Genomic DNA, 54,063 nt, shown 5'->3' on the forward strand with positions numbered 1-54,063 from the left:
TGCCGACTATTACCGTTCTTGTTCCTGCATTTAACGAAGAACAGTGGATCGCAGACAAGATTCGTAACCTTGCTTCACTCGATTACCCAAAAAAGAAGCTACAAGTGATTATTGCTTGTGATGGTTGTACCGATAACACAGTCGCCATTGCACAAATGACTATACAAGAAGCGATGTGTAGTGATGTCTATTTTGAGATACATGACCATGAAGTAAACCGAGGTAAAGTCGCGGTTGTTAATGAAGAAGTGACACGTATAACTAGTGATATCACAGCGATGAGTGATGTTTCTGCCCTTATTTCATTGGATGCGTTGCTTATAGCCGCCGCTCATTTTGAAAGTGACAAGGTTGGAGTGGTAAACGCAACCTATCAACTTTGTCCAACAGGCAATGAAGGCGAAAACACGTATTGGCAGTACCAAACCGCGGTTAAAGAGTCAGAGGCTTCGTTAGGTTCTAGCTTGGGCTCTCATGGCGCTTTCTACTTGTTTAGAACAAACCTGTTTGAACTACTTCCACTCAACACTATTAATGATGATTTCATTTTACCAATGCAAATCGTTAAACAAGGTTACATCGCAGAATACGAAACCCAAATGGTGGCATTAGAGCTAGAAGAATCGAACCTAGAAACAGACTTCAAAAGAAGGCTTCGTATCTCAGCGGGCAACATGCAACAAGCGATTCGATTATTTGGCTTGTTCAGCCCGAAGTTCAAAGGCATCGCGTTTGCGTTCTTCTCAGGAAAAGGACTTCGCCTGATCACGCCCTATTTAATGATTGTGTGCTTAGTGTGCTCAATCTTACTTAGAAACTACTTGGTATTTGAAGCGCTGTTATGGGCTCAAGTTGCCGTTTATACCATTGGCGTCCTTGGCTGCATCTTGCCAAAGCGTCTAGTAAACAAACCTATTTCATTAATCTCTTATTTGATAGTTGGACACTATGCCAACTTCATTGGTGGCATTCGTTACCTAATCGGACTAGAAAACTCACCTTGGACACGAGCGAATCATTAAGGACTTATTATGATTAACATTGAACAGCTATCTACCCAAAACCTATACCAATACAAAATCTCACGTGCTAAACGTACTTTCGATTTCGTAAGCTCACTGATTGCTTTGATTTTGCTAGCGCCCGTATTTCCGTTGATTGCGATGGCGATTGCACTCACTTCTCGTGGCCCTATTTTCTACCGTCAAATGCGTGTTGGTAAATCGACACCGGAGAAAATGGAAATCTTTGAGATCATGAAATTCCGTAGCATGTACGAAGATGCAGAAACTCGCTCTGGTGCAGTTTGGGCTACCGCGAATGACCCACGAATCACGCCCGTTGGCCGCTTTTTGAGAAAGACACGTCTTGATGAGCTACCACAACTGATCAATGTATTGAAAGGTGAAATGTCTCTAATTGGCCCACGCCCTGAACGCCCTACTTTTTACACCAAACTAGAGAACGAAATCCCTTACTTCGCAGACCGTACTTACGGTGTAATGCCTGGTATTACGGGGCTTGCACAAGTGAATCAAGGTTACGACACCTGCATTGATGACGTACGTCGTAAAGTGGGTTTTGACCACAGTTATGCACTGAGCCTATGTTCTGTTAAGTCTTGGATTGCCGCTGATCTCAGCATCATTTCTAAAACCATCATCGTAATGGTAGATGGTCGAGGTCGCTAAACCAGTATGGTCTAAGGTGAAAGAACAAGCTGCTTAGTCCAAGGTGGTAAATAGAGCAGTCTTGTCCGATGTGAACACCAAGCCAGCTTTGATAATGATTTATCGGCTGGCTTTTTACTGCCTCAAAACAAGCCAACCTAAAGAACGCTTCGATTTTAAAATCCAATTGGTATACGATGCCAACATACTGTTCTAAAAACGATTAAATGCCGTTGTTATGAAAATCGAAGATCTTAAGCTGTTTACCACCGTTGTCGAACTGGGTAGTTTTACTGCCGCTGCAAATGCACTTGACCTTCCCCGCGCTAATGTTAGCCGCAGAATAAACGACCTTGAGAAGTCTCTGGGTATTCAACTGTTCTTTAGAACCACGCGCAGCCTTTCCTTAACGAAATCTGGTGAGCTTTATTATAAAGAGCTCCTCAATGCGTTAAGTGCACTCGACAAAGCGAACCATATCGCCTCCAACCTATCAGAAGTTGCACACGGGCAAGTTAAGATTGGGCTGCTGCCAGAAACCAGCGACATCATGCAATCGACGTTGTTTAAATTCCAAGATATGTACCCAAAGATCGAGCTTGATATTCGTACGGTCAGTAATGGTTTTGTCGATATGTACCGACAAGGGTTAGATCTGGCGATGCACGGTGGTACGTTGAGTGATGCTAATGTAGTGGCGCGCAAAGTTATGACTTTACAGCGTGTTTTTGTCGCCAGCCCTGAGTTTCTAGAGAAAGAAGGCACGCCTTCAAGCTTAAGAGAAATCACCAACTACCCCTTTGTGTGCTTTCGATGGCCAAGTGGTGACATCGACAAGCAATGGGACATCAAAGACCACATCATCAAGGTCGAACCTTCGGTGGTGAGTGACAGTATCGGCTTCGTGACCGGTGGTGCGACACGTCACAGAGGCATCGCACTACTGCCGGAACTCTTGGTACGACAACAACTCAAAGACGGAACCTTGATTAACCTGTTCCCTGACCAGAACCTTCAACAAGAAGAAGCATGGCTACTCTACCCGCAACGCAAAGCGCTGAGTCATTCTGCTCAACTTTTGATTGATTTTCTATTACAAGAACTTCCAAATCTTTAGTTATTGTAACGAATATCATGACAGTGTTTCGCGAATAGACTAGATTATCTAAACAAAACTGAAAGATAGAATTGCTCCATAAATTGACAGGAGTAATCCATGAAGCCTATATCTCAACATTCATCTGTTTTGCAGCGTTCGTCTATCTTTCAACAGACACCTATCTTCAAATACACAGTCATTGCACTAAGCTTAACTGCGCTGTTTGGCTGTAATGACTCTGAGGCGACGACAGCTCAAAAACAAACGCGTCCGATTCAAGTTATTCAACTTGAGCCTCTCTCTCATCAAGTTGAAAAATCGTTCACGGGCAAATTACAGTCATCAGAAACGGCTGGCGTCGCGTTTCGTGTGCCTGGCACCATTCAAAACATGATGGTCTCTGTTGGCGATACAGTTAAGAAAGGCCAACCATTGGCACAACTAGACCCGCACGATTACCAAGTGGCGTTGGAAGAGTTGCAAGCTCGTTCTCTTGAAGCAAAATCCGCACACAAGCTAGCTAAAACTGAACTTGCTCGAGTGAAACAAGCCATTGCCGACAACGCGATTGCTGATGTTAATCTGGACCGTGCAATCAGTGGCTATGAAAGAAGTGAAGCGGCGGTTAAAGTGGTTGAGCAAAACATACGCCGCGCAAAAGATTCGATTCGTTATACCCAACTGCTTGCACCATTTGACGGCGTGGTCGCGGCGTCTAACTTCGATCAGTTTGAACAAGTCCTGCCGGGCATTTCAGTTTTCACCATCCACAACCCTGATCAGCTTGAAGTTAAAATCCAAGTCCCAGAAAACTTGATTCATGAATTCCAACCAAATCAAACCGCTGGTATCAACTGGTATGGCTCAGAGGAAAAACTGATTGGGCACGCCACTGAAATTGCCACATCCCCTCACCCTATTAAGCAGACCTACGCGGTGACTTACCATGTAGAGTCAGCCGACAAATCTGTGTTACCGGGTAAAGCCGTCACACTTACAACTCAACTTGGCGAACCAACCGATAATTTCTGCTTACCGTATTCAGCGATCGTCAACCAATCGGGTATCGAGCAAGTATTCACCGTTCAAAACGAGCAAGCGCACGGCGTGACTGTGGACGTGGTTTCGATGTCTCAAAATACCGTGTGTGTTGAATCTACGCTTAGCGATGGCGACTTCGTTGTGGTGAGTGGTGCTCAGTACGTCATGGAAGGCCAACACTTCTCCGATATTCAAGTTAAGAGTCTGTAGGTAAATCATGATGAATCTAGCTGATTTTGCGATCAAACAACGCACCTTCATTTTGTTTTTCACTGCATTGAGTGTTATCGCGGGCCTGTTTTCTTACTTTGATCTTGGCAAGCTCGAAGATCCAAGTTTCACCATTAAAACGGCCGTTGTAGTGACACTCTACCCCGGCGCTTCTGCAGAAGAAGTGGAGCAACAAGTCACCGATACCGTTGAAACTAAACTGCAAGAGATGGGGTCATTGAACCGACTGCGTTCACTGTCTCGTCCGGGCATGTCGATGGTGTTTGTTGACCTTAAAGAGTCTCTTAATTCAAAAGCACTACCACAAGAGTGGGACTTGTTGCGTCGTAAAGTGTCAGACATGAAGCTGTTACTGCCTTCGACGGCGCAAATCAGTGTCGTGCAGGATGAGTTTTCTGAAGTCTACGGCATGCTTTTCTCTATCCACAGTAAGGATGCTTCGCCTGCTGAGCTAAGACGTTACGCCGAAGAACTTCAACGTAGAATTAAAACCGTCGATGGCATTAAAAAGATTGAGTTACACGGTGTTCAGCCACGTGTTGTTCATATCGATATTCCAGATGAAAGGTTGGCGCAATACGGTTTATCTATCACACAAGTTTGGTCACAGCTTAATACTCAGAACATGACCTTTGATGCGGGCAAATTTTCAGCGGGCACTGAACGTATTCGCGTTCAACAGTCGAGCGAGTTTGGTTCATTAGACGACATCAAAAACCTGATGATTAAAGGCGGCGTGAGTGAATTCGGAACCAGCTTAATCCGTTTGGGCGATATCGCAGACATCACCATGGGCTACCAAGAGCCAATGATGACCGAGAACCGTTACAACGGCGTACCTGCGGTCACGCTAGCGATGAGCCCAGTGACCGGCGTTAACGTGGTATCGCTTGGCGATGAAATCAATCAGATCGTCAGCGATTTCCAAGCAACTCTGCCGTTAGGCGTCGATATCTCTACGGTAGCAAACCAGCCTGAAGAAGTTCAGAAATCGATCGATAACTTCGTACAAAACTTGCTAGAAAGTGTCGCGATTGTGTTCATCGTCCTATCGATATTCATGGGACTAAAAAGCGCTACCATCGTCGGCTCAAGCTTACTGCTGACTATCTTGCTGACGCTTATCTACATGAACATCGCGTCAATTGATTTACACCGAGTTTCACTAGGTACGTTCATTCTTGCGCTCGGCATGTTGGTAGATAACGCGATTGTCATCACCGATATGATGATTGTGAAAATCAACAAAGGCGTCGACCGCACCAAAGCCGCAATTGATTCTGTTAAAGAGACAGCAACACCACTCTTTGGCGCTACAGTTATTGCTATCATGGGTGCAAGCCCTGTTATCTTTTCAAAAACCGATGCGGCTGAGTTCGCAAGCTCGGTATTCCTTATCATCGCCTCTTCACTGTTATTATCTTGGTTCGTCGCGATGACCTTCACAGCCTTGATGTGTTGGTTCTTTATCAAGCCAAGCAAACAAGCTGACAACACCAAAGTGAGCTTATACCGTAAGAGCGTAAACTGGACGGTAGATAACCCACTCAAAGCACTGACGGGGCTTATTCCGTTGATATTAGTGACGGCATTGGCTGTGCCGAGCATCGCGGTTAACTTCATTCCACAAGCCGACAGGCCCATCCTGTTTCTAGATTACTGGCTACCGAATGGTGCTAAGGTTGAACAAACCTCAGAGGACATGAAGCGCATCGAACAGTGGTTGTTAGAACAGCCGGAAGTCGACAGTATCTCAACATACGTTGGCGCGGGTGCTCCTCGCTTCTCAGTAACTATTGAACCAGAACCGTTTGACCCTGCTTATGGTCAGATATTGATTAACGCTACCGATTTCCCGTCACTCAGCCCGCTGATTGCGCGTGGTGACAAATGGTTAATGGAAGAGTTTCCAAACGCCGATCCTCGTTTTAGAAGCTTAAAGCTGGCGACTGCCGATAAATTCAGTGTTGAAGCACGTTTCTCCGGCCCAGATGTCGAGGTGCTTCACGGCTTATCAGAGCAAGCGAAAGCGATCTTTGCTCGTCATCCAGACACCAAATACGTGCGTGACGACTGGCGACAAAAGAGCAAGGTTCTAGAACCTGTCATCAACCAAGACAAGATGCGTCTAGCCGGTATTAACCGTGCCGACATTGCATTCGCGATGAAACGTGCGTCAGAAGGCATGCCACTGGGTCGTATGAACTTGAATGATGAGCTAATCACGATTCAACTGCGTGGCACAGAAAGCTCAATTCAGTCGCTAGAAACTCTGCCGGTTCGCTCTCTGTTAGGCATTCACAGCGTTCCACTAGGTCAAGTCATTGATGGCTTTGAGCTGACCAGTGAAGAGACCATGATTTGGCGTCGTGACCGCGTAAAAACCATCACTGCACAAGCTGGCGTTGGTCGTTACACCACTCCTGCAGCGGTAAGAAACTCGGTTAAAGAACAAATTGAATCCATCCACCTTCCCCATGGTTACCACTTGGAATGGGGCGGCGAATATTACGACGAGCACAAAGCCGTCAGCGATATTCTTAAGCAGCTACCTAAAGCAATGCTGTTGATGGTGATTATCTTAGTGGCGATGTTTAACGGCTTCAAACAGCCAGTGATCATCTTTACCACCCTACCGCTTGCGGCGACGGGTGCAACATTCAGCTTATTGCTGTTGGATAAACCATTCGGATTCATGGCATTGATTGGCGCGGTAACCTTGACCGGTATGATCATCAAAAACGGCATTGTATTGATGGACCAAATCGAGCTTGAACGTAAAAACGGTCGCTCACTGTCTGATGCAATCAAAGAAGCAACCGTGAACCGTACAATGGCGATCTCTATGGGCGCACTCACTACTGCACTTGGCATGATCCCGCTGCTTAGTGACCTGCTGTTTGACCAGATGGCGGCAACCATTATCGGTGGTTTGGCTGCGGCAACTGTGTTGTCTCTGTTTGTAATGCCTGCGCTGTACAAGCTTTTCTATCGAACTGAAGAGAAAAAGACAGTGGCTGAAGCCATTAAAGACGCAGTGATCGTGCTTGATGCAACACCTCAGTCTACAAACAGCGGCACTCCAACCTCATTCAACAAGGAGCAATAAACATGTATCCATTAACGAAGTTTAAAGTGGCTCCTATTGCTCTCGCCTTGTTGCTGACAGGTTGTGCGGTTGGCCCCGATTACGAAGAACCTCAAACCACCATGGCTGAGACCTTCTTATATAGCCAAGGTGATGTAAACCAAGACGGCGTGAGCCAAAACGAGCAGCACAATCATTGGTGGACACAGTTCAATGACCCGACGCTCAATCAGTTAGTGGCCGATGTTCAAAACCAGAACATCCCACTTAAACTGGCCGCGGAGCGAATCAACATGGCGAACTCATATAAGAGCGTTGTGGAGTCATTCAAAGTTCCGACCATCAATGTCGGTGGCGGTTATTACAACTACCAATTGAGCGAGAACGACTCCCTACTCGGCCCGGTATTTGGCGCCTCTGATGCGGTTGAATCAGCAACGGGGATGTCGCTGCTGGAAGCACAACACGATGGTGGGTTCTTAGGTGCGAGCATCGCGTGGGAAATGGACTTGTTTGGACGTATCGATAAGCAATCCAACGCAGCAACAATTCGAGTGGAACAAGCTGAGATCTTTCAATCGGGTTTGAACACCTTGATCACCGCCGATGTTATTCACAACTACCTGCAATATCGGGGCGCGCAAGAGCGAAAAGCGATCGCACTAGAGAACATTGCCGACCAAAAACAGACTTTAGAATTGGTCACTAAAGTTGTTCGCAGCGGCTACGGCTCTGAGTTAGATCTTGCTCAAGCCAAAGCCATGCTTGCCGCGACTGAATCGATTGTTCCTCAACTTGAAATCGCAGAGCAAGTACACAAACAACGCATGGCAGTGTTGTTAGGTGAATCACTTACGAACGTAAACCAACGTTTAGCGGGTGAATTTACCTTGCCGCGAATGAACGATGTGATTCCGACAGGCTTACCTTCTGACTTGTTAGAACAACGCCCAGACATCCGAATTGCAGAGCGTGAAATGGCAGCCATTAACGAAGAACTCGGTGCAAGCATTGCCAATCGCTATCCAAAATTCTTCCTAACGGGCTCACCAGGTGTGACGGCGGGAAGTTTTGATGACCTATTCAGTAGCGACTCATTCGGTTGGGCGGCATCTGCAGGCATCAGTTGGAATGTGTTCGATGGTGGCCGAGGTGAAGCCATGGTTGAAATGAACGAAGCAAGGTTCCGTTCTGCAGCACTTAACTACCAACACTCGGTAGACAGCGCCTTTGCAGAAGTCGATTCAAGCTTGTTTGCCTATGGCCGTAGCCAAGAGAACCAAAGGCGCATCGACGAAGCCACCCTCGCCGTCGATAACGCAGTGAGCAAGGCAAAGTCACTCTATAAAGCGGGCCTAGTCGATTACTTATCGGTGTTAGACGCACAAAGGCAACAGAAAGCGATGCAAGATCGTCAAGTAGCCGCCAAGCTTCAAACAGCCAACACCACGATTGCGGTATATAAAGCGTTAGGTGGCGATTGGAAAGTCGCTAATGAAACGCAGACTGTTGAATTAGCTCACGTTAACTAGACTCTTTGTTCTCTGCTGAATAATGCAATAAGCATAATAAAAATACCGCCGTTGATTACGGCGGTATTTTTATAAACTGGTTAGCTAGTAGATGAGTTTACCAACAAGATAATCCATTACTTTATATCGTTACGCTTCGCCCACTCTTGTAAGGCATCACCCATAGTCAATCCTGTCGCATTGTTCATCCACTGCATAAAATCACGGTCAAATTTAAACTCTTCGCCAAGCTTGGACTTAAAATATCGACGCACGTTCTGAGTCGTTTTGTAGCTGTCCGTTATGACGGTACTGTCATCAATCTGATTCTTGTGCCAATCAACCTTTTCCATGGTTTATTCTCTTCCTGTCATCTCAATGCACGCACTACGCGTTTCGAGGGCCAAACATAATAATCGCCATACCGAGTAGTGCAACTGAGCCACCGACCAGATCCCACGTTGTCGGCTTCTCGCCATCAACAAGCCACAGCCATATTAGGGCAACAGAAATATACACACCGCCATAGGCCGCATAAACACGCCCTGTCGCGGTAGGATGAAGCGTCAATAACCAAGCAAACAACGCGAGACTTATCGCAGCAGGAATCAATAACCAAATGCTCTTGTCTTCTCTCAACCAAAGATAAGGTAGATAACACCCTACAATCTCGGCGACCGCCGTAAGTACAAAAAGACCGATCGTTTTAAATTCAATCACAACTTACCTTTATCTGTTTAAAAGCAGAATACACTGTTAATACTTAAGCTTTGTTAGTACATTAGCTCTGTTAACGCCTAACCCCGTCACCACTTAACTCCAGCAGACCAAGCCTTCACTAAACGCATGTTCAGTATTTATTGATATTTCCTGAGCTTATCTGTTTGATAAACTTGTCTCATTCACTACAAGAGTGAGCGAAAAATGATTCATATATCTCAAGTACTAACGTTAGTCGAAAAGCAGCTTAAGTGCTTACAACCTAAAGAAGCCGTGCACTTTAAAACGTACAAAAGAGACCGTGGCTTTCTGCTTTATTGCTTCGGTGACTCACAGTTTCAGATCATTGAAACGGGTTACCACAATCATACATTTACTGGTGATGTAGCAAGCACTCGAAAACACGTTAAGAAAGTATTGAAACGAGAGTTTCCTAGAAGCAATAAGGTTTGGGTTGAATACTATCAAGCTGTCGATGACCCATCCAACGTCAACAGTTCCCACACACCACAGATGCCCCTATTTTAGTTTCAATGGAACATAACGCTGATTGGACGAACGCTATTTTGGCGCTTCTGACTCTGTAAAATTGGTTTTAAAAGTGAAAGCATACGGCGTATCACCGATTTCTCTGAGGTGTTCAAGTCGCTCTATCGCTTCTTCGAGTGTGGGAATATGGTCTTCTTCGATCCACCAAAGAACATAAGTATCTTCAGGTAAACGATGAAACCAATCCCCCTTTCGGCGCATGAAATCACGGTGATGTGTGCGGAACATAAAGTTCTTTAATGAATCCACAGAGTCCCACACCGACATGTTCACAATCATATTAGGATCCTCGAAAGCTTGGATGTTGGTGGCGTCACCAGATTCATCTTTCAGACGCCAAACAAACCCTTCACTGCTTTCTGCGATTCCATTAACCAACTCTAAGTTATCAACAAACTCTTTGATTTCTGGCGCATCTAACGGGTATTTTGCCAGAGCGATATTTAACTGAGCTAATTTCATAACGTTTCTTCCTTGATAAATTATGAGTAATAAGCGACGTTTTTCTAGGCGTTCTTACTCAAGTAAACCCTAACAAATCCAAACTCTTCGTCGGTTTCTTCCCTATCAATCGACCAACCATTTTTCAGATAAAACTGAATCGCTTGATCATTACCTTTGAATGTTTCAAGACGATAATGTTCATGACCCAATGTGCTCATCTCGTTCTCAACATACTTGAGAAGAGTCGCACCAAAACCAGAACGTTGAATGTTCGGGGAAACCATTAAGATATGTACGAAGTCATTTTCAAACGCACAATAACCTTGAATCTGATTATTTGATTCAAGCACGACACAATTTGAGAGTTGTTTCTCAACTTCTTTATCAGACTCACCACTGTTGATGAACCAATCCACGCCTTCATCGCCCAAAAACGAACGGTAACACGCATTGATTGTGTCTCTCGCTAGCTCTTGGATTGACGCTAAATCAGATGCTTGGGCTTTTCTAATATTTTCCATATAACCTTCTTGTTCTCGCGAATAACGCTTCACTCAATAGTGAGAAGTACGACTACTTTACCTAAAAGTTTGTGCTGTAAACACTAAAGTTGAATCAAACTGGTGATATTAAGAATTGGGGATGAATGTAAAACGCAGTTATGGCTTGAGTTAGGGATTAGAAATTAAGCACTGAGAGTTAAGAGTTAAGAGTTAAGACGATAAAGCTTATATTCATAGAAAACCACGGGACTTTCATCAGAGGCTTGCTCAACAAAACCTAGCTTCTTAAGTAAGTGTGCGGAGGCGATGTTTGAACGATCGACACCGCCAATCAGTGTTAACCATGACTCCGTTTTTGCGACTTCTGTGATGAAACTCTGCAATAACTCACTTGCTAAACCTTTGCCCCAGAACTCTTCTGCAAGCAAGGAGCCAATATGAGCATCACTTTCGTCTTCTACATAAGCGAACAGAAAACCAATCAATTGATTATCGTTGTATTTCACTTGAAGTAAGCGGCTCTCCGACAACATTCGATCGAGCCAAATTTCAGCCAGTTCACGTGACACAATACCGTGAAAGTATGGTGGAAGGTTTTCAACAACTGATGGGGTTAGAATGCCAGGCACTCGCTCAAGTAGAGCCGAACGTTCAGGAACAGTAAGCTCACCTGGAACTTCTTCTACTTTTAGTCTTTGAGTTTCAAACGAGATCGCCATGTATCCTGCCTAATTCGATAACATGTGGATTATACACCTGAGTTCTCGTATTGGCTTCGTTTCCAAACCAACACAGCTTGTTGTAAGTAAAACTGACACCTAGAAGTAATCTGGTATTCGTCCATCAAACTCAGAAGAGTCGTTCGAAATATACATACAATCAGAGCCTACTATGCTCACAAACCCAAGCCTATTATAAAATTCATGCTCGATGTCGCTGTGCAGGTACAAAGCCTTACAAGTATGACGAGTGAATAACTCCGTTTTTACCAAGTTGATCAATTCAGACGCATAGCCTTGGTGTCGTAATTCTTGAGGGGTAGCCACAGAGCCAATACCGAAACATCCCTTAGCAAGACCAAACATGTCACGGTAAACGATAAGAGACGACACGACTCTATCCTTCTCGACTAACACATACCAAGTACCAGATAAGTACTTTTTACTTTTGCGACAACCTGTTAAGTAATTGTCTAACGTCAATCCATCACCCCAAACATCGAAGCCCATTGTATAAATGGTATCTAGCTCATGAAGCTGTGCTTTTCTTAAGTGCATTACTCTAAATATCCTGAATTAACTAACCCATGTAATGACACATTACCTAGACAACGACGGCCACTCATAAACTTACAGATACGAGGCAAACTAAAGAACAGCCACGCCTTCAACTTCAATCACTGAGTTCACATTTGCTCGCTCGATTATCTTGAGTAACGTCGTTTGGATTAGCTCATTATCTCGGATTTCGGTTTCACAAGAAAAACGCTCTTCTTGGACACCGTCGCCCTCGCCCAACATAAATTGAACTGCGACTTCCGTTGCGAGATCTTTGGTCGTCCCGTAATACGCTAACGTGATTTTTGGGTATCCGTGGTCGCCTTTCTTAACCTGCTTTGCGATACGTTTCTTGGCTTTATCTAAATTCATACAACTTCCTTTTAAGTCTGAAAATACAAGGTGACTAGAACACCTTTTTAAACGGTAAGCAATACAATCAGCGTTGGTTACCGAGTTTCCCTAGCCTCTTGATACTAATCAAGATGGTACAGTCATAGCACTTTAAAGAGTGATAGCTAGAACACAGAAAACCTGTTTAAGAAATATAATGACAACACATAAGAATTACGCGCCAAGAAACGGAAGATGTTTTCGTTGTTGATAAGTTAAGGCCAGCTCTAAGCACTGCTTGATTGGTGCCTTGGGAAGTGGTTCTGTTAGGTTCAAGACGATTGCCCGATTGCCTTGAAATGCCAATGTACCATCGTGCAATTCTCTGAATGTGTCGATTAGCTTTGTTTGACAGTTAAAGAACAAGTAATAGTTGTTTGGCGATTTTAATTTCCAGTCAATTCGGATTGGGCTGCCCGTCTTAACGCTGTAACTCGGCTCGCCCCATTTCAGAGACTCTTCGACTTCACCTAATTCCAAATCAGATGAAAGCTCAAAGATTAATGAACGCAATTCGTCAAGCCGAGCTCGAACATCATCGGGATACTCGTCGAAATGTGTTTTGATTGCTCTGTCCATTCAATCTCCGATTCATTTGTTGTGATATTAAGGTCCAGCTCACTTAAAGCATAGAGCGTTAAACATTCGTCCAACTTAAAATGAAAAGTGCCAAGCCTCGTAATTCAATTTTCAGTTATCTGTTCGTTAGCGGTTTTCAAGGCCAGCTTTAAACCGTCTGTATCCTTACAACCAATGTAAACATGCTTTCCATTGCTTAGGCTTAACTTCAGCGCTGAACCTATCGATGCATTATACAACCAGCCATCGCTAAGCATTCGGATGCCAATACCTTGATACCACTTGCTTTGATAGAACCATGTCTCGGTAATGTCTGATACTTCTACATTCTTACGCCAAAAGCCAAAGCCGAAATACCAGCTTAGTACATTGCCTTTGACCTCAATTGTCATGGAGAAAAAGAGCAAAGCAATTAAACCATTGATGGCGTGAGCGATTAATGACCCAGGGTTATTATCCGAGGTAAAGACAATGAAAGCACTTATCGCAACAAGGATGAGCAGCAATCCCTTGTTAAATTCCTTACTATAAAACACAGTGACAACTCCTATAGACAACGAACAACCCACTAACTAGCCACAGTTATCTTACTGCAGCCTTTCTAAATAATCGTAGCAAGTAATGCAGGGATACTCCCACAACCAAACCAAGTAGCATCGCCTTGATACTACCAACCCAAAGTATCAAGCCAGAATAACCTTGTCCCGGACCTAAGCCTTGTTTATTAATCACATCGACAAACATAAAGCCGTTCCACAACACGTGTAATGAGGCTGTAAATCCATGCACACAAATTGCGATGGTTCCAAGTAACTTGTACTTGTTAACAACTGGTGCGCCACAAAAAATGACAACGAGCGCAAAGGTCAAAATCAGAGGGCCCGACAGTACTAAAGTGAGTGTGATTACTTCAACGTGGCTCTCTGTTCCATAACTGTATGTACAAAATACCATTGTCATTGAAAACAAAAGCGAAATGAGTGCGAACCATAGCGTTCTATTCATTGGGGTTCCCTGCCTTAATAGTGGGTTTAGGACAAATTCGATAATCGACAGGAAGAACTAATTACCAAAAATACGGCATTAGAAATGCCCTTGTTACACGACTATTCGATGGACGACTCAGACTTTCACAAACCCAATGTAATGTGAGACTTAGAACACAAGCTAGATAACAAAAACGCCACTCACCTTCGCGCCTGACTACATACCTTATTGAGCTTCCTGTTGAACCCAAACAACATTTTCATTTGAAGTTGGAACCTCAAACCAAGACCAAAACAGATCTAACATTTCAGGTGTCATTTCATAAGACTTTCCATTCAGTTCCGAGTTACGGCTAAATGCTCTCTGCTTACAAGTATCAAAGGGAACATCAAGGTAGTGAACTTCGCTGCCCACGCCTAGGTTTGATGCCCAGCTTGTAAAAGAATCGCGGTCTGATTTACACCAAAAACCGAAGTCAAAAATCACCGGAACACCCAAGGAAAAGAGCTGCATTGCAGAGTCCTTGAATAACCCTTGTAACGTAGCCAGCCGGCTATCAAAAACCTCACGCTCCACATGCTCGCCATACAAAGGAATCATCCACTCATCAATCGAGAAACGAAACGCGCCATGCTTTTCTGCAAGCGCTTTAGAGTAAGTCGTTTTACCCGAGCCAATAAAGCCACATACGAAATAGATTTTAGTCATGATTCCCCTTTAGCCTCCTTGTTACGCATGATTCTTTCTTTTAGAAGTGTACCAATACTGCTCACTACAAACGTAAAAGCAAACGCCACAATTGGCCGATAGAAATCAAATGCACCATCCGTCATAAAAAAGTACTGATGAATGGCGACACCAAAGCCAACCCCTAATGCCAGCTTCAGGTTCTTGAAAAGTCGTTGTTTCATGTTCATTCCCTCGTAGAAAGCAACACTATGTATAGGTGTGAGTGACGTTATGGCCGAACCCTCTGTGACATAAACGCTTTAAAGCCAAGTAAGTCGAAACTGCAAAGCGTTGGGAATTCATCTTGAGCAGTTGTTAGGCAAATTTCGTTTCGCGCGCCATTTCCTGAAAAGTTTGCCCATTGAGATCGAAATCTTTTGTATATTTAAAGCCTGCTTTATTGGTATGAGCAGCAAAAGAACGAGCATTGTCTTTATGCACGTACGTGTAAACGTAAGAAAATTTAGAACTTCTTACTTCACAACTAAACCGAAACAACTTCTCAAACACACCTTGACCACGACAAGCCTTACCCACACAGACAGGTCCCCAAAAGTATGAATTAGAAGAGCTTAGTCGGGTACTCCCAACTACCACTGAACCAAGCTTGTTCGCCACAGAAGTGAGTCCTTCTGAACATTCCCAAAACTGCCATGAAGCACAAGCAGCCATCGCTACTATCGTATTGTTGAGTTCAGCAATATATATAGCCTGCTCTTGCTCGATAACTTGAGTTAGAAGCACTTCGTCCATCACTGTATTTAAGAAACCATCGCATTTATCAGATTCGTCCAAGTTAGATACATGACAAGATTTCTGTAGTTCTACGATTTGACTGATGTCCTCAAATTTTGCAGCTCTTATTTCCATGACTTCCTCTGTTGAATATTTCTTCTTTTTGCCTAACGCGAAGTTAATCCGCCACAACGCTGATGGCACTACAATTCGCGAAGCGAGAGTGCCATGCGTTAGAGGTCGGCTTGAACGCCTTGTTATGTGACTATTAAAACATCGAGTTATTATTGGCTGACTCTTTCGGGACCACTTGAATTGAATCCCAATGCTCGACTATTTTTCCATTTGAATCGAAACGGAAAAAGTCCATCGTTACGTACTCTTCACCAGCAGGCCATGTTTGCCTTGTATGCAAAGCTACCTGATCACCTTCAGCAATAATTCTCAAAAACTCTATATCCTTTTTGGGATAGTCCCGAGACATTTCTTCAAAGTAATCTATAAAGCCCTGCTTACCATCAGCAACAACTGGGTTGTGCTGGATATAATCATCACCAACATACAACTCTACTGCTTTAGCTGGATCACCCATGTAAGCAGTTCTATAAAAAGCAATAGCATTGTCTTTGTTTTGTCTAAGTTGATTCGTCATAGCAGCCTCATGAAGGGAAGTTTCACACTAACAATATGAGATATCGAGTGCTTTCGCCAGCGATGGATTAACGCTTGTCACATAATGAATGACACGGATTCCCCCCACAGAGGACCTGCCACAGTTATGTGGTACTTAAATGCATCGGAGGCACCATGTCTGATTATTCTTATTTCGGCGGTATCGACCTAGCTAGAAACCACTTCAGTCTTCATACCGTAGACCAAAATGGTAAAGTAATACTTCATAAGTCGGTAACTCGCTCTAAATTACTGACTAAAATAGCAAATATGCCACTCATTGGTGTCGCTCCAATAACACGCGAAAGTGGGCGCTACAAAGGTAAGCGCGTGATCCAAGGCGGTCGAGCGCAAGTACGCACAGTGTTATATATGGCAATGATGTCAGCCATGCAATGTAACCCCGTATTCAAAGCAACTTATGCTCGCCTTGTAGCTGCAGGAAAGCCTAAGAAAGTCGCAATAATCGCGTGTGTTCGAAAGATGGTTGTGACTCTTAACTCTATACTGAGAGTTGGCGCCATGTGGGATGAAAATACAGCCAAAAACTAATCATTGACGCCATAGTCGTTTGTTAGCCGTGTTTTCAAATTTGGATAGCTTTAAGCAAGTGCTCTCCAATTTTTGACACTCGACACTCTGTAATCTCAGCTAAACCAGTATTAGAGTCAATATTGCTATCAAGGTATTCGCTGTCATCAGGTGCTCGTCCAAGCTTAACTAAATCCAGTCGCTCGAGTGTTAGCACGTGCATACCTAACGATACGGTCAAAAGCTCCCTTTTGGGGTCATTTAATTCTTCTAATGTTGGAGTTCCCAACTTAAACGGCTTACTCGCTTCGTAAAAACCGAAATCACGTACCGCTACTAAAAACTCAATATCTAAATCTGTCAGTTCTTGCAGCGTAAACAGCAATTTTTTCTGGATTGCATAATGCTCTAGAGGTAAATTCAATGTGTTTTTTATGAACTGAGCTAAGTATTTATTTCGCTCACTTGAAAGAGATCTAGAAGCCTGCTGCATCGCATCTTCAAATATATCACGGTAGAATTGATTATCTTTGATGAGCTTGTATTCCAACTCATCAATACGTTTATCTAATTCCTTTACAAAGCCCGAGATTCTATCAATTCTTTGATTGGGTATAGTACTTCCAATCACCTCTGCAACTAAACCACCGACACCTGGAATGATCCCCACGGTTCCTTTTGCAAGAGACACGAGAAAATCAGAGGGTGCATCATCTAAATGTTCATGTGTCATATTTTCCTCTGAACAGCTAACGAATGACATGGATTCCCCCTCCCGAGGATCTGCCACACTTATGTGGTACTTAAATACATCGGAGGCACCATGTCTGATTATTCTTATTTCTGCTGTATTGACCTAGCTAAAAACCACTTCAGTCTTCATGCCAATGACCAAAATGGTAAAGTCATACTTCATAAGTCGGTAACTCGCTCTAAACTACTGACTACAATAGCAAATATGTCACTCATTGGTGTCGTTCCAGTCACACTCGAATGTGTTCGCTACAAAGATAAGCGCATAATCCAAGACGGTCGAGCGCAAGTGTGCATATTGTTACATATTTAAATGATGTCATCCATGCAATGTAACTCCGTATTCAAAGCGACATATGCTCGACTTTTAGCTGCTGGGAAGCCCAAGAAAGTCGCAATAATCGCGTGTGTTCGAAAGATGGTTGTGACCCTTAATTCTATGCTGAGAGATGGCGCCATGTGGGATGAAAATACAGCCAAAAACTAACCATTGACGCCATAGTCGTTTGCTATAATCAAGTTAACGCATATCTTTCTCTATAAAAGATAAGTATGCATATTTGTGTAGATTTTGAGGCAACTTGTCGTAAACAGACCTTTCAGATACTGCAAAATCTAAAACACTAGCACCAAGAGCTCCGGCACCAATAAGTGTTGCAACCGCACTAGGAATACCACCTAAAACACCAGCAATAACTGCAATAGCACTTGGGCAAGCATTTATCGGATTAGTTACTATCTGGTTCATGCTTTTTGCTACTGTAGAAGAACATGATTCATTTAAAACACGGTTGTAATTGGTTAAGTCGTTTGTAAGTTTCGCTTTTACTCTATTTGCTTCTTGCTCGGTGTTTTCTGCACTAGTTACTCTTGAGACTAGTTCATCAAGTGTAAACCTTAATTCTAGTAATTCAGATTTTCTTTTTTCCCTGAATTCTAAAACATCATGGATAGGGGTTTGAGCGCTAGGAACGTTCAACAATTGGTATAACTCTAACTCAATCGTAGATACTGTAGTCGCACACTTTTCTGGTGTAACGAGGCTTTGTCCGACTTGGAACATACTCCAATCTTCGGCATTATTCTGTAGATGTTTATGCAATACGGCAAAAGGCTCTAACTGAATGATGTCTTGTACGAATAGTGGCGCTTTAGTAACGTTATCAAGGTTGACATCATTTCTATCTACAAAAGCTATACCCTCACCAACTAAAACATCGAATTCAGCATTTGGGTTTGGAAAACCCGGAGAATCACGGTAAGCAAACCGCTCATAACAAGTGACATCCAATTTATCCCAAAACAATAAGGCAAACCGAATATCTTCAAGAGGCATCTTCTCATGAATTACTGCTTGTAAATTGCCTTGGTTTCCTTGAGACACCAAAGGAGACAAAACTAAACCTTTTTCCATAAACTTACCTTTTGCTTATAACAGCGATTAGACAGAAAAATTCTGCATTTAAATACAGAATTATTCTATCTAGTTTCATATGGGCGGAACTCTACCACGATTAATCACAGCAATTCAGTGACTTAAAACATAGATAGACTCATTGAATGACAAAATGCAGAACATTTCCATATAGTATGAATTTCGCAAAAACCCCTCCTGCTGGATATAAACACAGTTCCCATGAGCATACCCAAAACACAAAAAAGCCTGCCATCTATGCGAACATAAATGGCAGGCTTTATACGTTAGTTAAGCTTGTAAGTAGCTAGCTTACGCCGCTTCGAATGCGAGGGCTTTCTTTTCTACCTGACGGAAGATCAGCGTTAGTATGCCGTTTACTGCTAAGTAGAATGCGCCAGCAATACCAAACACGGTTAGCGTGTCGTAGGTTTGGCCGTTGATACGCTGAGCGTAGCCCATCAAATCCATGATGGTAATGGTGCTTGCCAGTGACGTGCCTTTGAAGACTAGAATCACTTCGTTCGAGTATGCTGGAACGGCGCGGCGCAGAGCGTATGGCAGTAACACTTTAAGCGTTGCTACTTTGTCCATGCCAAGTGCACGACATGCTTCCCACTGCCCTGCTGGAATTGCGTTGAATGCGCCTCTGAACAGTAGCGTGCTGTATGCGGCAGTGTTCAAAGCTAATGCTAACATTGCACAGAACCAAGGTTGACTTAACCAAGTCCACATGAAGCTTTCACGAATCCAATCGAACTGACCTGGGCCGTAATACACCAAGAAGATTTGAACCAACAATGGTGTGCCAGTGAACAGCGTGATGATGCCACGAGTGAACCAGTGAATCGCCGGTATTCTTAGGATTAGCGTTACCGTCATCAGCAGTGACAAGATACAACCAACCAGCAATGAAGCGCCTGTAAGTTGCAGACTGGTCGCTAAGCCTTCAAGCATTTGAGAGAGGTATTGTTGATTCATGCCATCGCCCCTTTGTTACCCAAACCTTGAATAGAGAACTTACCATCAATCACTTTTACTAGTCTTTGTGTGATCAAAGTGATGACCAAGTAGATTGCAGCTGCTGTCGCGTACCAAGTAAATGCTTCGTGCGTTGCCGCTGATGTTAGTTGTGCTTGTTTCAGCAAATCTGTTACGCCAATCAGCGATACTAATGCGGTGTCTTTCAGTAACACTAGCCATTGGTTGGTTAAACCTGGTAGTGCGTGTCTTACCGCTTGAGGCAACACGATACGAAAGAATGCACGAGACTGAGAAATACCAAGCGCGCTTGCTGCTTCTCTCTGCCCTTTGCTTACTGCTTTTAATGCACCACGCAAGGTTTGCGAAGCGTAAGAAGCAAAGATAAGTGACAGTGCAACAACACCAGATAAGAACGGGCTCACTTCTATGAAATCGCCAGTGATCATGAACAGAACTTGTGTCGAACCAAAGTAAATAAACAGTACGACCAGAATTTCTGGTAAACCACGAACAATCGTCACAAATGCAGTCGTTGGCCATTTGATTGCAATACGACGAGACATCTCACCACTTGCAAACAAAACTGCTAGAACCAATCCAACCAATAGGCTTACGAACGCAAGCTGAACAGTCATCCAGCTTGCTTCGACGAGCCCTAAAGAGTAACCCGTTAATTCCATAAATTACTTACCGAAGTACTTGTTGAAGATCTTGTCGTATTCGCCGTTCGCTTTTACTGCTGCAAGTGCAACGTTAAGCTGGTCTACAAGTTCTTGGTTGCTCTTGTTTACTGCGATGCCAAAGCCGTTACCGAAGTACTCTTGGTTTGTTACTTGGTCGCCAACGTACGTTAGGTTGTCTTCTTTCTTAAACCATTCTGCTACAACGGCTGTGTCACCGAATACAGAATCGATACGACCGTTCTTCATGTCGATGAATGCATCTTGGTAGCTTGAGTAAGGTACCGCTGTTACGCCAGTCATTTGCTCAAGTAGGTAGCTCTGGTGAGTCGAACCGTTTTGAACACCAACACGCTTGCCTTCTAGTGCTGCTTGGTCTGCTACTTTGCCTTCGAAAGAGATGAATGCTGCAGAGTTATCGTAGTAAGCGTTAGAGAAGTTCACTTGTTTAAGACGCGCTTCTGTGATGTCCATTGCTGAGATAGCTGCATCGTAACGTTTGAATTTAAGTGCAGGGATCAAGCTATCGAATGCTTGGTTGTGGAAAGTACATGTCGCTTTCATCTCTTCACAAAGTGCGTTTGCTAGGTCTACGTCAAAACCTTGGATTTGGTTGTTCTCATCCATGTATTCGAATGGTGCGTAAGTTGCTTCCATTGCGAATTTGATTTCTTCTTGAGCTGCTGCGTTGAAAGAAGCAAGGCCGATAAGTGAAGCTAGTAGAATCTTTTTCATTTTGTTACTCCGAATACTGTGTAATTGCGGCCTGTGGCCATTCTTATAATTTGATTGTTTTAATTGATGTTGTGTTTAGCTAAATCTAGTGAGTCAACTTTCTTTTAATAAGTGACTTACTTAATGAGTCAAATATTCAGCAAACTCAGGTGTCTGCGGATTAACGAATGAATCGCTGGTGCCGTGTTCAACGATGTACCCTTTTTCTAGGTACAGAACGTGGCTAGCAATCTTCTTCGCGAAATCGACTTCGTGCGTCACGACCACTTGGGTAATGCCCGTTCCGCTCAATTCTTTAATAATGCTCACGACTTGGTTGGTGATCTCAGGATCAAGCGCCGCTGTTGGCTCATCAAACAACAACACATCCGGTTTCATCATCAGCGCACGTGCAATCGCAACACGCTGTTGTTGACCGCCAGACAGTTGAAGTGGCCAAGCGTCTGCTTTGTCGGCAAGTTGAAGTGTCTTTAGGACTTCTTGCGCTTGCTTAATCGCTTCTTGCTTATCCAAACCTGCAACTTTGGTTGGTGCTTCAATCAAGTTTTCCATCACCGTCATGTGTGGCCATAAGTTGTATTGCTGGAACACCATGCCGACTTTACGACGAAGTTTAAGCCCCTGCTTCTCTTGGATTTGGCTTGAAAAGTTGAATTGCTCGTTCGCAATGTCTAATTCGCCGTTGTCCGCGATTTCTAGCAGGTTCAATACACGCAGTAATGAACTCTTGCCCGCGCCGCTTGGGCCAAGCAATACCAAGGTTTCGCCACTCTCACAGTCGAAACTGATGTCGTGAAGAACTTGGGTATCACCGTATGATTTGTTGACGCTCTTTACTTGAATACTCATGCCACAATACTGCATTAATTGTCATTTGTTGGTTATTCTATTCAATCCGAGGTTTTATGCAAGAAAAATGTATAAAAAACTACTTTGTTGAATTTTTGTAACAAATATTGCACAAAAAACAGTCGCTATAACTGGTCTTACAACCAAAAATAGTAAGTCATTGATAAAGCTAATATCGAGATAAAAAGCAAACGTTTTGCTATCAATTTATAAATCTTCGCATGGTTGCTAACTTATGAGCGCACTCTCCTATCACCGCTAATTTACTTGCATAAAAATTAGGGTTAAATAGCTTAGTTTCCTATCGAACTGACTGGATCAGAATGCTTAGTTTTCCTTCAAGGTCGTTTCGAATTATTCACTTAGTGGTGAGGAAATATTGGAAATTGAGTTTCCTGGGGAGCGTCAAAGCGCAATAAATGCTTTAATGGGTTCTATTCTCAACAACAATGACTTCCCAGCGAACAACTCGCAGTACAGGTAATAAGTCATAAACCATAAGCAGCAAGCAACAAGCCATCTATTTTTAAAGCGACAACACATTAAGGCAGTCATATGCAAAACGATGTCTCTTCTACGCTCGACTCAACTCAGCGATCGACTCAAAAAGTGCCAGAACCCAAACCTGAGAAAAAAAGCCTCAGTATTTTGTTTGAGCTGAGTAAATTCATTCAGCCTTATAAAGGTCGTGTTATTGCTGCGTTGATCGCGTTGATCTTCACAGCGAGCTTAACCCTTTCAGTCGGACACGGTATTCGTCTTCTCATCGACCAAGGTTTTAGCCAACAATCACTCTCAGATTTGGGCAGCGCAATTCAGTTCATCATGGTCGTGGTCGTGTTGATCTCGATTGGTACTTTCTTCCGCTTCTATTTGGTTTCTTCTGTTGGGGAACGCGTGAGTGCAGACATTCGCTTATCGGTTTTCAATCATGTCGTGACACTGCACCCGAGTTACTTCGAAACCAATGGCAGTGGCGACATCATGTCGCGCATTACAACGGACACCACTCTGCTTCAAAGCATCATAGGTTCATCGTTCTCTATGGCGATGCGCAGCGCATTGATGTGTATTGGTGCGATCATCATGCTGTTTGCGACCAATATTAAGCTGACGTTGATTGTATTGGCTTCGGTGCCGTTTATCTTGATTCCTATTCTTGTCTACGGGCGTCGTGTAAGAGCCCTATCTCGCCAAAGCCAAGATTCGATGTCTGATGTCGGTTCTTATGCGGGTGAAGCGATTGAGCACATTAAAACGGTGCAAAGCTACAGCCGAGAAGAGCAAGAGAAAGCGTCATTCGCGGTAGAAGTTGAAAAGGCTTATGAGATTGGTCGCCAGCGTGTAAAACAGCGCGCGATTCTTATCTCTGGCGTTATCGTGATTGTATTCAGTGCTATCGCAGGCATGCTTTGGGTTGGCGGCAGTGATGTCATCAACGGCACCATGTCGGCGGGTGATTTAGCCGCGTTTGTGTTCTACGCAATCATGGTTGCCTCGTCATTAGGTACGATTTCAGAAGTCATGGGCGAACTGCAACGCGCGGCAGGTGCGACCGAGCGCTTAATCGAGATCCTACAAGTTGAAAGCCATATTGTTGCGCCAGTTGCGAATCCAACTTCGCTTGCTAACGTAACGCCAGAGGTCGCATTTGATGATGTGACCTTCTGTTACCCATCAAGACCAGACCAGCCCGCAACAAGTAACCTCACGCTCACAGCCCATGAAGGCAAAGTATTGGCATTGGTTGGCCCGTCTGGCGCAGGTAAAACCACCCTATTCGAACTACTGCAACGTTTCTACGACCCACAAGTGGGTAAAGTGACGTTAGGCGGCGTTGAACTGAATCAGTTTGACCCTAACGAGCTAAGAAAGCAGATGGCATTGGTGCCACAGCAACCTGCTCTGTTCAGTAACGATGTGTTCCATAACATTCGCTACGGCAACCCGCAGGCAACAGACGAGCAAGTTATCGAAGCGGCCAAGAAAGCACACGCGCACGAGTTTATTCAGAACCTACCAGATGGCTACAATAGCTTTCTTGGTGAACGCGGTGTAAGGCTTTCTGGCGGACAGAGACAACGTATTGCGATTGCACGTGCCATCTTGAAAGATCCAAATATTCTATTGTTGGATGAAGCAACCAGCGCACTAGACAGCGAAAGTGAGCACCACGTACAACAAGCGTTAGAAGAGTTAATGCGTGGCAGAACGACGATCATTATCGCCCATCGATTATCAACAATTAAACACGCCGACCAGATTGCAGTGCTCGATAAAGGACAGCTAGTAGACATCGGCGACCACCAGTCTCTCATCAATAGCTGCGAATTGTACCAACGCTTGGTTGAGCTGCAATTCAAACACCTTAGTGCGTAATCATTGAGTGGATGTGCAACTAAGTCACTGACATTGTGTGGTTTCAAGCTTCAAAAACTTAAATCACACGTGTTGCAGTTTTGTTAATTTAGCGGTAGGGTTTTTATTCCAATAACAACTTATTCCGATGAAGGATAAGTAAATAACGTTAATTACACAGATAAGAATAAGAGAGTTCGCATGGAAGCACTATTATCTGACTACCCGGTAGTAACAGAAATCCCTGTCGCTTGGGGAGAAATGGACGCACTCAATCACGTTAACAACGCCGTATATTTTCGCTATTTCGAAACCGCTCGCTTAGATTTTTTCAAGCACGTTGAGTTGATGGAAGAGATGGCGATTACCAAAGTTGGCCCTGTTCTTGGTGACACTTACTGTAAGTATTTCCGCCCAGTCACGTATCCAGATACCTTGATGGTTGGCTCACGTGTGACCGATATTCAAGATGACCGATTCACTATGGAATACGCGATTGTCAGTAAGGCTCAACAAAAACTGACCACCGTTGGCACTGCGACTATCGTGATGTTTGATTTTGCTTCGAACCAAAAAGCCCTGCTCTCGCTGCGCTTAACCAATGAAATCGAAAAGATGAACACGTTGAAAAGCCCATGCTTCAAACAAGAAGCCGTGACGGAATAACGTATTATCTGATTGATAAAGACTCAGAAAGTCTCAGACATTAAAAAGGCCACTCGATTGAGTGGCCTTTTGTATATTGGTTCAGAGTGCTTAAAAGCAGTTACGCGTTTAAGCGTTATAAACCTTGTACGTACTGAGCATTAGTTCTAACTTCAACCATCTGCTCTAGGTTCTGTTGTGAACCTTCAACGCCGTTCAGTAGCGCTTCGAAATGCTTAATAAGCTCGACTTTGTCTTTCACTTCTTTAGAACCCGCACCGATGTTGGTTAGATCGATGAAGAACTCGTCGAACAGACCAGAGAAGTCTGTTACTGCGTCATGGTTCAAGAACTGCTCGTGGTTGTAAATGCTTGGGTAGCCACCCTTCTGTTTATCAACCGCGAAAGAGATGCCTTTCACGTTGGTAATCGTGGTTGCTTTCTCACACTTCAACATACAACCCGCTTCAATGCTTGGCTTGTTACAACCCACGGTTCTTTGGAAGAAACACTGACGGCTGGTCATCATCAAGATTGGGTGGTAAATGCTGTAGAACAGTTTGAAGTTCTCTGGGCGACGAATATGACGAATCTGACCTTTGTTGATCTCGTTCGAAATGAATGCGCCTGCACAGTTCAGCTCTTCTTTCAGAGTAACCAGTGCGTGAGAGTTGGTTGTGTTCATGAACGGGCCTGCAACCCACTCAATTCCCATCTCGTAAGCTTTGTAAGCAATACCCGTGTTGTTGGTTACGATGCGAGCAGGCTTGATCTCTTCAAGAATACGAACCGCTTCGTCGTAATCTTTACCGATCAATACCGCTGGGAACCAAGGAATCAAACGTGGGTTTGCTGCCAAGATGTCGATGTACTTGTTACAACGCTTCTTGAAGCTTTCAGGCAGTTTGAAGTAAACATCCGCGTCAGTTACGTCACACAGGTGCAAGTCTTCCACATCCGCGATAAGCATCGACATAGTCGGCTTCTCGTTCACTTTAGGGTGTTGAGGCAGTGCTGGCACTTCAACGTGCTTAATCACTTGCACAGAGCCGTTCAGAATGAAGTCGATCTCGTCTTTTAGGTCTGAAACTTCTTTTAGAGGAATCAACAAACCTGCATCCACTTCACTGAAGTCGTAGCTTTCTAGCGTGTGGACTGCACTCTTCACGTTTTTGAATCGCTTCTCAAGTAGCTCTTGAGTGATCGCCTTCTCTTCAACCGCTTTCAATAGCGATTTAGATTGAAGAGTAAAGTTCTCTTTAGGCGTGTTCACTGTCACCGTAAATGGTTGACCCACTTTTGCGCTGAACGACAGGGTTACTGGTGTCTTGCGAATATCAAGGAACTCGATCTTGTCACGCATTTCGTTACCAAGAACGTCTTTCGCTTGGTGAAGTTCGTTGGTCACTTCTTGAATCTGTACGACTGAGATTTCGTTGTTCTGCTCCGTCGCTTTCTCAACAGCGTAGTTCATGCTGTTGTCGCGCGGGTTATCGATGAACATGTCTTTCGTTAGGTTGCCCTTTAGGAAAGAGTTGGTGAAATCACGGTTGAATACTTTGTGCAGGTTCGAATCGTCTTCGATCAACAAACCACTTTCTACAAAGCTATCAATCTGTTTACGCCATGTGTCTACCACAGTGTAAACGTAGTGTGCGCCTTTAATACGGCCTTCTACTTTCAGTGAGTCGACTTTCGCGTCAACCAATTCAGGTAGGTCGTAGTAAGCTGAGTTATCTTTCAGGTTGAGTGGGAACTTGTTGCCCGCGTTGGTGATTTCGTATTCATCACGACACGCTTGGCTACAACGACCACGGTTACCTGAGTTACCCACACTTACTGAGCTTGAGTAACACTGACCAGAGAATGCGATACACAGAGCGCCGTGTACAAACACTTCAGTTAGTACATCGTGATCGTGTGCCACTTCCGTCAGCATCTTGATTTCAGGCAGGTTCAACTCACGAGACAAGTTAACGCGTGTCGCGCCAATCTTAGACAAGAACTTAATCTGGCCTTCGTTGTGCGTTGTTAACTGAGTCGACGCGTGAACGTCTAATGATGGGAAATGCTTCTTAACCAGGTTGAATAAACCCAAGTCTTGAACAATGATGCCATCCACTTTGGTGTTCACAAGCTGGTTCAGCAGTTTGGTGATGCTCTTAGTCTCGTGCTCCAGTAGCACAACGTTAAGAGTCAGGAACACTTCACAGCCGTATTCATGAGCAAGGCGAATCACACCATTCAATTCGTCTAACGATAGGTTAGAGGCTCTGTTACGAGCGTTGAATGTGTCTAAACCACAATAAACTGCATTAGCACCCGCTACGATGGCGGCTTTTATCGCTTCTACATCGCCACCTGGGGCTAATAACTCAATTTTTCTGCTCATTTTTGAAGTCGCTCACTTACTTATAATTTTTAAGCCGCGTATTCTACCCACATCACGATCTCTTTACCACCGTACAACACTTTTCAAACTAAATGACCTCAATAATGCCGAACGAATCCGATCTACCTATCCTTTATTCTTTGCGCCGTTGCCCTTATGCAATGCGCGGACGAATGGGCATCGCACTATCACAGAAAAAAGTGTTACTTCGAGAAATCGTTACCAAAGACAAGCCTAGCGAACTATTGGCCAGTTCGCCAAAAGGAACAGTCCCTGTATTGGTGTTACCCAATGGACAAGTTATTGAACAGAGCTTAGATGTGATGAACTGGGCACTTAAACAAAACGATCCTCAAGATCTTCTTCGTTCAAGCAATCCAACGCTTAGCGAACAAGTTCAGCAGCTCATTAAAACCAACGATGATGAATTTATTGGTCACTTAGAAAAGTATCGTGCATCTGTTCGTTACCGAAACATCGATGTTGAACAGCGCCGACAAGCCTGCGAAACCTTCATTAGTCAGTTAGAAGCGCGACTCACCAACCAGCCCTACTTTTTTGGAGAAACCCCAAGCTTGGCCGATTTTGCGGTGATGCCTTTTGTCAGCCAGTTTGTACGAGTCGAAAAGAAGTGGTTTGTGAAATCGGAATACCAAAACGTAGGACGTTGGTTAAGAGCACACTTAGAAAGTAAGCTCTACACCCAAGTTATGAAGCAATACCCTTTGTGGAATGAAACCAAGCAAGATTGTCTTTTTGGATGACTTAAGGGAATTTGGGGTGATCTAGGGGAATTCTGGAATAGATAGGCGTGGGTATTAATGTGATTACGTGACACTGTATCTTCTTTATAATGAGCAGATATTCAAAGGCTTAGCTGTCTATTTACCGATAACTACTGTCTCTTAACTAGCGACCACAGTCTAAGCTAAGCCTTTTGTTCATTTCAAACTGATCACTGAATCGCTATCGAAATCTCGACTTCAGTTTCGCCTTTGTAGAATTCAAAATCTGTCGTGTAAGTTCTCACATGTGGGCAGTCTGCAGCGTTGAAATACGCCCATACTTCACCCCATAGATCGATCACAGCTTGTGGTAATTCACCTTCAGCAGAAAACGTTAAGTATTTACCTGCTTGTATTTCGGTTTCTACAAGCGAATCTAAATTCTGATCCGTAAGTGCATTAGTACACGCGATAACATCAAACTCACCCGTAAAGTCAGACTCGTAGTTGGTGTAGACACCATACACTTTTGAATCCGGCGTTAATTTTGGAAACGCTTGGTCAAAAAAGCCCTGCCACAATTGCCCTATCTTGGCTTTGGCTGGGTCAATCTCATCGGTATTAGTGGTTCTTACTGAAAAACCATACGCCTTGACGGCTTCAATCGTTTCTACTTTCATTCGTTTTATTCCTAAGCCAATTGACGATTTAACTGTATTGAATCCAATGTTTTGTAAGATAACAATACTAATCTTGTATCTCTTTATGGCCACAATTTTCACAGACAAGGTGACGAGAAAACTCATCCATTGACGCGATAAACGGGCCAAGGAACCAACCTTTTATCATGCCTGCCCAAAACTCGCTTCGCTTTTGGTTAGGTTTGTCTGCAAACGCACTCGTCTTTCTAACCAACACAACAACGTGTTGTGTGTCTTCTCGGCACGCGGTGCAATAGCATTGTTCTATGGTGTTATTCATTTGAAAGCCTATGACGTTTTGAATGAAATCTGCTGAAAATGAGGATTGTCGACACAGACTTCTAATGTGGAAAGATCAGTGAGTACGACAAGTTGTTCTAAACCTTGAATACTGACCTTAATGCACTCTTCACGGCTATCATTGCGTTGAGTATCTAATCCGACACATTCAATCTGCTCGCCAGACTTCAGCGTTAATTTGATTGGGTATCGGTGCATACACACAATCTCAATATAATCGTAATCGTTGCAACTAATCATAATACCCCTCCAATTCATCCACCACGCTAATGCGACACGCCATACTATGCAATATGCATATAATCAATCATTTAACTAAGTCACATTGATGTTCGTCCGCAACTAAACTTGCTTCTAATCCTATTTCTAAACGTGCTTCTAAACCTACTTCTAAACTTAGCTTAATCTCGCTTTATCCATTCACGTTTCTTCTACTCACATCTGCTTATTCTTTCATTGTTAAATAATAATCGAGAACAAAACAATGAAAACCATGAACCATTTACACGTGTTGGCTTTCTTGGGTTTAGTCGCTTCAATGATGGCGTTTAATGCGAGTGCTGCCTCAGAAGTCGATGCGAGCCAATTCGCCAATGGCAAAACCAAATATCGACAGCTTTGTCAGGTGTGTCATGGCGACAAAGGTCACGGAGACGGGCCTACTGCCGCTTCATTACCACACAAGCCAGCTAACATCGCGAATAAACTGAGCGGCTTTTTTGCCAGTCCAAGTTCTTTGGCAGATGACATTTTAGAAGGTAACGCAGAACAAGGTATGCCAGCGTGGCAAGGTGTGATCACCAAGCAAGATGCTCTGGATATTCTGACGTACGTAGAGCTAATCCAATAGTAAACGCTGTTCCAATCGCCTTTTGAACAGATATCTCGGTTAATACTCCCCGTTCTATTGCGCTATCTATTTGATTGATTACACTCAATTTAATGGATAGTGAATAATACGGAATGTTATGACCTTTAAACCCCTAGCACTAAGTAGCCTGATACTTATTTCTACGACGACACACGCCGTCAGCTTTATCGATGAAATTGATGGCCAACTCGATATGGGAGAATACCTCGCAGAAAATGCCTACGGTTTTCTTCCTGTTCCCATTCTCATTACTGAGCCTGCGGTAGGATACGGTGGCGGCTTCACCGGTATCTTCATGCACGAATCTAAAGAGCAAAAAAACACGCGTAAACAACTCGCCGAAAAATCCATCGATGGCGGTGCGCAACTTCTCACCCCTGCAATCACTGCGGTTGGCGGCTTTGCGACAGAGAATGGCACTTGGATGGCGTTTGTTGGTCACAAGCGTAGCTGGAAGGAAGATTCTATACGCTACCTTGGTGGCTTGGGTTATGGCGATATCAACATGACCTTCTATCGACAAAGCTCTCCGAACGCCTTGTCTCCACTCGAACCAAACGAAGGTGTTGAGCTAGGGCTAAAAGGCATGGGCGGGATACAGAAACTCCAATTTAGAGTGCCCGACACCCAATGGTTACTTGGGTTTTCTCAACAATTCTTCGCGCCCACTCTTTCACTCAATAATCACCCTAAAGCGCAAGAGATCTTAAACAACATTGGTAACACGTCACCGACCTCTTCCGGTTTGGGTCTCATTGCGGAATACGACAGCAAGAACAGCTTCTTGAATCCGACGCAAGGCTACAACTATGTCGCGGAATACCTTTGGTTTGGTGATGCGATTGGCAGTGACTACACCTATCAAACGTTCAATTTAGAAGGGCTGAATTATTGGGAGTTAAACAAGGAGTGGAACTTAGCATTGCGAGGACAATACAAATCATTGTCGACCAATGAACGCGTGCTTTCCCCTCAATATTACCCAGACATTGAACTTAGAGGTATCGCCCGTAATCGCTATCAAGGTGAGCACACGGTCGCGGCAGAAGTTCAAGTAAGCAAACAGTGGACACCACGTTGGTCAACCGCGGTGTTTACGGGAATTGGCTATGCGGGTGACAGCGATAAAGACATGTTTGATCAAAGCTCTCACGCGGCTTACGGTGTCGGTTTCCGTTACCTTATCGCAAGACGATATGGTTTGATTTCAGGGATTGATATTGCGTTCAGTGAAGAAGATACCGCCCTCTACTTCCAAGTCGGTGCGGGTATCTAATTCATTACGCTGTGCTTACGCGATGAGACAAAGCGCTCAAGTAATTACTTGAGCGCTTTCCAGTATTGGTAAAGCCCATCGATATCTGAAGAACACATCAACGACATTGCGCCTTTGATCTGTTCTTCGCTCCACTCCCACCATTTCATTTCTAGCAACTGAGCGATTTCAGTTTCATTGAAACGATAACGGATGTGACGCGCAGGGTTTGAACCCACAATCGAGTATGGCGCAACGTCTTTAGTCACAACCGCTCGACTTGCGATGATGGCTCCATCACCGACCTTAACACCACTCATGATCATGGCTTCTGTGCCAATCCACACATCGTTACCAATCACGGTATCACCAGAGCGTTCGAAGCCGTCTATCGCGCCTTCAAACTTCTCATCGTCTTGATAGAAGAACGGGAAGGTACTCACCCATTGATTTTGGTGACCTTGGTTGCCCGCCATCATAAACACGGCGCCAGAACCAATCGAGCAATAGCTACCAATGATCAGCTGATCGATATCGGTTCTATCCGGTAATAGGTAACGCGCACAGTCATCAAAGCTGTGGTTATGGTAGTAACCTGAGTAATAACTGTGCTCGCCCACGATGATGTTTGGGTTGGTCACCTGTTCTTTGAGTGACTTTCCAACAAACGGGCTTTCGAAATAGTTTTTCATGTTTGTACTCTTAGTTTCGTTCTTTTAGTTAGGTACTTGTGTTGCGTGTTTATGGTTTTTACTGGTCTATCTTAGTGTAAAAGCTAACGAGCCCTATCGACCGCCCGCAATATCAATAAACGAGCCGGTGACATACGAAGCTTCGTCCGATAATAACCACGCGATAGAGTTCGCGACTTCTTCTGGTGTGCCGCCTCGTTGTAACGGTAACTGCGAAGCTAGTCTGTCTACGCGATCAGGCTCTCCGCCGTCTGCGTGCATTTCAGTATAAATACAACCTGGCCTTACGCCATTCACTCGGATATTGCGTGAAGCAAGTTCAAGCGATAAGCCTTTAGTAAGAGAATCCATCGCACCTTTCGATGCTGCGTAGTCCACATACTCAAATGGTGCGCCTGTGCGAGAAGCGGCGGACGATACATTCACAATCGAACCCGCGCCATCAGCTTGTTTAATGAAGGCTTTACTGCACAGAAAGCAGCTTGATACGTTGGACTTCATCACCTTTTCAAAGCGATCCAATTCAATATCAACCAATGGTGACTGGGTAAACAAGATCCCGGCATTATTGACCAAGTGAGTCACTGGGCCCAGCTTGTTACGTGCAATCTCAAATAAGGATTTCACGTCCGATTCAACAGACACATCCGCACGCACACTAATCGCGGTTCCGCCTTGTTCGCGAATCTCATTCACTAAATCTTCAGCTCGCGACTCATTATGTATGAAGTTAACGCATACAGCATAGCCTTTACTGGCCAACAATTTAGACGTCGCTGCGCCAATGCCTCGGCTTCCGCCGGTTACAATCACTACCTTGTTCAATGAAACCTCCTAATGTTTACTTATTCTGTGCAACTTGATTATTCGATACGACCTAGTTGTCCGTGACAGACTGATCGTATCGATACCAACTAATTGTTCGATACGATCTGAACCCACTGCGATCGCCACGCCGGCGCTTCGAATGGGTCTGGCCAAAACTCAGTTTGCTTTTGAATTAAACCGTCAACGACCGTGTGAAAGGTGATCACTCGGCCTTTCAACACACTGTCTGTAACCGAAACGTCCGTTACTACGGTATCACCTTCACAGACAATTGAATTGAGCGTGAACTCCCATACACCATTGGCTGGGTATTCAGCATTGACTGCCGTGAAGTTATCACGCCCTACCGTCAATTCAGACGACTGAGGCCAATAGCCTTCAAAATCTGCGGCTAGCCATTCACTCGCCTTTGCAAAATCATTACTGCGCATTGCATCCCAAAATCCTAATACCACTTGTTTTGGTGTCATTATTCTTCCTTAAAGTCATTTACGTGTAGTGATTTTTAAACGTCGGCTTCGTTATGTGTACGTTAGCTTTCTATGCGAACTTAACTTTCTATGCGTACTTGCTAATGATCGTTAAAAGATCATCGACACTGTTAGCAATGTAGTCCGGCTTGGTTTGCCAATTTTCAGGCTCCGATCGGCTATAACCTGCGGCTACGGCAATCACTTTTGCATTGTTACCCAGCGCGGCTTCAATATTGCGAGCAAACTGTGTGTCCGCTTCATGGTCACCGATGTACATCAAACAAAGCTCGTTGTTAGTCGGATCAACGCCAAATATGTTCTCGACACATTTCACACCACCAAATGGATGGGGTTTTTGGTTGCCGTTCGAGACATCGTCATAGCCCACGACCGATTTAAACAAATCGCCAATGCCATAACTGTCGAGCACACCACGAATATTCAATTGAGAGTTTTGAGAGCAGATCCCATGTGGAAGATGAGCGAACTGGTTAACCACGGTTTCCATTCCTTCAAACAAGGCAACGGCTGTTTGGTTTTTCTCTTGATGCTCTGCCCACATTCCACCAGCGATCAACATTTCATCGTGTGATAAACCGTAATAGTCGACATATAAGGCCTGCCAGTTTTTAGCCCCGTGGTTGGCTTCATGATAAAGCGCTTCGCTAAGCAAATATTTAGGTGAGTTGTCACCTAACAAGTGTGGCGCGACTAAAGAGATAATGTCTTTTGTGATTGCGATATTCTTTGGAACGGAATTGACTAAGGTTCCATCGTAATCCCACAGAATGGCATCTAACTTCATGGTGTATCTCGTTGTTTAAATTGACGATTTCAATTTATCACTTGAAGCCCTGTTTAGGGAAACCTTATTGTCTTGAATTTGAAAATTAGTCCAATCCGAACAAAGCTAGAGAGCAAACTGTAACTAGCAAACAAAAACCAAACTGCGTTTGCTCACATCACTGCTTTATCAATTGCAATATATGCGTATAATCCCCGCTCCATTGCGCTATCGCCATTAAAAATAGCGCCATTCAACATTTTTAATGAGTACCCAATGTCGAAACTATTTTTCAAAGGCCGTATCGAAACAAGACAGAACCACGTTCTTGCTGGCTACAACGTAAACCGCGATGTAAAAGCGGGTACTGAAGAATCTCCAATCGCTGTAATGGTTCAAACTGAAGCGCGCAAAGCAGAAGTTGAAGCACTAGCCGCTGAAAATACTATCTTCGTTACCGTTACAGTCGACGCAGACAAAGAAGAGAACACCATCGAGCTTGATACTCTACTGAACAAGCCAAAAACGATGACATTTGAAAAGACCCCTAACCGTAACGACCCATGTTCTTGCGGCAGCGGTAAGAAATACAAGAAGTGCTGTGCATAAGCGCTTTGACTTGAACAATTTAAAAACGGACCGGTAGCAATATCGGTCCGTTTTTTTATACGCTAAGGAAGCTTATTCAGCGTAAGACAAACGATTAAACGTCAGACAAACTAAAGCCACTAAACTTGGCGAAATTAGGCGTCGCCTTACTGCCACTGAACGTATAAAGCATCACACCCTGTTCACTGCCTACTAACGAATCAAACGTGATCAATTCCTGCCATTGTTGTTTTTCTAACGGACGGAAATGAGCGCTGACTTTACCGCCTTGCTTGACGAGCTTTACCGACACACTCGATTCACTAAACAACAGGCGTTCCTTGATCTGTGGCTGACCATTTTGTTCTACAACGAACACCAATGAACGCTCGCCCATGAACATCTCTTTGCTCACTTTAATGTAGTTGTCGTTATCCCAGTAAATACCTAAGCCAGCTTGTTCAAATGCTCGGTTTGGATCTAATTGAACCGTCACTTCTGTGCTGTAATCCGAGCTAGATACTGGATGAACGAAGATATTATCAACATCAGCTGAACCCGCACCAAAGATATTGCCCTCTTGCACTTGCATCGTCAGCACACCGTTTTCCAAAGACCAATGTTCAGGATTTTCATTTATGATTTGCCAGTTAACGAGGTTATTCATGTTATTAGTCCTTGCTGCTAGATCATACGTTGACGGAGTTGGTAAAACACATTGTCGAGTTCATCGGCATTTTGCTTTTGAATGCGATTAAGCTCTCTTTGTACAGAATCGTACATAAGTTGGTTATCCATGTCTTTCAATGCCGCGTAGTAATGAATGCGACGTCCCAAGATAAAGTTATTCTGGTCATTCTCACTCATCATATTGAAACGGTCTATTGTCGCTAAGAACTTCGCTTTATCCTGTGGCAACTGTCCGTTCAGTTCCATCAACAAATTAATACCGTGATAGTTGCCATAGTTGCCCGTCACGCTGTTTAGTTTACTGATCAGTTGATATTGTTCTTCAAGCATTTCACGTTCGCTAAGTGGCGTGAACTCTCCATTCTGCACCAGTTCATCTAATTCGGTTCCAGGCTTCACAGCAAGCGACAGAATGCGTATTTCATCTGGGTTAATTTGGTTAAGTAAGGCCGCCGTTTCTTCAACATGCTGGGCCGAATATTCTTTACCACCCAAGCCAAGGATAATGAAGGTCATCATCTTCATACCCGCTTGCTTCGCGTATTCGGTCGATTTCAAAATAGACTTCGGTGTAATGCCTTTTTTCATCAATTTGAGAACATCAATAGACCCAGATTCCATACCGCAATAAAGCATGTTGAGCCCTGCATCACAGATGGCTTTCATTTCTTCAGGCGACTTCTTAGTCATGCTTTGCGCTCGTCCATAAGAGCTGATCTGCTTTAACTCTGGGAAGGCTTGTTTGAGTGTATTCAACACATCCAGCAAGTCTTCGGTATCCATAGTGAATGAATCACCGTCTTGCAGAAAACACGTCTCAAACTTACGGTTCTTATAGAACGCTTTCGCAGCCCAAATGTCTTTCTTAATCTCTTCAACGGGACGAATTGCAAACTCCATCCCCTCAAACAGTGTACAGAATTTACATTTGTTCCAAGGACAACCTTGGGTGGTGCGAATCAATAAGCTATCCGCTTCTGAAGGTGGACGAATAGGCCCTTGTTGGAATTGATACTGTGTCATTTGAATGCCCAATAATTAACTATTCGCATAGGCTACTGGAAGTTCATTCAATGAAAAACACGGTACAATTTGAATTATTATCAAATAAAAGCGGATAATTGAAACAGAAGAATGTTGAAGTATTAAGTAGATTAAAGGCTAATCAAGGTTGTCCGGTGTACGTAAATTGGTTCCACACTTTGTACATTTATAGTCACCGTTTCCGCCACTTGAAGCTAGCGACGATAAAATCATTCCAAGCAACCCTGGCTTCTTTTCATGTTGTGGCGCTTTTTCGACTTGGTTACTGAACATAGTGTACTTGTGCAGTGTCAGTTCCTTACAGTTACTGCAGAACGCTCTCGTCTTCTTACTTCCATACATAATATCTATCACCTTAACTCAAAGCACAAACTAAACATATGGCAAATATGCCACACGTAGAGTTAAATCTAAATATTTTCATGAAGTTATGAGTAAGTAAGATCGCTTAAAGCAACGTGTTAGAGCGATTTCCCGACTAGCTTTTCGTATAAGAAATCAATCAGCACACGAACACGACGGGCTTTTTGTGTATTGCGATGGAAATACAAATAGAGCCCTACATTATCACTCCAACAATGTTCAAGAATCGGTACTAGCTCACCAGACTCAAACTCTTTCTCCACCATAGGCGTTAGTAAGCGACCTATCCCAAGCCCTTTTTTTGCCGCATCCACCATGATGTCCGTATCGTTCACCGTCATCGCCGTTTCTACGTTAACATGAACCGTATTTCCGTTATCCACCAGTGGCAATAAAGCGAGTTTGTTAGACGTGATGAATCGATATTGAATCAACTTGTGTTGTGACAGCTCTTCGATGCTTTGGGGCGCACCATGCATCTCTACATAACTCGGTGACGCAAACAACGCTTCTTTTAGCCTCGGAGTGATTGGCTTAGCTATCATGCCCTCTTCGACTTTGTCTCCAAAACGGATACCCAAATCAATGCCGTTTTTCAATATATCAACGGTTGCATCAGAGATAGAGATCTCGAGTTGAATATCAGGGTAGCGTAAACAGAATTCCGCATAGATAGGCTCTATCCACTGTTTATAAGCAAAGCGCGGTACCGTGATCGATACATGACCAGATGGGTTGCGGCTTAGATCGGCAACACTCTCCATTGCGGTACTCAAATCACTGATCGCATCCACCGTTCTTGTGTACAACGTTCTACCAGCTTCTGTCAGTTCAACTCTTCTTGTTGTGCGAATAAACAAAGGCAATCCAAGTTCGCTTTCAAGCGCCTTCAGAGACTGACTCACCGACGGTGGTGCGACCCCAAGCTGCCTTGCTGCGCCAGAGATTGAGCCTTCACTCACAATCGCATGGAACATCGTCAGTTGATTGTACGTTGCACCTTTCATTGCTTCTTACCCATCATTTCAATCGCTACTTTCACTTGCCACAGTATTATTAGCTTCAGCCTAATAGTTATTTAAGTATTAGTCATCTAAAACTAACAAAAGAATGAGCTTATGATTACTCCATCAATTAAGCGAACGAGACAGTCATCATGAGTAAAACCCTTGTTATTTCAGGTCACCCTAACCTTGCCGAGTCATACACGAATACGCTAATCATCGACACTTTAGAAACACAGATGGAAGACGTTTCGATTCGACGCTTGGATACACTTTACCCAGACTACAAGATTGATGTTGAAGCAGAACAAGCAGCATTGATTGAAGCGGATGTGATTGTGTTGCAGTTCCCGTTCTACTGGTACTCTGCGCCAGCGCTATTAAAGAAATGGTTAGACGATGTGATGACCTTTAACTTTGCGTACGGGCCAGAAGGTAACAAACTCAAAGGGAAAGATCTGTTCCTCTCTTTCACCATCGGTGGACCTAAAGAGTCCTACGATCCACTGAGCTTTAACCACTTTACGATTGAACAGCTTATGTTTCCTCTACAGCAGACGGCGTATCTTGCGGGCATGAACTACCGCCCACCGGTATACACGCACGGTATGGTTTACATCCCTAACGTATACAACAAGTTAGAAGACGTACAAGCCAGAGCGAAACAACATGCTTCGCGTATAATGGATGAGGTTCGTAAGGTCACTCATTCCGACGAGGAACTTGTTCGTAAGTTCGTCACTAATTGGTTCCAGCAATTAGACACGCTATCAACACAAGAATCGATGTTTACTCAATCGTTGTCATCTGGCGTTGTATTCAATATGCCTGAAGGACAATTTGTTGGTCACGCTGGGTTTAAAGATTGGTATGCAATCGCTCGATCCACCTTCAAACCAAACTGTTCTCACGGTATCGAACAACTGGAGATCAAACCTATTGGTTCTCAGTATCAAGTTAGCCTGCATGTTCGACTAAAAGCAGACACCTTCCCTGATTCTTCAATGAAAGGAGAGTCAATTGAGTTGGTAGTAAACGAAACCTGGTTGGTCTCTTTGGACGATGCTAACAATGTCAAAATTCATGAATATAAAGTGGTTTCATTGTCGTAGCTTTAAGAAGCCAAAAGCCTAATAAAGCAATGAGGAGAGCAAGTTCGTTTCAACTGCTCTCCTCACCTTTGGATCTTTGCGTATTAGGCTAACAACCTAGCTATTTAGCTTTCGCTTTCTTTTTCGCCACTGTCGCTTCTGATAGCTTGCTTAGTACACCCGATACTTTCTTAACGACCTCGTCACAGCCATTGATCGCGTGACGCTCTACCAAGTAATTAGGATCGTTGTAAGACAACCATACTTTCTTATTAGAATCCTCAGTGACTAACACCTTCTGCGGTAAATCTATCGCGACTTCTTGAGCGCATTGCATTAATGGTGTCCCTACTTTCGGGTTACCAAAGATGATGACTTCCGTTGGTCTCAATTCAAGATCGACCTTACTCGCGTTTTTCTGATGGTCGATTCTCGCAAACAAGGTCAAACCTTTGCTCTTGGCGATTTCTTCAAAGCGGTCAGCGGTCTCTTTCACTGAATAATTACTTTGGTATTTAATCAAACCATCAGAAGCCGCAGCTGAAAATGATGCCGAGAGTAAAATGGCGCATAGTGGTAGTAATTTTTTCATCGTCACCTCTGAGATTTAGCCTAATCAAACTTACATTCATAGCGCCACTTCTTAAATCAGTGACGTAACCCATGTCAGTATAGACGCGTTTCCATTCTCAGTTTGCAGAGAGGATCACTTTTCTAATGCGTCTTATTATCATCAGTTTACCTAGGGTTTATTCACATCGTTAGCTCATGGAGTAACTTCAAACAAGAGAGCTAATACATATAGCCAAGCCAATCAATATCCCCTAAAGGCCATTGCTTTCCGTTCAATGGCTTTACATATAGGTCATCAATCTCTTCAACAGCTACGCCATGACTAAGGTGCTCATGAAGCCTTAACCAAGAGTTAGTGCTTGGAGTTTGGACATAGCCTTGTGAGGAATAGAAATCATGAAGATCTGATATCAAAATAATGAATTCGACATCCCTATCCTTCGCATACTCATCCAACTCAGACAGCATAGATGTACCAATACCTTTGCCTCGGACATTCTCAGCAACACAAAAATCAATAACACCTAATACTTTGTACGCACTGTCACCAACACTGACCATACGGTAATCAAGACCAAGGTAACCGACGAGTCGTCCTTCACGGTATTGCAGAGCTCGCATATGAGGGAGTTGTTTATAATAAGAACGCTCTACCTGATGATCGGGGAAAGCGCTATTTCTCAGAGCGGTAATAGCTTGATGTTGCTCTTTAGACACTTCAATTTCGGATATGATTTCCATACAGTCCCTTGTAATTTCTAACTCATATTTATGACGACTCAACTAACTCGACGCTAACCATTGGCTTTGAAGCTTGAATGTCTGGTCATCAAAATCAATAGTACCTTGCACACCTAGTGGAGTGACTAGCATGGGATGGGTGTGGCAACTGTCGAAGCCATACAGGATCGGGACATTTTTACTGTTCAGCACTTCAAGAAGTACATCGAGTGGTGTTCGCCCTGTCCCTTTGTCATCAAACAGTTCATGTTTGCCAAGCACAAGCGCACCTACTTTATCAAATACTCCGCAAGCCAATAAGTGTGCGAATGAACGCTCGACCGCTTCAATGCCTTTTAGCGAATCTTCAATAAGCAGAATATCGCCAGACTGAATTTCTGACATGTATTCGCTGCCCCAAATCCCCGCCATCGTACTCAGATTGCCACCAATCACGCGACCGCTTACTTGACCTCTTCCCATGAAGTGCCATTCGTTATTGTAAACTGGCTTTGCCGAATCTTGAGTTTCCCAATCGTGTTTAATGTCCGTCCAACTCTCAGGCATCGTGTACTGATGTTGGCTTGAATCCGAACATAAGATGTCAGTAAACGATTGGAAGGTTTCGTCGACTAACGGAGGGAACTCACCAAATGACGCAACAAGTGCAGGGCCATAAAAAGTCACCAATCCAGTTTTGGCGTAGATGCCTAACAGTAATGCTGTGGCATCTGAATAGCCGACGATGATCTTAGGGTCGTTTCTAAGGGCGTCATAATCGATGTATGGCAACAGTGAGTTGCTGTTGTTACCACCAATGGTCGACATAATGCAGCGCACGTCAGGATCTCGAATGAGCTGATTGAGTTCTTCGGTTCGCGCTTGAATGGAACCAGAACGATACCCTTCTGATTCTCCAGTTAACGAACCTTCAACCAGAATGAAGCCCTGCTTTTCCAAATAACGTTTAGCACGAGCAAATCGATTAGGTGCAAAGACAGTTGCGGGCGATGACGGTGAGAAAAATCCGATTTTGTCACCGATATTTAAAGCTTTTGGGTATATCACTCGTTTGTCCTCCATAACAAAGTTGGAATAATACGCCTGATTGAAACTCACTAATTCTTAAAGCGAGTTGATTTCGGGATTAGCGCTCAAAAATTAAGGTTGAATCAAATTTTCATACCCAATTAATGCCACGATTTAGTCCCACATTTCTCACACTGGTATTCGTAATCACTGTCGACATAAAAACCGGGAACATTATGGTCACCTTTAAACAATAACGTCATCAGGTACTCCATCAACACGCCTAGTTTCCATTGTTTCTTTTCAGATTCAGCGTCCGCTTTAGATTCAGCATCGGAAGCGTTAACAGCAAGGTGCGGGGTAAGTGCGTTGCACTGCTCACAGTGATAAGGGTGTTTAATATACTTATTATCAAGCATTTGTATAAGCCAACTAACATTTATAAAGTTGATGCATACTAACAACTTATCACTCGGTTCTCGAACTTATTGTTGTCCATTAGAGTTTTATTAGAAAGAAATGAGACACAAGATAATGCCATGTGTCATGCATCTACTTTAATAGGCATTGCGGTGTTCGATAGCAGAACAAAAGAGTAACTGTGTATCGTTTGAAATTTAGTTAAGCGCTTTAATTAGAACCGTGTATTTCCACAGGTTTGCTTCATCTTCTCCAAGCTCGATACTTGCTTCTCCACCCTCTTGATCAAGAATAAAAACCGGCATCTCACTACTAGACTCACCATTTTCATAATCGCATGACATTTTGGCTTCCAGTAGAATAGCGTTAGCTTCATGCTTAGAAAGAACACCCGAATAAATGCATTCTTCAGTTTGAGATGTGACTTCCTGTCCGAAAGAGTCGAACTTAAAGGTTGGGAAGTTGAGTTTTGATTCAGAATCCTCGACAGTAACCGACACTTGGTAATCGATCGCTTCAATATTGGTTGCAAATGCACTACCAGAAGCACTAAGCAACAATAAAGCTAAAGCAGTGGTTTTCATGTGGTTCTTATTCCTTTAACAATAGGCTTGCTACGCTGAAGTAACACTATGAATTCCCGAGTTTAATTTAAACGTTGTTAGGTTGAAACTTCTTTGTCATTCCTTGGCAAGATAGTTAATTTTTACTTCAATAACCCTTTGTCCACAGCCCCTTCAAGTTGCACTTCTAGCTCTTTCCATAGAGCACGACTGCCTTTAGAAATACGCTCGCCATTAAAGGTCAGTACTTTATCTTTGGATATGTTGTGCGTCTTCCAGCTGTGACCACCACCATGGATGTTATGAAGTAAAGGCGGCACTCTATCGATCGCCTTACCAAATCTAGCTTCCGGTGACTCTCCCGCTTCGAACTCAAGCCATAGATCCAAATACTCGGTTCTTAAATGGCTCGGCAATGATTTCAGCAAGCGCTCGACACAATTTCTCTCTTTGAGCTTGTTTTCTTCGGTTTCACTGGCATAAATGATGGTGTCTCCGGCATCGATCTCCCCAAGGTCATGAATCAGCAACATCTTCATCACTCGCGTAATATCGATCTCTTCATTGGCATAGTCTTTTAACATAAGAGCGCTCAAGCAGACGTGCCAACTGTGCTCCGCCGAGTTTTCATATCGGTCCAATCCAACAGGTTTTGTTTGTCGATGAACATCCTTTAGTTGTTCAATTTCAACCATGAATTGCAGAATGCCTTTGATTTCTTCCACGATGAGCTTCCTTAACTTAAGTTGATGATTTAGCGGTGCGGGGGGTTAACCTAGCGACAGAGAAGTGTTACTCCCAATGAACCGACATTTTGTAATACGCAACGCCCGATTTTTCAAATTCAGAGCCTTCGACAGCCATCCCAAATTTTTGATAAAAACCTAAAGCCGTTGTACGCGCATCGCACCAAAAATATTGGATGTTTAAATCTTTGAGGTTCGAGATTGCATGTTCAATCACGTTTGAACCGATTCCCTGCCCTTGGAATTCAGGCAGCGTCGCAAACTTTCTCAGCCTCGCTTCATTGCCTTTGATATAGATAGACGCGACACAAACCAACTGCTCACCAATAAACGCACCGTAATGCGTTGCGTGTTCGTCATCTGGCACCATACAAAACGACATCGGTTTATCAGGCCAAAGCACTTGATGCCTAACCGGAAGTACCTGCGTCGCTGAAAGCTGTTTTATTTCCATATTCTCGGTTTAAACTCCCGACTTGATGACCCTTGTTGTAATTGCATCGCTTGTGATTGCCATGGTTGTTATTACTTAGCTTATTATTACTAAACTTGGTAAGTCATTAAGTGATAACGCTCTAGTCCCTCTCCTTTTGTGGATGAGATAACAAAGCCTTGCGACTGATAAAAGCCAATGGCGTTTTCATTAGCAGTCAAACACTTCAATGTCAGATCAGGGTAATGTTGTTTGCAAGTCTTGAGTAAAGCAGAACCAGCCCCAGAACGTAGCGTTCGCGGGCAAACATAGAGGTGATGGATGAAGCTTTCAGGTTCCCAAACAGAGGCAAAACCTAACACCTTGTCGCCAGAAACAGCCACCCATATTTCTTCACCTTTTGTATCTAAATCGAAATCGGATAACTTGAAAGCGTCGGCATCAGCCCAATGAAAGGTGTCCTGTCTTGATTCTAGATAGAGCGCCTGTAAAGCGGTTAAATACTTGGGTTGATACCTTGTGACTTCCATGTCGCTCCTGCCAATCCGTATGACTAGAATTAGGGTTGTTGACTAAGCTTATCTACCTGTTAGCCATAGGGTGTTCAGGGTTTAACTGAAGCAGATCCCACAAGTTACCGTAAAGATCTTCAAACACAGCAACGGTACCGTAACCTTGCTCTTTAGGCTCTCGGACAAAGTTAATGCCCAAAGACGTCATGCGTTCGTAATCACGCCAGAAGTCATCGGTGTTTAAGAATAGGAATACGCGTCCACCAGCTTGGTTGCCGATGAAATCAAGTTGCTCTGGCTTGGAAGCTCTAGCAAGTAACAGGCTCACACCGGTTGAATTTGGTGGAGCAACAACAACCCAACGCTTATCTTCTTCTGGTAGATACGTGTCTTCGACAAGATCAAACTTAAGCTTGTTTACATAGAAATCAAGCGCTTCATCGTAGTCTTTTACCACGAGTGCAATGTGGACAATATTCTGTTTCATAACATACCTTGTTGGGGTTTTAGCTGCGTGGAATGATGCCATGAAGCAAGCAAAGACACTAGGTGTCGCATCATAAATCGTAGTATCTCGTCCTTCAAAATCTAAAAGCTATGCGCCACCTATAACTCCCAGAATCCGAGCTCGACGCCACCTTGAATAACAATGGCACACATCCCGTGACGTGGTAACTCCATTGGCGGCACCGCAACTTCGGCGCCTAGTTTCTCGGCAGCAGTTACTGCAGACTGAATATCCTCAACCAGCGTGTAATGACGAACAGTTGGTTCTTCAGTTTCACGAAGCGGTGCTCGAATGCCAATTACCCCGCCATTAGATAGCTTTGCAGTGCGCGCCCCACCAAGGTTCACATCTGCACCACTGAATTTCACGTTGTAGAGCTGAGCGTATGTTGCACAAACAACATCGACTTCTGGGGTAACCACTTCAAGATATTGAACCTTCATCAAATTTCCTTCTCGTGTTCTTTAAGACTCTCAATCTGCATACAGTTGTGCAGGTGATTCTCATCAACAATTAATCGGTTTCATATTACTAGGCGATTTGACCGCGCATGATAAATTGCGGGCCTGCTACACCACCTAGATACTGTTCATTGGTGTCTTCGAAGCCGCCTTTCTTATAACAGTTGAATGCTGCTGGATTTTTGCAATTCACAGTTAAGTAAATCGACTCATACGCTGAGTAATTCGCTTTTAAATATGGAGACAAAGCTTTGACCGTGCCAGTTCCTAAACCTTTACCTTGCTGGTTTTTATCAAGCACAAAAGCTCTTAACCCAATACTTCCTTCAGGGCAGAATGCGTAGTGATCTGCGTAAGCGATATCCAGCTTAAAGAAACCCACAACTTCGTTATCAGACTTAATCACGTGCAAGTGCGTCGTTTCACTGCCGTCTAATAAAAACTCCGCAGCTGTGCCAGCGAACTTAACCTGTTCATCGGCGAGTTGGATGGCCTGAACTGACGCCACATGCGATTCTTCAAGCCTTTCGATAGTTATCATTGTTGTTCCTTCTGTATAACACGCACGAAAAACCGACTAGAGCTCATCGCTAGTGTCTCGAGAACCGTAGTTTGGGAAGTTGATATTAAGAACGTTATCGTCCTCAAGAGTGAATAGAACACTTCCATTCTCTACACCAGTTTCGTTCCTATCTGAACAACCTAGAAACAGCTCCCAATCAAACGAATATTGAAGTCGATATTGATTCGCATTGATGTGTAGAACGTCTTTGATTTTGATACCGTTCACCACATGTGCCATATCATCGATGTATGACAGTTCAGGGATTAACTTTCCTTCGAAATCACTCTTATGCTCGGTTAAGAAATTGAGCAGTTCAGAACATAACTCGGAGCCATGAACCGATGGTTTAGACAGACTAGAAAACAACATTTCTAAATACTCCAAGGATTGTTTTGATATTGGGAAGATGCGCGCGAGTCTATTACAAATTCAAGCTCAACCAGCGCGAACTTATAAGGCTAAACGTTACTATTATCCGAGCTATTAAACGAGTACATTCGAACTTCATCTCGAGGAAACCAGCCCAACTTTTCGTAAAACTGTTGAGCGTTGATGTTGTCGTTATAGACAAACAAGTGGGTCTTCGGGATACCTAACCCTGCAAGGGCGTTGACCGCCTCTACGACAAGCTTACAACCTAACTTTTGCCCTCTGAAGTTGGCCGAGACAGCTAAATGTTGTAAATACCCACGACGTCCATCCGTTCCGACCAACACAGCGCCAATGATCTCGTTGTTATTTTCAGCCACAAAACTCAGATCGGGGTTACGATCTAAATAGCTCCCAATACTTTGTTTCGAATCGGCATCGCGAATACTCATGCCTTCTGTCCGGCACCACAACGCGATCACTGAGTCGTAGTCTGAAATTGCCATTTCCCGAATGTTGACCACTCTACTCTCCTTGTATAAACGGGCGCTTAATACGCTACTTTTTGACGAGCGACTTGGTGAGAAACGATAGCGAGGAATCTACAGGGTAATTTTCTAACACCATCTGGCATTCATACCCTCGTTTCTCATAGAAAGGTTTGGCTTGGAAACTTAATGTATCGACCAATGACGACGTACAGCCTTGAGACTGTGCATACTCTTCAATACGCTTAAGTAGTTTACTGCCGACTTGCTTTCCTCTCATCGAATCATCGACCCAGAGAAACTTAATCAGTAACCAGTTCCCCCAAAGGTCAGCGATAATGCCACCGACTTTGTTGCTTTCCTCCATCGCGTAGTACGCAACTTGAGACTTGGGGAACCCTTCCAGAAACGGTGTGTTGTGTTTGATTAACCCGCCTCTGACTTCATTAATGTCGTCATCAGAGGGCTCGATATCTAATTGGTATTCCATTGACTTCCTATCTCTGGATTAACGGCTTATGTAACATGTTCGATGCACTTACTAGCAGATAGCTAAACCACTAAAGTGAGTTACTTATACAAGCTAAACTTCTTTGTAAACTCACGTAGAATCTCCGTGTCACCAAACAGGCATACACCAAGATACTCAAGGTCTTCTTCTTTGATTTCTTTGGTTCGTTGCTGCTGCTCAGCAGAACCACCTTCGATCATTGAGCTCGTAAAATCAGTAAATTTAATACCACGACTGAACGCTTCTTCGCGCACTTTTCTAAGCTTATTTGAGTTGTCTGCTTTCAGCACGATGAAAGGATAGTGAGATAAATTAGGGTGAACATTGCCATCCAAATCTTGATAATCAACGTAGCAAGCCTCTTCACTTTCTAATCGATTAGAGAGGCCAACGCTCAAGTGCCCTAGCACGTTCAATGTTCTTCCCAAATCCATCTTTTTGCTTAAAATCGCTATGAATCGTTTTTGGCTTTCGTCTGGTAAATTGCTCACTACATACCCTCATTCATTCTTAATCGCACTATTTGTATAACGCATTACTGGGGCGTGAGCAATGCAACCTTAGTACTCAGTTAATACGTTTAGTCCATCCAATAATTTCGCGCAAAGATCAGCATTTGGTATCCAACCAAAAGGTCATGACTTAATGAATATCTTGGCAGAACCTAAACAGATAACCGTCTGGAGTTTGAACTATGAACTGCTTCTGAGTCGCAATCGAACCCCCACATTGATAAGACTTTGACTCTAACGCTAAGTAAATAGAATCAGCGGAGCTTTCGTTAACTCTCTGATATAGAGATTCGATGTCGATAACATCCCATTGAAAGTTTACGCCACGCCCTAAAGGTAACGCCAGATCACCTGAAAGCCATTTTCGACTTTTGCCCGCAATCCCTTCAAGCATCACATCAACACCATCAAGCGTTAGATAAGCAAACTCCTCATCTGGGCGCTCGTATTTCACTTCAAACCCTAACACATCGACAAAGAAGGATTTGCTCACATTAATATCGAAACAATAAAGCTCTGGAACTACTCGTAATGTCATGATTTACCTGTCTCATTATTATATTACTGATTAGTCCTCTTCTTTTAATGCTAGAGGGCTATTGCGTTACTTTCTTTATTGGCTGACACACAAACAACACGTAAAACAATGTAAAACTAAGCACCATGGCACCAAAAGTGCTAAACCCAGCATAATTCATTGAAGTCGAAACCGTAAAAGGAGCAACAAAAAAGAGTGAGTAGTAATAAATAGTAAAAGGCTTCAATACTTGAGCGCATTGTCTACATGGCATGTGCTTGGAAGGATGCAACTTTGATTTCTCTTTAATAGAAACCGACGCCCCACAATTTGGACACTTGAACATCGAACATCTCCTTAATACGACCAAACCTACCGTTTCAATACTGCAAGGCGCAGTGAGAGTACCTTGTTAGTTGACTTAGTACGTTGCGCCATTGATCTTACGAACTGGGATACTTGCAAGCACTTCATTTTCGGCCATTCTCATGTTCACGGCCAAAATATCTGCGGAGCATTTCTCTGTCGTTACGTAATGCGTTAAACATCCACATGACTTGCAGCGATGAAATTCGACTTCTTTATCGCCCCAACAATAAAACTCAGTTTTTTCGCTCAAGTTGATTTGAACTTGCTCTGGAGAAAAATACGCCCAAGCGGCAGCATAACGACGACAGATAGAACAATTACACTCCCCGACTTCGTCTGGAAGCGAGCTCAGTTCTAAGCTCACATTTCCACAGTGACACTTTAATTCCATTTGATTGTTTCCTGTACTCACATAGCAACGGCCTAACAATTTGTATTACTGCGCTAGCTTCCCAAGGATAACCGGATCGCTCAACAGATTCGTCAGAGGAAGAAACAGTGGCTCAGGTAACTCATCTAGCTTAAACCATTTCCATTGCTTACATTTATCAGGTTCTGTTATCTGTGGTTCGCCGCTAGCGTCAGAAACAACAACAAACAGCGTTATATAGTGCTTGTTCTCTTTCTCAAAAATATCATTGCTAAAAGTCAGCTTCTCAAATGTACTAACAACTAAGCCAGTCTCTTCGAGTGTTTCGCGTTTGGCACACTCTTCGATACTTTCACCCCACTCAAGGTGTCCGCCCGGCGTTGCCCACGTATGAGCCCCATGAGAACCAATTCGTTCTCCAAGTAGTACTCGTCCTTCACGTAGAATAACCGCAGCTACACCTACTCTTACTTCATGACTCACTTAAAACTCCTTAAGAAAGAAATCCAACCTTCAACGATAAGTACCATGTATAACGAATCAATCTCGATTAATTCATTGTTCTACTTCGACCAATATCTTTATGACTCTAGTATTTTGTTACCGCGTACGATCTGATAAATAGCGATATTTTTCTCAGTCAAAAGCCTCACGAGATCTGGTACACATTGGATAGGCATCGCAAGTTCATACCCAAACTCCAAATGTGAAATAGACGTTGACGGTGACTGACCAACAAACGACTCAAGTATGTTGAACGCAGTTCCTTCCCACTCTCCAACTTCAAAATAAACGTTATACATGTCTTCGCTATAATCTCTTGGCGTACCAGCTTTCATCTCTTGTACCCTGTTTTGTGTTCCATCTATGATGTTCGCTTTAAGTTAAGATACGCGTTATTCCGTCTTACATTATTGTTCACGTTTATGTGTACGTTACCCAGCTCGAGCACCATTAGGCATTTCGGTTTCAGGACAAGCTAAACACGGATTTAATTTATCTTCATAACCAATATCAAACAACATCCCTTGAGACACTTCACCCGCCATCTTTCTTTCAGGCAAGTTCACAACAAACAAAGCTTGCTTGCCTTCGATTTCTTTCGGATTTTCACGCTCTTGTTTGATGCCAGCCAAGATTGATCGCTGATGATCGCCAAAGTCGACGGTGAGTTTCATCAGCTTATCTGATTTAGCGACTTCAGAAACCTTTACGATTAAGCCGACACGAATATCTAATTTTGCGAAATCATCAAACGTAATTTCATCTTTAATTGGAGCGTATTTCATAAACCAGACCTCGTTGTTTCCAAATCACATAACGTACAACTAAGTCACTAACAATGCTGAGACTAGATTCAAATTTACCACTGACGCCAAACTGAATTAAATACCCAATGTTAAGAGCGATCCCACAAAGCTTTATAGATCAATTCCAAGGAAGCACTTTTACTTGCTGCCATCGAGCCTTATAGCCAGTGGTCATTTTGTTGTAATTTACTTCTGTCATTGCTCGCTTATTCGGCTTAATCAGCATATCAAAAGCGTCCTCTACACCGTATGGGGCAAACAACTTGATGCCGCCTGAATCATTCAAAGTAAACCCGATAGCAAATGCAGAGAGCCAAGACTCGATACCTTGTTCAACACGATCGTATGGTTGAATGAAGCAACCAAACTTCTTAGCGTAATGCTCATGAATGGTCGCTTGGTTCTTTACGTCCACGTCGACACAATGACTTAACCGCGAACGAATGCGGTTTTTGAACTCATCTTCGGTGATAGCTGAGGTACTATTGAAATAGACAACATCGAAGTCTTTGACTTGGTCTAGAAGCGGTCTGTTTTCGATATCATTCCAGATGATTTGAGTGATAGCTCCGCCTGCAATATAGAAGTTTGGCAAGCCCACCTCACGACATACTTTGGCTGTATCGATTAGCTCAGGAACTTGTTGAATGAGGTTCTTTAGTTTTTGTTTATTCATCGTTCTCTTTTTATCTGATCACGAATCGTACATTGCCCAACGGAAATAAGGTCTTTGACCATCCATTCGCTGAACCTCTGCACCCAACCTTTTGTAGAAATCATGCGCTTTCTTATTATGTGGACTTGCCGTCCATGAGATGTGAGAGGCATATGATGACTCCGCTTGTGACTTTAAAGCCAACATAAGTTCACGGCCATACCCTTTTGATCTTTGATTTCCTGTTACCAATAGGTCGTCAAGCCAGATTGATGGCTCTCCACTGAAGGATGAATATCGATAGTGATACAGTGCGAAGCCAAAAGGCTCACAATTCCGTTCCAATATTAATGCATGGGCAAATGCGTAATCACCGAATAATGTGCGTTCGATTTTCTCTATAGTTGTCGAGATTTCACCACTAAACCCTTTCATACTCCGGTCAAAGTCAGCTTTTTGTTCAATAAACTCTAACAAGACACTTGAGTCTTCTTTCGTCGCAGTCCGTACGATCACTCTCTTCTCCATAGATGAATTTATTCGTTGTCGCCTAACGCCTGTTAATTGATGATAAATGCCACGTGTTACAAATCAGCTTGCTGCACCAATTAAGTTTTTTGTTTCGCAGACGTTATTGCTTGGGCTATTTTAGCCCTATGACTCGTTTCCCACTCAGCGAGTGTTAATGAAGCTTCGTCACTTGCTTTCTTTGAAGCCATTAGAAACACTTCGTCTTTTCTTGATTTAGGAATAACGACAATACCCTCTACATCGGCAACAATGATATCTCCCGTAGAGACCATTACTCCGCCGCAAGTGATTGGAGCGCCCAGCTCAGAATAGACCTCTTTCTTTCCCGGAACTGGATGAACACCTTTCGCAAAAACTGGAAACTTCATATCTGAAATTTCACCCAAATCTCGAATGACACCATCAATAATAAAACCTTTGATACCTCGATTCTTCGCGACTGCGCATACATTACCGCCGGCTACGGCATATTCGCTATCAACTCCATCCACTACAATGATGGAACCTTCTGGTGCTTCGTATATGGCTGAATGAAGCATTAAATTATCACCAGACGTTAACTGGACAGTAAACGCTTCTCCAAAAATTCGTGGCATTCCCTGCCAAAGAGGACCAATACTAAAGTCAATAAAGTGCTCGTTACTTAGTATGTTTCCGTAATCGGTTGTCGCTAATATAGAAAAATCTCGCTTCATATTTACTCTCCACTTTCAAAGTGGGCAAATACCTCTGCACCAGTCATATTATGTGTTTCATTTTTAAATTCGTAGTATTCGGGCTTTTCATCGATGAATATCTGATGAGTTAACTTGTAGTCATCCCCAGACATCAATAAACCGACAGGAAGGTGATACTGATTATTTGGCACTAAAAAGTAAAACAAGTGAGTACCACATTTACCGCAGAACCCTCTCTCAGCCCAATCGGATGACTTATATCTCACTACATTTGATTCACCTGATATTTTGACGGAATCAGAGCAATCAATGACTAACATCGGACCGCCAGACCAATTTCTACACATACTACAATGACAAGCCCCCAATTCATTACTGGCGTACTCTACTTCCAACTCAACTGAGCCACATAGGCACTTTCCTTTACCTTTCATGAATCCTCCAATCTTTGCAGTGTGTGAAATGAATAGCAGATAACGCTTTTTATACCGATGACTTAATAAGAAAGGTTATTTTTTGTTTCCCTTCTCCGACAGATACGCGGCATACTTTTTAGAAATCCAATTATGAATATGAAGCCCTGTTTTACGAACAAGATACCAATCTATCGCAGCTAGAATCACCAAACCGATTACAGTACCCATTATAAAACCTCCATGCTCATTGAAATGTCACTCTAACAAATGGTTAAGAAAAGCACCGTGAACCTAAACAAACTATTAAGACTCGATATGGATAGTTACTTTAACTCTGGAAGAATTGGATGGAGATGATGCCCGCTTAAGTGGTCAGGAACGTAATATAATCTTAAACACTTAAACCAACGCACAGTGAAAATGCCATGCATTGTGAATCTTATTGTTATGTTCGTACTCAATGAAATTGAAGAACTAAACAAGTAATAAATGCAGGTAGACCGGCTATAAAGAAAACCAAACCTGTCTGGTAGTTCATGCGATAGTGATCGTGCTGATCTTTTTCGAAATCATGCCCTTCTACCATTTTGTAGACCTTATCTGTTCTCGGATCATCTAACCGAGTTGTCTTACTATGGATGCCTCCTTCCCACATTAGTTTCGCTATAATCCATATAACGATGACAACAAAGAACAAGAAGTCGATCAACTGAGTAGTCGCGAAGAAGGGAACAAACTGGGCTAGAGCTATAACCACAAGTGCAGCTGATAGGTTAATGAGAACCACTTTTTTGAATAAATCGAGCAAAACTCCCTCCTTGAGCATATCGCCTTGCTAAGGCATGAGTAACGCAATACAAAAGCGCCCGCATCCCGCCTTGAACACTTAGCGCAACACATATTAAAAATGCCACGCATTGGGAGTCTTTGTTAAGCGATTTGTTAGTACAAAGTATAACGATGAGTTTAGCTCCAGCCATGAGGCATGCTTTCATTATCTCTGTACTCTGAACCACAAACAGTACACTTGAAGTAACTGATGTTTGATTTAGAGCTGTTTTGGTTGAGTAATACGCTAAACACAAAATGAAGAACTTTGTGCTTTGGGCTATTCTTTACGGTTTTTTGTGCCTCAATTTCCGAACTATTTAGTCTTCGATGTATTGTCTTTTGATTACATTGACTGCAGTGTAGCTCTATTCCATTATCAGACATATAAACCTTCCTTGTATGAAAATCTTAATCTATGTGCTATCAGACAGAAAAATTCCGCATTTGAATCCAGAATAATTCTGTCTAGTTTCTAAGATAGGCAATTAATATGCAACTAAGTTATTTCATAACAATGGCTTATGTCACAGCTAATTTCAGGCGTGTGAAAAATCGCTTACTTTAGTTCATCTGGAATGCGGCGATCTTTGTGGTAATACTCTCGGTCGCGTTCGTTGATTTCGCGTACCACACGGCATGGATTGCCGACTGCGACGACATTAGCTGGGATGTCTTTGGTGACGATGCTCCCTGCGCCTATTACTGAGTTTTCACCAATGGTGACACCGGGAAGTACGACTGTGTGCGCGCCAAGCCATACGTTGTTGCCAATACGAACGGGAACATTGAACTGCGCTGCTTTTAGCCTGAGTTCTGGGCTGATGGGATGTGTGCCAGTGGCGATGGTCACGTTTGGCGCAATCATCACGTTGTCGCCGATGAATACGTCTGTATCGTCGACCAGAGTTAAATTGAAGTTCACGTATACGTTGTTACCTAGGTGCGTGTGACGCCCCCAGTTCGCATGTAATGGTGGTTCAATGTAGCAGCCCTCACCGA

Annotated in this window: 73 protein-coding genes and 4 pseudogenes (2 of these 77 cut by a window edge); 18 read left to right on the top strand and 59 right to left on the bottom strand. The window is 43.5% G+C overall.

Features of this window, described 5'->3' with window-relative positions; translation table 11 throughout:
* The 6 genes from MSG35_RS06740 to MSG35_RS06765 form a co-directional block, all read left to right on the top strand.
* Positions 1-1,022, top strand: partial view of a glycosyltransferase family 2 protein gene (locus MSG35_RS06740; RefSeq protein ID WP_248383454.1) — the 3' portion only. Its footprint begins 166 nt before the window's first position; the window shows 1,022 of its 1,188 coding nt (coding positions 167-1,188); the start codon falls outside the window, past its left edge; it ends in the stop codon at positions 1,020-1,022.
* Between the two features lie 9 nt (positions 1,023-1,031).
* Entirely contained in the window at positions 1,032-1,691 is a 660-nt protein-coding gene (locus tag MSG35_RS06745; RefSeq protein WP_048615869.1) for a sugar transferase, read from the top strand.
* Positions 1,692-1,908: 217 nt separating this feature from the next.
* Positions 1,909-2,787 carry a LysR family transcriptional regulator gene (locus MSG35_RS06750; RefSeq protein WP_059019786.1) on the top strand — a complete coding sequence of 293 codons (879 nt, stop codon included), beginning with the start codon at positions 1,909-1,911 and terminating at the stop codon, positions 2,785-2,787.
* A gap of 99 nt (positions 2,788-2,886) precedes the next feature.
* Positions 2,887-4,020 (top strand): efflux RND transporter periplasmic adaptor subunit, encoded by a 1,134-nt coding sequence (locus MSG35_RS06755; protein WP_248383456.1) that lies wholly within the window; start codon positions 2,887-2,889, stop codon positions 4,018-4,020.
* Positions 4,021-4,030: 10 nt separating this feature from the next.
* Positions 4,031-7,150, top strand: coding sequence for an efflux RND transporter permease subunit (locus MSG35_RS06760; protein ID WP_248383902.1), 3,120 nt, complete (start codon positions 4,031-4,033; stop codon positions 7,148-7,150).
* 2 nt (positions 7,151-7,152) lie between these two features.
* Positions 7,153-8,661, top strand: coding sequence for an efflux transporter outer membrane subunit (locus MSG35_RS06765; protein WP_248383457.1), 1,509 nt, complete (start codon positions 7,153-7,155; stop codon positions 8,659-8,661).
* A 116-nt stretch (positions 8,662-8,777) separates the two neighbouring features.
* On the opposite strand, the gene MSG35_RS06770 is transcribed toward MSG35_RS06765, so the two are convergent.
* Complete coding sequence (locus tag MSG35_RS06770; RefSeq protein ID WP_017101670.1) at positions 8,778-8,993, bottom strand: DUF6434 domain-containing protein; 216 nt, start codon at positions 8,991-8,993, stop codon at positions 8,778-8,780.
* 34 nt (positions 8,994-9,027) lie between these two features.
* A complete protein-coding gene (locus tag MSG35_RS06775; protein WP_122081539.1) occupies positions 9,028-9,360 on the bottom strand; it encodes a YnfA family protein in 333 nt (110 codons plus the stop codon).
* A 204-nt stretch (positions 9,361-9,564) separates the two neighbouring features.
* Here MSG35_RS06775 and MSG35_RS06780 point away from each other — a divergent pair, with 204 nt between their 5' ends.
* Positions 9,565-9,888 (top strand): hypothetical protein, encoded by a 324-nt coding sequence (locus MSG35_RS06780; protein WP_248383459.1) that lies wholly within the window; start codon positions 9,565-9,567, stop codon positions 9,886-9,888.
* 33 nt (positions 9,889-9,921) lie between these two features.
* Here the strand turns inward: MSG35_RS06780 and MSG35_RS06785 are convergent, their stop codons facing one another.
* The 12 genes from MSG35_RS06785 to MSG35_RS06840 form a co-directional block, all read right to left on the bottom strand.
* Positions 9,922-10,371, bottom strand: coding sequence for a DUF3291 domain-containing protein (locus MSG35_RS06785; protein ID WP_017088441.1), 450 nt, complete (start codon positions 10,369-10,371; stop codon positions 9,922-9,924).
* Positions 10,372-10,415: 44 nt separating this feature from the next.
* Complete coding sequence (locus MSG35_RS06790; protein WP_248383461.1) at positions 10,416-10,874, bottom strand: GNAT family N-acetyltransferase; 459 nt, start codon at positions 10,872-10,874, stop codon at positions 10,416-10,418.
* A 185-nt stretch (positions 10,875-11,059) separates the two neighbouring features.
* Entirely contained in the window at positions 11,060-11,575 is a 516-nt protein-coding gene (locus MSG35_RS06795) for a GNAT family N-acetyltransferase (RefSeq protein WP_248383463.1), read from the bottom strand.
* Between the two features lie 99 nt (positions 11,576-11,674).
* The gene (locus tag MSG35_RS06800; RefSeq protein ID WP_248383465.1) at positions 11,675-12,133 is read right to left on the bottom strand and encodes a GNAT family N-acetyltransferase; all 459 of its coding nucleotides are present in this window, start codon (positions 12,131-12,133) and stop codon (positions 11,675-11,677) included.
* Positions 12,134-12,223: 90 nt separating this feature from the next.
* Positions 12,224-12,505 carry a hypothetical protein gene (locus MSG35_RS06805; RefSeq protein WP_061017995.1) on the bottom strand — a complete coding sequence of 94 codons (282 nt, stop codon included), beginning with the start codon at positions 12,503-12,505 and terminating at the stop codon, positions 12,224-12,226.
* Positions 12,506-12,700: 195 nt separating this feature from the next.
* Positions 12,701-13,105: a DUF1801 domain-containing protein gene (locus tag MSG35_RS06810; RefSeq protein WP_248383467.1), complete on the bottom strand. Its 405-nt coding sequence runs from the start codon at positions 13,103-13,105 to the stop codon at positions 12,701-12,703.
* Between the two features lie 104 nt (positions 13,106-13,209).
* A complete protein-coding gene (locus MSG35_RS06815; protein WP_248383469.1) occupies positions 13,210-13,662 on the bottom strand; it encodes a hypothetical protein in 453 nt (150 codons plus the stop codon).
* A 25-nt stretch (positions 13,663-13,687) separates the two neighbouring features.
* A complete protein-coding gene (locus tag MSG35_RS06820) occupies positions 13,688-14,110 on the bottom strand; it encodes a hypothetical protein (protein ID WP_248383471.1) in 423 nt (140 codons plus the stop codon).
* 207 nt (positions 14,111-14,317) lie between these two features.
* Positions 14,318-14,800 carry an ATP-binding protein gene (locus MSG35_RS06825; protein WP_248383473.1) on the bottom strand — a complete coding sequence of 161 codons (483 nt, stop codon included), beginning with the start codon at positions 14,798-14,800 and terminating at the stop codon, positions 14,318-14,320.
* Positions 14,797-15,003, bottom strand: coding sequence for a hypothetical protein (locus MSG35_RS06830; RefSeq protein ID WP_248383475.1), 207 nt, complete (start codon positions 15,001-15,003; stop codon positions 14,797-14,799). Before MSG35_RS06830 ends, MSG35_RS06825 begins: the two co-directional genes overlap by 4 nt.
* A 133-nt stretch (positions 15,004-15,136) precedes the next feature.
* A complete protein-coding gene (locus MSG35_RS06835) occupies positions 15,137-15,691 on the bottom strand; it encodes a GNAT family N-acetyltransferase (RefSeq protein ID WP_248383477.1) in 555 nt (184 codons plus the stop codon).
* A gap of 133 nt (positions 15,692-15,824) precedes the next feature.
* The gene (locus MSG35_RS06840) at positions 15,825-16,208 is read right to left on the bottom strand and encodes a nuclear transport factor 2 family protein (protein WP_059019760.1); all 384 of its coding nucleotides are present in this window, start codon (positions 16,206-16,208) and stop codon (positions 15,825-15,827) included.
* 155 nt (positions 16,209-16,363) lie between these two features.
* Between MSG35_RS06840 and MSG35_RS06845 the strand changes: the two are divergent.
* Positions 16,364-16,516 (top strand): annotated as a pseudogene (locus tag MSG35_RS06845) (IS110 family transposase); the annotation flags it as partial.
* Positions 16,505-16,780: pseudogene (locus tag MSG35_RS06850) on the top strand (transposase); the annotation flags it as partial. The pseudogenes MSG35_RS06845 and MSG35_RS06850, both read left to right, overlap by 12 nt.
* Before the next feature lie 34 nt (positions 16,781-16,814).
* Here the strand turns inward: MSG35_RS06850 and MSG35_RS06855 are convergent.
* Entirely contained in the window at positions 16,815-17,492 is a 678-nt protein-coding gene (locus MSG35_RS06855; RefSeq protein WP_248383479.1) for a hypothetical protein, read from the bottom strand.
* 90 nt (positions 17,493-17,582) lie between these two features.
* Between MSG35_RS06855 and MSG35_RS06860 the strand changes: the two are divergent.
* Positions 17,583-17,729, top strand: a pseudogene (locus MSG35_RS06860) (IS110 family transposase); the annotation flags it as partial.
* Positions 17,721-17,999: pseudogene (locus tag MSG35_RS06865) on the top strand (IS110 family transposase); the annotation flags it as partial. The pseudogenes MSG35_RS06860 and MSG35_RS06865, both read left to right, overlap by 9 nt.
* Positions 18,000-18,032: 33 nt before the next feature.
* Here the strand turns inward: MSG35_RS06865 and MSG35_RS06870 are convergent.
* The 5 genes from MSG35_RS06870 to artP form a co-directional block, all read right to left on the bottom strand.
* Entirely contained in the window at positions 18,033-18,926 is an 894-nt protein-coding gene (locus MSG35_RS06870; RefSeq protein ID WP_248383481.1) for a DUF6236 family protein, read from the bottom strand.
* Positions 18,927-19,238: 312 nt separating this feature from the next.
* The gene (gene artM / locus MSG35_RS06875) at positions 19,239-19,907 is read right to left on the bottom strand and encodes an arginine ABC transporter permease ArtM (RefSeq protein ID WP_248383483.1); all 669 of its coding nucleotides are present in this window, start codon (positions 19,905-19,907) and stop codon (positions 19,239-19,241) included.
* Positions 19,904-20,590 carry an arginine ABC transporter permease ArtQ gene (artQ, locus tag MSG35_RS06880; protein WP_017061822.1) on the bottom strand — a complete coding sequence of 229 codons (687 nt, stop codon included), beginning with the start codon at positions 20,588-20,590 and terminating at the stop codon, positions 19,904-19,906. Before artQ ends, artM begins: the two co-directional genes overlap by 4 nt.
* A 3-nt stretch (positions 20,591-20,593) precedes the next feature.
* Complete coding sequence (locus MSG35_RS06885; protein ID WP_248383485.1) at positions 20,594-21,325, bottom strand: arginine ABC transporter substrate-binding protein; 732 nt, start codon at positions 21,323-21,325, stop codon at positions 20,594-20,596.
* Positions 21,326-21,445: 120 nt separating this feature from the next.
* Positions 21,446-22,174 carry an arginine ABC transporter ATP-binding protein ArtP gene (gene artP / locus MSG35_RS06890; RefSeq protein WP_282449834.1) on the bottom strand — a complete coding sequence of 243 codons (729 nt, stop codon included), beginning with the start codon at positions 22,172-22,174 and terminating at the stop codon, positions 21,446-21,448.
* Positions 22,175-22,729: 555 nt separating this feature from the next.
* Between artP and MSG35_RS06895 the strand changes: the two genes are divergently transcribed.
* Positions 22,730-24,553 (top strand): ABC transporter ATP-binding protein/permease, encoded by a 1,824-nt coding sequence (locus MSG35_RS06895; protein ID WP_248383488.1) that lies wholly within the window; start codon positions 22,730-22,732, stop codon positions 24,551-24,553.
* A gap of 180 nt (positions 24,554-24,733) precedes the next feature.
* The gene (locus tag MSG35_RS06900; RefSeq protein WP_017061819.1) at positions 24,734-25,198 is read left to right on the top strand and encodes an acyl-CoA thioesterase; all 465 of its coding nucleotides are present in this window, start codon (positions 24,734-24,736) and stop codon (positions 25,196-25,198) included.
* Between the two features lie 115 nt (positions 25,199-25,313).
* On the opposite strand, the gene MSG35_RS06905 is transcribed toward MSG35_RS06900, so the two are convergent.
* Positions 25,314-27,569 (bottom strand): peptidase U32 family protein, encoded by a 2,256-nt coding sequence (locus tag MSG35_RS06905; protein ID WP_248383489.1) that lies wholly within the window; start codon positions 27,567-27,569, stop codon positions 25,314-25,316.
* A gap of 104 nt (positions 27,570-27,673) precedes the next feature.
* Here MSG35_RS06905 and MSG35_RS06910 point away from each other — a divergent pair, with 104 nt between their 5' ends.
* On the top strand, positions 27,674-28,333 hold the full coding sequence (locus tag MSG35_RS06910) for a glutathione S-transferase (protein WP_248383490.1): 660 nt from the start codon (positions 27,674-27,676) through the stop codon (positions 28,331-28,333).
* A gap of 191 nt (positions 28,334-28,524) precedes the next feature.
* On the opposite strand, the gene MSG35_RS06915 is transcribed toward MSG35_RS06910, so the two are convergent.
* The 3 genes from MSG35_RS06915 to MSG35_RS06925 all read right to left on the bottom strand — a co-directional run bounded on the left by MSG35_RS06915 (position 28,525) and on the right by MSG35_RS06925 (position 29,535).
* On the bottom strand, positions 28,525-28,974 hold the full coding sequence (locus MSG35_RS06915) for a GyrI-like domain-containing protein (protein WP_248383491.1): 450 nt from the start codon (positions 28,972-28,974) through the stop codon (positions 28,525-28,527).
* A 67-nt stretch (positions 28,975-29,041) separates the two neighbouring features.
* The gene (locus MSG35_RS06920) at positions 29,042-29,275 is read right to left on the bottom strand and encodes a hypothetical protein (protein ID WP_248383492.1); all 234 of its coding nucleotides are present in this window, start codon (positions 29,273-29,275) and stop codon (positions 29,042-29,044) included.
* 8 nt (positions 29,276-29,283) lie between these two features.
* Entirely contained in the window at positions 29,284-29,535 is a 252-nt protein-coding gene (locus tag MSG35_RS06925; protein WP_137001806.1) for a Rho-binding antiterminator, read from the bottom strand.
* A gap of 244 nt (positions 29,536-29,779) precedes the next feature.
* Between MSG35_RS06925 and MSG35_RS06930 the strand changes: the two genes are divergently transcribed.
* Together MSG35_RS06930 and MSG35_RS06935 are read left to right on the top strand one after the other, a co-directional pair.
* Positions 29,780-30,145: a cytochrome c gene (locus MSG35_RS06930; protein WP_248383493.1), complete on the top strand. Its 366-nt coding sequence runs from the start codon at positions 29,780-29,782 to the stop codon at positions 30,143-30,145.
* A gap of 118 nt (positions 30,146-30,263) precedes the next feature.
* A complete protein-coding gene (locus tag MSG35_RS06935) occupies positions 30,264-31,442 on the top strand; it encodes a BamA/TamA family outer membrane protein (RefSeq protein WP_248383494.1) in 1,179 nt (392 codons plus the stop codon).
* A 44-nt stretch (positions 31,443-31,486) separates the two neighbouring features.
* On the opposite strand, the gene catB is transcribed toward MSG35_RS06935, so the two are convergent.
* From catB to MSG35_RS06955, 4 genes are all read right to left on the bottom strand, one after another.
* On the bottom strand, positions 31,487-32,113 hold the full coding sequence (catB, locus tag MSG35_RS06940; protein ID WP_102548008.1) for a type B chloramphenicol O-acetyltransferase: 627 nt from the start codon (positions 32,111-32,113) through the stop codon (positions 31,487-31,489).
* Between the two features lie 93 nt (positions 32,114-32,206).
* Positions 32,207-32,938: a glucose 1-dehydrogenase gene (locus MSG35_RS06945; protein WP_009846813.1), complete on the bottom strand. Its 732-nt coding sequence runs from the start codon at positions 32,936-32,938 to the stop codon at positions 32,207-32,209.
* An 89-nt stretch (positions 32,939-33,027) separates the two neighbouring features.
* Positions 33,028-33,411, bottom strand: a complete 384-nt coding sequence (locus MSG35_RS06950) for a nuclear transport factor 2 family protein (RefSeq protein ID WP_248383495.1) — start codon at positions 33,409-33,411, stop codon at positions 33,028-33,030.
* Between the two features lie 88 nt (positions 33,412-33,499).
* Positions 33,500-34,219 carry an HAD family hydrolase gene (locus tag MSG35_RS06955; RefSeq protein WP_248383496.1) on the bottom strand — a complete coding sequence of 240 codons (720 nt, stop codon included), beginning with the start codon at positions 34,217-34,219 and terminating at the stop codon, positions 33,500-33,502.
* Between the two features lie 255 nt (positions 34,220-34,474).
* On the opposite strand from MSG35_RS06955, the gene MSG35_RS06960 reads away from it, so the two are divergent.
* Positions 34,475-34,807 carry a PBPRA1643 family SWIM/SEC-C metal-binding motif protein gene (locus tag MSG35_RS06960; protein ID WP_017068336.1) on the top strand — a complete coding sequence of 111 codons (333 nt, stop codon included), beginning with the start codon at positions 34,475-34,477 and terminating at the stop codon, positions 34,805-34,807.
* Between the two features lie 94 nt (positions 34,808-34,901).
* Here MSG35_RS06960 and MSG35_RS06965 read toward each other — a convergent pair whose 3' ends face one another.
* The 4 genes from MSG35_RS06965 to MSG35_RS06980 all read right to left on the bottom strand — a co-directional run bounded on the left by MSG35_RS06965 (position 34,902) and on the right by MSG35_RS06980 (position 37,890).
* Positions 34,902-35,453 carry a DUF1349 domain-containing protein gene (locus tag MSG35_RS06965; protein WP_248383497.1) on the bottom strand — a complete coding sequence of 184 codons (552 nt, stop codon included), beginning with the start codon at positions 35,451-35,453 and terminating at the stop codon, positions 34,902-34,904.
* A 17-nt stretch (positions 35,454-35,470) separates the two neighbouring features.
* Positions 35,471-36,499, bottom strand: coding sequence for a radical SAM protein (locus MSG35_RS06970; RefSeq protein ID WP_048612011.1), 1,029 nt, complete (start codon positions 36,497-36,499; stop codon positions 35,471-35,473).
* A gap of 138 nt (positions 36,500-36,637) precedes the next feature.
* The gene (locus tag MSG35_RS06975; RefSeq protein WP_248383498.1) at positions 36,638-36,862 is read right to left on the bottom strand and encodes a hypothetical protein; all 225 of its coding nucleotides are present in this window, start codon (positions 36,860-36,862) and stop codon (positions 36,638-36,640) included.
* A gap of 119 nt (positions 36,863-36,981) precedes the next feature.
* On the bottom strand, positions 36,982-37,890 hold the full coding sequence (locus tag MSG35_RS06980) for a LysR family transcriptional regulator (protein ID WP_248383499.1): 909 nt from the start codon (positions 37,888-37,890) through the stop codon (positions 36,982-36,984).
* A gap of 149 nt (positions 37,891-38,039) precedes the next feature.
* On the opposite strand from MSG35_RS06980, the gene MSG35_RS06985 reads away from it, so the two are divergent.
* Entirely contained in the window at positions 38,040-38,999 is a 960-nt protein-coding gene (locus MSG35_RS06985) for an NAD(P)H-dependent oxidoreductase (RefSeq protein WP_248383500.1), read from the top strand.
* Positions 39,000-39,099: 100 nt separating this feature from the next.
* On the opposite strand, the gene MSG35_RS06990 is transcribed toward MSG35_RS06985, so the two are convergent.
* From MSG35_RS06990 to MSG35_RS07115, 27 genes are all read right to left on the bottom strand, one after another.
* Complete coding sequence (locus MSG35_RS06990) at positions 39,100-39,570, bottom strand: DUF302 domain-containing protein (RefSeq protein WP_048611159.1); 471 nt, start codon at positions 39,568-39,570, stop codon at positions 39,100-39,102.
* 200 nt (positions 39,571-39,770) lie between these two features.
* Positions 39,771-40,292, bottom strand: coding sequence for a GNAT family N-acetyltransferase (locus MSG35_RS06995; RefSeq protein WP_248383501.1), 522 nt, complete (start codon positions 40,290-40,292; stop codon positions 39,771-39,773).
* Positions 40,293-40,334: 42 nt separating this feature from the next.
* Complete coding sequence (locus MSG35_RS07000; RefSeq protein ID WP_248383502.1) at positions 40,335-41,339, bottom strand: S66 peptidase family protein; 1,005 nt, start codon at positions 41,337-41,339, stop codon at positions 40,335-40,337.
* 122 nt (positions 41,340-41,461) lie between these two features.
* On the bottom strand, positions 41,462-41,719 hold the full coding sequence (locus tag MSG35_RS07005; RefSeq protein WP_017080543.1) for a hypothetical protein: 258 nt from the start codon (positions 41,717-41,719) through the stop codon (positions 41,462-41,464).
* A 198-nt stretch (positions 41,720-41,917) separates the two neighbouring features.
* Complete coding sequence (locus MSG35_RS07010) at positions 41,918-42,304, bottom strand: hypothetical protein (RefSeq protein WP_248383503.1); 387 nt, start codon at positions 42,302-42,304, stop codon at positions 41,918-41,920.
* Positions 42,305-42,426: 122 nt separating this feature from the next.
* Complete coding sequence (locus tag MSG35_RS07015; RefSeq protein ID WP_248383504.1) at positions 42,427-43,008, bottom strand: HD domain-containing protein; 582 nt, start codon at positions 43,006-43,008, stop codon at positions 42,427-42,429.
* Between the two features lie 67 nt (positions 43,009-43,075).
* Positions 43,076-43,483 (bottom strand): GNAT family N-acetyltransferase, encoded by a 408-nt coding sequence (locus tag MSG35_RS07020; protein ID WP_248383505.1) that lies wholly within the window; start codon positions 43,481-43,483, stop codon positions 43,076-43,078.
* 89 nt (positions 43,484-43,572) lie between these two features.
* On the bottom strand, positions 43,573-43,992 hold the full coding sequence (locus tag MSG35_RS07025; RefSeq protein ID WP_108195313.1) for a GNAT family N-acetyltransferase: 420 nt from the start codon (positions 43,990-43,992) through the stop codon (positions 43,573-43,575).
* 52 nt (positions 43,993-44,044) lie between these two features.
* Positions 44,045-44,461 carry a VOC family protein gene (locus MSG35_RS07030; protein WP_050649968.1) on the bottom strand — a complete coding sequence of 139 codons (417 nt, stop codon included), beginning with the start codon at positions 44,459-44,461 and terminating at the stop codon, positions 44,045-44,047.
* A gap of 119 nt (positions 44,462-44,580) precedes the next feature.
* The gene (locus MSG35_RS07035) at positions 44,581-44,925 is read right to left on the bottom strand and encodes a hydroxylase (protein ID WP_017063932.1); all 345 of its coding nucleotides are present in this window, start codon (positions 44,923-44,925) and stop codon (positions 44,581-44,583) included.
* An 88-nt stretch (positions 44,926-45,013) separates the two neighbouring features.
* Positions 45,014-45,484, bottom strand: coding sequence for a GNAT family N-acetyltransferase (locus MSG35_RS07040; RefSeq protein ID WP_248383506.1), 471 nt, complete (start codon positions 45,482-45,484; stop codon positions 45,014-45,016).
* A gap of 36 nt (positions 45,485-45,520) precedes the next feature.
* A complete protein-coding gene (locus tag MSG35_RS07045) occupies positions 45,521-45,877 on the bottom strand; it encodes a hypothetical protein (protein WP_248383507.1) in 357 nt (118 codons plus the stop codon).
* Positions 45,878-45,966: 89 nt separating this feature from the next.
* Positions 45,967-46,401 carry a GNAT family N-acetyltransferase gene (locus MSG35_RS07050; RefSeq protein WP_248383508.1) on the bottom strand — a complete coding sequence of 145 codons (435 nt, stop codon included), beginning with the start codon at positions 46,399-46,401 and terminating at the stop codon, positions 45,967-45,969.
* Positions 46,402-46,435: 34 nt separating this feature from the next.
* On the bottom strand, positions 46,436-46,855 hold the full coding sequence (locus MSG35_RS07055) for a GNAT family N-acetyltransferase (RefSeq protein WP_248383509.1): 420 nt from the start codon (positions 46,853-46,855) through the stop codon (positions 46,436-46,438).
* 80 nt (positions 46,856-46,935) lie between these two features.
* Positions 46,936-47,367 carry a DUF2000 domain-containing protein gene (locus tag MSG35_RS07060; protein WP_050648970.1) on the bottom strand — a complete coding sequence of 144 codons (432 nt, stop codon included), beginning with the start codon at positions 47,365-47,367 and terminating at the stop codon, positions 46,936-46,938.
* Positions 47,368-47,518: 151 nt separating this feature from the next.
* A complete protein-coding gene (locus tag MSG35_RS07065) occupies positions 47,519-47,926 on the bottom strand; it encodes a VOC family protein (protein ID WP_248383510.1) in 408 nt (135 codons plus the stop codon).
* Between the two features lie 400 nt (positions 47,927-48,326).
* Positions 48,327-48,665: an aldehyde-activating protein gene (locus tag MSG35_RS07070; protein WP_248383511.1), complete on the bottom strand. Its 339-nt coding sequence runs from the start codon at positions 48,663-48,665 to the stop codon at positions 48,327-48,329.
* Between the two features lie 45 nt (positions 48,666-48,710).
* Positions 48,711-49,127, bottom strand: a complete 417-nt coding sequence (locus MSG35_RS07075) for an NUDIX hydrolase (protein WP_248383512.1) — start codon at positions 49,125-49,127, stop codon at positions 48,711-48,713.
* Positions 49,128-49,225: 98 nt separating this feature from the next.
* Positions 49,226-49,483, bottom strand: coding sequence for a hypothetical protein (locus tag MSG35_RS07080; RefSeq protein ID WP_248383513.1), 258 nt, complete (start codon positions 49,481-49,483; stop codon positions 49,226-49,228).
* A gap of 96 nt (positions 49,484-49,579) precedes the next feature.
* A complete protein-coding gene (locus MSG35_RS07085) occupies positions 49,580-49,933 on the bottom strand; it encodes a tRNA-binding protein (RefSeq protein WP_017087128.1) in 354 nt (117 codons plus the stop codon).
* Between the two features lie 139 nt (positions 49,934-50,072).
* Entirely contained in the window at positions 50,073-50,630 is a 558-nt protein-coding gene (locus MSG35_RS07090; RefSeq protein ID WP_248383514.1) for a nucleotidyltransferase family protein, read from the bottom strand.
* Positions 50,631-50,648: 18 nt separating this feature from the next.
* Positions 50,649-51,137, bottom strand: a complete 489-nt coding sequence (locus MSG35_RS07095) for a GNAT family N-acetyltransferase (protein WP_060981970.1) — start codon at positions 51,135-51,137, stop codon at positions 50,649-50,651.
* 80 nt (positions 51,138-51,217) lie between these two features.
* Positions 51,218-51,835 (bottom strand): RraA family protein, encoded by a 618-nt coding sequence (locus MSG35_RS07100; protein ID WP_248383515.1) that lies wholly within the window; start codon positions 51,833-51,835, stop codon positions 51,218-51,220.
* A 2-nt stretch (positions 51,836-51,837) separates the two neighbouring features.
* Positions 51,838-52,251: a GFA family protein gene (locus MSG35_RS07105; RefSeq protein ID WP_017068325.1), complete on the bottom strand. Its 414-nt coding sequence runs from the start codon at positions 52,249-52,251 to the stop codon at positions 51,838-51,840.
* A gap of 75 nt (positions 52,252-52,326) precedes the next feature.
* Positions 52,327-52,461: a hypothetical protein gene (locus tag MSG35_RS24025; protein ID WP_282449836.1), complete on the bottom strand. Its 135-nt coding sequence runs from the start codon at positions 52,459-52,461 to the stop codon at positions 52,327-52,329.
* Between the two features lie 229 nt (positions 52,462-52,690).
* Positions 52,691-53,041, bottom strand: coding sequence for a hypothetical protein (locus MSG35_RS07110; protein ID WP_059019687.1), 351 nt, complete (start codon positions 53,039-53,041; stop codon positions 52,691-52,693).
* A 579-nt stretch (positions 53,042-53,620) separates the two neighbouring features.
* Positions 53,621-54,063: the 3' portion of a sugar O-acetyltransferase gene (locus MSG35_RS07115; RefSeq protein ID WP_248383516.1), read on the bottom strand. 166 nt of this gene lie beyond the right edge of the window; 443 of the gene's 609 nt are visible here — the last part of the coding sequence; its start codon lies off the right edge, out of view; its stop codon occupies positions 53,621-53,623.

The sequence above is a fragment of the Vibrio sp. 1CM23M genome, assembly GCF_023161755.1.
Lineage (GTDB): Bacteria > Pseudomonadota > Gammaproteobacteria > Enterobacterales > Vibrionaceae > Vibrio > Vibrio coralliirubri.

Bases quoted from the DNA above. Each gene is read 5' to 3' on its own strand.
- MSG35_RS06745 (WP_048615869.1), top strand. From the start codon at position 1,032: ATGATTAACATTGAACAGCTATCTACCCAAAACCTATACCAATACAAA.
- MSG35_RS06750 (WP_059019786.1), top strand. From the start codon at position 1,909: ATGAAAATCGAAGATCTTAAGCTGTTTACCACCGTTGTCGAACTGGGT.
- MSG35_RS06755 (WP_248383456.1), top strand. From the start codon at position 2,887: ATGAAGCCTATATCTCAACATTCATCTGTTTTGCAGCGTTCGTCTATC.
- MSG35_RS06760 (WP_248383902.1), top strand. From the start codon at position 4,031: ATGAATCTAGCTGATTTTGCGATCAAACAACGCACCTTCATTTTGTTT.
- MSG35_RS06765 (WP_248383457.1), top strand. From the start codon at position 7,153: ATGTATCCATTAACGAAGTTTAAAGTGGCTCCTATTGCTCTCGCCTTG.
- MSG35_RS06770 (WP_017101670.1), bottom strand. From the start codon at position 8,993: ATGGAAAAGGTTGATTGGCACAAGAATCAGATTGATGACAGTACCGTC.
- MSG35_RS06780 (WP_248383459.1), top strand. From the start codon at position 9,565: ATGATTCATATATCTCAAGTACTAACGTTAGTCGAAAAGCAGCTTAAG.
- MSG35_RS06785 (WP_017088441.1), bottom strand. From the start codon at position 10,371: ATGAAATTAGCTCAGTTAAATATCGCTCTGGCAAAATACCCGTTAGAT.
- MSG35_RS06790 (WP_248383461.1), bottom strand. From the start codon at position 10,874: ATGGAAAATATTAGAAAAGCCCAAGCATCTGATTTAGCGTCAATCCAA.
- MSG35_RS06795 (WP_248383463.1), bottom strand. From the start codon at position 11,575: ATGGCGATCTCGTTTGAAACTCAAAGACTAAAAGTAGAAGAAGTTCCA.
- MSG35_RS06800 (WP_248383465.1), bottom strand. From the start codon at position 12,133: ATGCACTTAAGAAAAGCACAGCTTCATGAGCTAGATACCATTTATACA.
- MSG35_RS06805 (WP_061017995.1), bottom strand. From the start codon at position 12,505: ATGAATTTAGATAAAGCCAAGAAACGTATCGCAAAGCAGGTTAAGAAA.
- MSG35_RS06810 (WP_248383467.1), bottom strand. From the start codon at position 13,105: ATGGACAGAGCAATCAAAACACATTTCGACGAGTATCCCGATGATGTT.
- MSG35_RS06820 (WP_248383471.1), bottom strand. From the start codon at position 14,110: ATGAATAGAACGCTATGGTTCGCACTCATTTCGCTTTTGTTTTCAATG.
- MSG35_RS06825 (WP_248383473.1), bottom strand. From the start codon at position 14,800: ATGACTAAAATCTATTTCGTATGTGGCTTTATTGGCTCGGGTAAAACG.
- MSG35_RS06830 (WP_248383475.1), bottom strand. From the start codon at position 15,003: ATGAAACAACGACTTTTCAAGAACCTGAAGCTGGCATTAGGGGTTGGC.
- MSG35_RS06835 (WP_248383477.1), bottom strand. From the start codon at position 15,691: ATGGAAATAAGAGCTGCAAAATTTGAGGACATCAGTCAAATCGTAGAA.
- MSG35_RS06840 (WP_059019760.1), bottom strand. From the start codon at position 16,208: ATGACGAATCAACTTAGACAAAACAAAGACAATGCTATTGCTTTTTAT.
- MSG35_RS06855 (WP_248383479.1), bottom strand. From the start codon at position 17,492: ATGACACATGAACATTTAGATGATGCACCCTCTGATTTTCTCGTGTCT.
- MSG35_RS06870 (WP_248383481.1), bottom strand. From the start codon at position 18,926: ATGGAAAAAGGTTTAGTTTTGTCTCCTTTGGTGTCTCAAGGAAACCAA.
- artM (WP_248383483.1), bottom strand. From the start codon at position 19,907: ATGAATCAACAATACCTCTCTCAAATGCTTGAAGGCTTAGCGACCAGT.
- artQ (WP_017061822.1), bottom strand. From the start codon at position 20,590: ATGGAATTAACGGGTTACTCTTTAGGGCTCGTCGAAGCAAGCTGGATG.
- MSG35_RS06885 (WP_248383485.1), bottom strand. From the start codon at position 21,325: ATGAAAAAGATTCTACTAGCTTCACTTATCGGCCTTGCTTCTTTCAAC.
- artP (WP_282449834.1), bottom strand. From the start codon at position 22,174: ATGAGTATTCAAGTAAAGAGCGTCAACAAATCATACGGTGATACCCAA.
- MSG35_RS06895 (WP_248383488.1), top strand. From the start codon at position 22,730: ATGCAAAACGATGTCTCTTCTACGCTCGACTCAACTCAGCGATCGACT.
- MSG35_RS06900 (WP_017061819.1), top strand. From the start codon at position 24,734: ATGGAAGCACTATTATCTGACTACCCGGTAGTAACAGAAATCCCTGTC.
- MSG35_RS06905 (WP_248383489.1), bottom strand. From the start codon at position 27,569: ATGAGCAGAAAAATTGAGTTATTAGCCCCAGGTGGCGATGTAGAAGCG.
- MSG35_RS06910 (WP_248383490.1), top strand. From the start codon at position 27,674: ATGCCGAACGAATCCGATCTACCTATCCTTTATTCTTTGCGCCGTTGC.
- MSG35_RS06915 (WP_248383491.1), bottom strand. From the start codon at position 28,974: ATGAAAGTAGAAACGATTGAAGCCGTCAAGGCGTATGGTTTTTCAGTA.
- MSG35_RS06920 (WP_248383492.1), bottom strand. From the start codon at position 29,275: ATGAATAACACCATAGAACAATGCTATTGCACCGCGTGCCGAGAAGAC.
- MSG35_RS06925 (WP_137001806.1), bottom strand. From the start codon at position 29,535: ATGATTAGTTGCAACGATTACGATTATATTGAGATTGTGTGTATGCAC.
- MSG35_RS06930 (WP_248383493.1), top strand. From the start codon at position 29,780: ATGAAAACCATGAACCATTTACACGTGTTGGCTTTCTTGGGTTTAGTC.
- MSG35_RS06935 (WP_248383494.1), top strand. From the start codon at position 30,264: ATGACCTTTAAACCCCTAGCACTAAGTAGCCTGATACTTATTTCTACG.
- catB (WP_102548008.1), bottom strand. From the start codon at position 32,113: ATGAAAAACTATTTCGAAAGCCCGTTTGTTGGAAAGTCACTCAAAGAA.
- MSG35_RS06950 (WP_248383495.1), bottom strand. From the start codon at position 33,411: ATGACACCAAAACAAGTGGTATTAGGATTTTGGGATGCAATGCGCAGT.
- MSG35_RS06955 (WP_248383496.1), bottom strand. From the start codon at position 34,219: ATGAAGTTAGATGCCATTCTGTGGGATTACGATGGAACCTTAGTCAAT.
- MSG35_RS06960 (WP_017068336.1), top strand. From the start codon at position 34,475: ATGTCGAAACTATTTTTCAAAGGCCGTATCGAAACAAGACAGAACCAC.
- MSG35_RS06965 (WP_248383497.1), bottom strand. From the start codon at position 35,453: ATGAATAACCTCGTTAACTGGCAAATCATAAATGAAAATCCTGAACAT.
- MSG35_RS06970 (WP_048612011.1), bottom strand. From the start codon at position 36,499: ATGACACAGTATCAATTCCAACAAGGGCCTATTCGTCCACCTTCAGAA.
- MSG35_RS06975 (WP_248383498.1), bottom strand. From the start codon at position 36,862: ATGTATGGAAGTAAGAAGACGAGAGCGTTCTGCAGTAACTGTAAGGAA.
- MSG35_RS06980 (WP_248383499.1), bottom strand. From the start codon at position 37,890: ATGAAAGGTGCAACGTACAATCAACTGACGATGTTCCATGCGATTGTG.
- MSG35_RS06985 (WP_248383500.1), top strand. From the start codon at position 38,040: ATGAGTAAAACCCTTGTTATTTCAGGTCACCCTAACCTTGCCGAGTCA.
- MSG35_RS06990 (WP_048611159.1), bottom strand. From the start codon at position 39,570: ATGAAAAAATTACTACCACTATGCGCCATTTTACTCTCGGCATCATTT.
- MSG35_RS06995 (WP_248383501.1), bottom strand. From the start codon at position 40,292: ATGGAAATCATATCCGAAATTGAAGTGTCTAAAGAGCAACATCAAGCT.
- MSG35_RS07005 (WP_017080543.1), bottom strand. From the start codon at position 41,719: ATGCTTGATAATAAGTATATTAAACACCCTTATCACTGTGAGCAGTGC.
- MSG35_RS07010 (WP_248383503.1), bottom strand. From the start codon at position 42,304: ATGAAAACCACTGCTTTAGCTTTATTGTTGCTTAGTGCTTCTGGTAGT.
- MSG35_RS07020 (WP_248383505.1), bottom strand. From the start codon at position 43,483: ATGGAAATAAAACAGCTTTCAGCGACGCAGGTACTTCCGGTTAGGCAT.
- MSG35_RS07025 (WP_108195313.1), bottom strand. From the start codon at position 43,992: ATGGAAGTCACAAGGTATCAACCCAAGTATTTAACCGCTTTACAGGCG.
- MSG35_RS07030 (WP_050649968.1), bottom strand. From the start codon at position 44,461: ATGAAACAGAATATTGTCCACATTGCACTCGTGGTAAAAGACTACGAT.
- MSG35_RS07035 (WP_017063932.1), bottom strand. From the start codon at position 44,925: ATGAAGGTTCAATATCTTGAAGTGGTTACCCCAGAAGTCGATGTTGTT.
- MSG35_RS07040 (WP_248383506.1), bottom strand. From the start codon at position 45,484: ATGATAACTATCGAAAGGCTTGAAGAATCGCATGTGGCGTCAGTTCAG.
- MSG35_RS07045 (WP_248383507.1), bottom strand. From the start codon at position 45,877: ATGTTGTTTTCTAGTCTGTCTAAACCATCGGTTCATGGCTCCGAGTTA.
- MSG35_RS07055 (WP_248383509.1), bottom strand. From the start codon at position 46,855: ATGGAATACCAATTAGATATCGAGCCCTCTGATGACGACATTAATGAA.
- MSG35_RS07065 (WP_248383510.1), bottom strand. From the start codon at position 47,926: ATGACATTACGAGTAGTTCCAGAGCTTTATTGTTTCGATATTAATGTG.
- MSG35_RS07070 (WP_248383511.1), bottom strand. From the start codon at position 48,665: ATGGAATTAAAGTGTCACTGTGGAAATGTGAGCTTAGAACTGAGCTCG.
- MSG35_RS07080 (WP_248383513.1), bottom strand. From the start codon at position 49,483: ATGAAAGCTGGTACGCCAAGAGATTATAGCGAAGACATGTATAACGTT.
- MSG35_RS07085 (WP_017087128.1), bottom strand. From the start codon at position 49,933: ATGAAATACGCTCCAATTAAAGATGAAATTACGTTTGATGATTTCGCA.
- MSG35_RS07090 (WP_248383514.1), bottom strand. From the start codon at position 50,630: ATGAATAAACAAAAACTAAAGAACCTCATTCAACAAGTTCCTGAGCTA.
- MSG35_RS07095 (WP_060981970.1), bottom strand. From the start codon at position 51,137: ATGGAGAAGAGAGTGATCGTACGGACTGCGACGAAAGAAGACTCAAGT.
- MSG35_RS07100 (WP_248383515.1), bottom strand. From the start codon at position 51,835: ATGAAGCGAGATTTTTCTATATTAGCGACAACCGATTACGGAAACATA.
- MSG35_RS07105 (WP_017068325.1), bottom strand. From the start codon at position 52,251: ATGAAAGGTAAAGGAAAGTGCCTATGTGGCTCAGTTGAGTTGGAAGTA.
- MSG35_RS24025 (WP_282449836.1), bottom strand. From the start codon at position 52,461: ATGGGTACTGTAATCGGTTTGGTGATTCTAGCTGCGATAGATTGGTAT.